This window comes from Amycolatopsis sp. NPDC104863 (genome assembly GCF_055582965.1).
In genome coordinates this window covers 143068-199674 of record NZ_JBVJOW010000012.1, presented here as the reverse complement: position 1 = coordinate 199674, position 56607 = coordinate 143068, and the positions used below count along the sequence as shown (strand labels likewise).

Sequence of the window (56607 nt, the reverse complement as noted above, 5' to 3'; positions counted from 1 at the left end):
ACCGGCGCACTGGGCGTGGTCCGCGCCGACACCTCGGCGACGTCGATCCTGTCCACTGTGGACAACGTGGACACCTCCGCCGGGCGGGTGAGCACCGTGCTGGCATTGAAGGAACAGCTCGACGGGGGCGCTGGCCGCTACGGCATCGCCGGCAACGCCCAGGCCCCCGCACCGGGAGTCAGCAACCCCGCGGGGAACTGACGGTCAGCTCGCGAGCCACAACGCCGGGACGTTCGGCGGTTCCCAGCCCACCAGCGAGGTGTGGGCCTGGCGGCACGTGTACGTGACGCCGTTGTAGGTCACCTTCGCACCCGTCGCGTACGCCGTGTTCGGGGCCCACGCGGGCACCGACGGCGGCGTTGTCGGGGTGGTCGGAGTGGTGGGCGTGGTCGGGGTGGTGGGGGTTGTCGGAGTGGTCGGGGTCGTGGGTGTGGTGGGTGTCGTCGGGGTGGTGGTCGGCGGCGGGGTCGAGCAGTTCGGCGTCGAGGCCGCCAGCCCGTTGACCACCGCGTGGAACAGCGTCGAGCCCGGGTCCAGGTCGTAGAGCGAGAACATCATCGCGCCACCGAGACCCGTGCAGTGGATGTAGTCCGTGCGCGCCTTGATCGACTGCGCCGACGAGCCGCCGTAGAAGTTCGTGCCGTCGTAGAACCAGGCCGACTGCGTGACCGGGTCCCAGTACGTGTCCGCCGGGTTGTCGACGAGGCCGGACAGTTCCTTGTACATCGCGACACCCGGGACGTTGCCGCTCAGCGCGTGGCCGGGTGACGGGCCCGAAGCGGACTGGTAGAGCCCGTGGTTCGAGCCGGCCGGCACGCCGGTCCAGCCGCGGTAGTAGAACGGGATGCCCAGCGTCAGCTTGTTCGCCGGGAAGCCGCCCGCGATGCCGTACGCGCTGTTGCCGTGCAGGTAGTCCTTGACCACCGAGTCGATCGTGTACTTCTCGGTGCCCGGCGGGATCGTGCCCGACGGGTCGCTCGGGGACGAGTACAGCGGGTCCTGGAAGTTCGTCGGCCCGGTCGCGTCCCACGCGCCGTGCATGTCGTATGTCATCGCGTTGCCGAAGTCCAGGTACTGCCCGATCTTGTCGGTCTGGAGCTTCGCGATCTTGTCCTGGCCGCCGGGCAGCGCGGCCGAGAGCGCGTAGTGCTTGCCGCCCAACGCGTCCAGCTCGCTTCGGAACTCCGCCATCAGCGCGGTGTAGTTCGCGGTGTCGGCGGCGCTGTAGTGGTTGCCGACGTGCCCGGTCGGCGAAGCCGGGTACTCCCAGTCGATGTCGATGCCGTCGAAGATGCCCGCCGCGGTGCCCGGGCCGCCGTACCCGCCGGCCGCGGGGATGTTGCCCTTGATGAACATGTCGAGGCACGAGCTGACGAACTTCTTGCGCGACGCGTCGGTCGCGGCGGCGTCGGAGAAGTACTTCGAGTACGTCCAGCCGCCGATCGACAGCAGCACCTTGAGGTTCGGGTGCCGCGCCTTGAGCTCCTGCAGCTGGTGGAAGTTGCCGGCGACCGGCTGGTTCCAGACGTCGGCGGTGCCGTCGACGCTGATGTCGGAGCCGAACGACTTCTGGTAGTCGGCGAACTGGTCGCCGCCGCCGTCCCCGGCGTTCGGGTCGGTCTCACCGCCCGGGTCGGGCGTGGTCGCCTTCGTCGCCTCGAAGCATGTGTGGTTCGTGGGATCGATGTTCTCGAAGTCGTAGAGCAGGTAGTCGAGGTTGTTGGCGATGGAGTCGACGTTCTTGAGGTAGTAGGCGTTCTGGTAGATGGACCACTGGTCGAAGTAGGCGATCCGGACCCCGCCGGAGGTCGCCGCGGCGGCGCCTTGGGCGGCCGGTCCGGCGATCGTGAGCGCGCCCACGACCACGGCGGCCGCGGCGGCGGCGAACCACGCCAGTCTTCGGGAAACTCCTCTGGCCATGCTGTCTCCTCGCGCAGGCGGACGGCCCTCTCCCAGGCCGCGACGGCGCGGGAGAGGGCGTACGCGACGGTTCTTCACGAAGCGGGTCCGGCCCCGGTCATGAATGTGCGCGCGAGGACACCGAGTGTCAATACTTTGGACTAGACCAATCTCGCGGAGGCGTGCGCTATGGGGTGTGGTGTCCGGATTTCCCAGCGTTGGTAGGGGTTACTTGAGCGGGGGGTCGAGCGGGAAGCACGACACGCGCACCGGCCACGTGTCCCCGCCGGCGGGCAGCGGCATCTTCTTCAGCGCCGCGGCCGCGGCCTGGTCGTGGGCCTCCTCGGCCGCGGCGTGGAAGATGTCCGCCGCGATCGACTGGTCGAACACGCCGATCTGCTGGTGCGGCCAGCCCGCGGCGCCCTGCAGCGCGCCCGGGATCAGCTGGTCGACGACCTTGCGCAGGGTCACCCCGTTCGGCGCGGTGTACTTCCAGACGTCGACACCGAGGTTCTTCCCGAGTTCCGCCATCCGGCCCCACGCGGTGAGGTTGAAGTTGACGTAGTGCCACGACATCGTCCGAGAGAGTTCCAAGGGCTGGCTGCCGTCGGCGGCGAACTGCACCGGGAACCGCTTCTTCTCGGCGTCCAGGACGATCTTCTTCGCCGTGTCCCGCTTGCCGAGGTACGCCGCGATGGTCGCGTTCTGCATGTCGAGGAACGTGCCGTGGTTGTTGGTGGCGGCCAGTTCCAGCTTCGCCTGCGGGCTGGTCTGCATCCAGTTCAGGTACTGCGTGAGCCACGCCCTGACGCCGTCGCGGTCCTTGCCGGTCCAGCCCGGCGCGCCGCCGTCGAGGAGGGCGAAGACGTCGAGCACCTGGCTGAACGACTGCGTCGAGTCGATGATCCCGGTGCCGCTGATCGTGGTCTTGCACGGGATGATCTGCGAGTAGGTCATGTTCGGGTTCATCTTGGTGGCCGGGTCGAGGAACCAGGTCCGGATGTCCAGTGCTGCCCGCTTCGCGTATTTCGCGTCGCCGGTGTAGTACCAGGCGAGCGAGAGGTAGTACATCGCGTCCCAGGCCACCATCCGGTAAGTGTGGTCGGTGATCGCGTCGGCCTCGGGGTTGCGCTGGCCGTCCTTGTTGACGTACGGGCAACCCTGCGGGTTCTCCGGGGTCTTCTCACTCGCCCACCAGTACGGCGCCTGGCTCATGTAGTCGTGCTTGTCGCCGCTCGGCGGCGCGGTCGGCTTGTCCATCACCGACCACGGCCCGGCGGTCAGCGCGGTGTTCGCCTTGGCCAGCACGGCTTTCAGCGCGTCCCGCTGGGCCTGGGACGCGTGCCCCCCGCGCAGCGCCTGCTTGATGTTCGCGAGCTTGGCGCCGTCGGTGACGATCGTGTGCGGTGGCGACGCGGCGGCCGCCGTTCCGCTGATCGGGACCAGGAACACACTCGCGGATACCGCCATCGCGCCGAGAACGCGGAGCCTTCGCACGTCGACCGCCTTCCGGGGACGTCAAGATCCCCACGTCGTCACCGGGCGGCGGTACGGCTGAGGGGGATTCTGGCGTCCCCGTGCGGTGGGTGTCAATCGGGCCAGGTCCGGCGCTTGTCGAGCGGCTTGGCGTACGAACCCGCGCGGCTGGTCTTCAGGCCCAGGCCGACGAGCGACTCGGCGAGCCGGACGGCCGCCGCGACGCCGTCGATCACCGGGATGTCCAACATCGTGGCGATCTTCCGGTCCAGCCCGGTCATCCCGGCGCAACCGAGCACGAGCACTTCCGCCCCGGCGTCGCGGGCACGACGGCCGGCGGTCAGCAGCGCCGACTCCGTCCGGCGTTCGTCGGTCAGCTCCAGCACACCCAGCCCGGCGCCGGTGACCGTGACGCAGTTCTGCGCGACGCCGGCGGTGTGCAGGCTGTCCTCGATCAGCCCGACCGTCCGGTCCAAAGTGGTCACTACGCCGTAGCGGCGGCCGAGCAAGCACGCCAGGTGCGCGGCCGCCTCGGTGATGTCGACTACCGGGACGTCCAGCAGCTCGCGCGCGCCCTCGCGGCCGTGCTCGCCGAATCCGGCGAGCACCACCGCGTCGAACGGTTCTTCCAGGCCCCGCAACAGATCCAGCACCGCTGCGGCGGACAGGAAACTGTCCAGCCACCCCTCGGCCGACTCGGGGCCCCACTTCGGGGTCCGCGCCAGGATCTCGGTGCCGGGACTCGCGGCCGCGCGGGCCCCGGCTTCGATCTCCTTCGTCATCGCCTCGGTGGTGTTGCAGTTGGTGACGACGATCTTCATCGGTGCTTCCTCGAGACCGCGAAGTACAGCAGCGCCGACGACGCCGTGCCGATGAACCACGAGTACGGCGCGGCCGAGGCGAAGAACGGCACCAGCGCGATCACCGCGGCGAGCGCGGCGGTCGGGAAGAACGTCACCAGCGCACGCGGGTTCACGCGGGGGTAGATCCCGCCGTCGACGAACAGCTGCGCGACGTCGACCTTGCCGCGGCGGATCAGGTAGTAGTCGACGATCATGATGCCGAACAGCGGCCCGAGGAACGCGCCGAGCCCGCCGAGGAAGTAGTTGACGACCGTCGGCGAGGAGTAGAGCTTCCACGGCAGCACGCACAGCGCGGCGACCGCGCTGATCATCCCGCCGATGGTGAAGGAGATCCGCTTCGGCCAGATGTTGGCCAGGTCGTAGGCGGGGGAGACGAAGTTCGCGACGATGTTCACGCCCATGGTGGCGATGGCGAAGGTCAGCGCGCCGACGATCAGCACGGGAGTGTTGTGCACCTTCGACAGCAGCTCCGCCGGATCGGTGATGGCCTCGCCGAACACCTGCATGCTGCCCGCGGTGACGATCACCGACAGCAGCGCGAACGCCGTCGAGTTGATCGGCAGGCCCCAGAAGTTGCCGCGCTTCACGGTCTTCTGGTCCGGGGCGAACCGGGAGAAGTCGCAGAAGTTCAGCATCAGCGTGCCGTAGGTGGCCAGGATGAGCCCGGCCGCGCCGAACCACTGCCGGATCTGCTCACCCGTCGAAAGCTGTTTCGGGCTGCTGGTCAGGGAAATGTTCCAGTGCCCGGCGGCGAGGATCCACACGGCGAGGGCGATCATCACGACCCAGATCGCCGGGCCGCACCAGTCCTGGAACTTGCGCACGGACTCCATGCCCCGCGTCAGGATGAGCGCCTGGACCGCCCACAGGGCCACGAAACAGATCCAGCCGAGCGCGTGCAGGCCGAGGAAACCGTGTTCGGTCAACGGTTTCAGGCCGGGGTCGATGGCGAGCACGAGCAGCGTGATGGCGACGCTCGCGAGGTAGGTCTGGATGCCGTACCAGAAGATCGCGATGACCGCCCGGATCAGTGCGGGCAGGTTGGCGCCGAACGTGCCGAAGCTGATCCGCGCCACGACCGGGAACGGGACGCCGGTGCGCTGCCCGATCCGGCCCATCAGGTTCATGCCGACGTAGATGATCACGAAGCCGAACAGCAGGGCGGTGAAGACCTGCCAGGCCGAGAGGCCGAGCACGAACAGGCCGGCCGCGAAGGTGTAGTTGCCGAGGTTGTGCACGTCCGACATCCACAGCGCGAAGATGTCGTAGACCTTCCAGCGGCGGTCTTTCGCAGGGGCGAGGTCTTCGTTCCAGAGCCGGGGATCCGGCGGTGAGCTCGTCTCTTGCTGGGATTCGGTGAGCGGGGCGGCGGTCATGCTTGCCTCCGATCGACGGATGCTTTCGGGGGTTCCGGGTGGCGGAGCCCCCGGCCGGGGCGAAGCCCCGCGTGTCACAGTGCAGCGACGGCGATTTGGGATACCAAAATTTGGCATCCCAAATATCACCCTCACGTCCGCCGTCGTCAACCCTCCGGCCCGTAAACTTGTGTTACAGGCATGTTGAGGGAGGGAACCGGTGACAACGGCGAGCGAGCGGCAACCCCTCGCGGCCACCCGGCAGCGGGTGCGCGACGAGCTGCGCGAGCGCATCCTGACCGGCCGGCTCCGCCCGGGCGACCGGCTGGTCGAGCGGGAGCTGGCCGAAGACCTCGGTGTGTCCAGGGTGCCCGTGCGCGAGGCGATCCGCAGCCTCGAAGCCGAAGGGTTCCTCGTCGAGCAGTCGGCGCGGCGGATCGTCGTCCGGCAGCTGGCGCGGGTCGACGTCGAGGAGCTGTTCGACGTCCGTGAGGCCCTCGAAGGGCTCGCCGCCGGGCGCGCCGCCGAACGGTCCGGCGCGCCGGAGCTGAAGCGGCTCGAGCGGATGCTGGCCGACGCCGCCCGCGCGACCGCCCGCGGCGACGCCGCCAAGATCACCGTGCTCAACTCGCGCTTCCACGACGAGATCGTCGCCATCGCGGGCAACACGCTGCTCACCACGATGCTGCAGCCCCTGCAGGGCCGGCTCCGCTGGCTGACCAGCCAGAACGAGCACTGGACCGAGCTGCTCGACGAGCACCGCCGGCTCTACGACGCGATCGCCTCGGGCGACGCGGAGCGCGCGCACGCCGAAGCCGTCGAGCACGTGCGCGTCAACCGGGAAGTGACGCTCACGTCGCTCTTCGGCACGGATCAGGCCACCGCCGGTTCCAGGTAGGGCGTGACGTTGCGCAGCGCCCGCGCGACGTAGTCCTCCTTCTCGCCGACCGGGGCGACGTAGTGCATCGCGTGCTCGGCGGCTTCGAGGCCGTGGAGCCGGGCGATGACCCACGTCGCGAGGTAGGTCGAGGCCAGGCAGCCGCCCGCGGTCGCGAGCGTGCCGCGGGCGAAGAACGGCTGGTTCAGCACCTCGACCCCGGCCGCGACGACCCACGGCCTGGTCGTCAGGTCGGTGCACGCGGGCACGTCGGCGAGCAGTCCCAGCTTCGCCAGGACGAGCGTGCCGGAGCACTGCGCGGCCAGCAGCTGCCGGGCGGGGTCGAGCCGGCTCAGCGTGGCCATGATCGCCGGGTCCTCGACGACTTCGCGGGTCCGCGCGCCGCTGCCGACGATGACGGCGCCGGCGGCGCACGCCTCCTCGAGGTCGATCGCGGCGTCGATCGTGACGCCGTTCATCGACGTCACGCGCGGGGCCGGGCTCGCGATCGACACACGTGAGCCGGGCACCCGGTTCAGGACGCCGAGGGCGATCAGCGAGTCGAGTTCGTTGTAGCCGTCGAAGGTCAGGATCGCGGTGTGCATGGCGGCCACGCTAAGGCCGCCGATCCAGGACAGTCCACAAATTGTCCTGCCTACAATCGGGCGCGTGCGGGTGCCGAAGTACAAGGGCGTCGTCGACACGTTCGCGGCGGGGATCCGGGCCGGGCGGTGGCCGGCCGGCACGCGGCTGCCGACCCATCGCCGGCTGGCCGCGGACGAGGGCATCGCCGTGGTGACGGCGTCCCGCGTCTACGCCGAGCTCGAGGCGATGGGGCTGGTCAGCTGTGAACAGGGGCGGGGCACCTTCGTCCGGGACCTCGCCGCCGGGGACGGCGTCGACGAGCGTTCGGTGGCCGCCGACGCCGTCGACCTGAGCTTCAACTACCCGGCCGTGCCCGGGCAGGCCGACCTGCTGCGCCAGGCGCTGCGGGACCTCGCCACGGCCGGCGACCTCGACGCGCTGCTGCGCTACCAGCCGCACCGCGGCCGCGCCGAAGACCGGGCCGCCGTCGCCCGGCACCTGCGGCTGCGCGGGCTGGACGTCGGCCGAGAGCGGGTGCTGATCACCGGCGGCGCCCAGCACGGCCTCGCCGTGACGGCGATGGCGCTGTTCTCCCCGGGGGACGTCGTCGCGGCCGACGCCGTCACCTACCCCGGGTTCCGGGTGCTCGCGCGCACGCTCGGGCTGGAGGTCGCGCCCGTGCCGGTGACCGGCGGCGGCCCCGACCTCGACGCCTTCGACCGGCTCTGCCGGCGGCGCCGCGTCCGCGCGGTCTACACGATGCCGACCCTGCACAACCCGCTCGGCTGGGTGCTCTCCGCCGAGCAGCGCGCGCGGCTGGTCGAGATCGCCCGGCGGCACGGCGTGACGATCATCGAAGACGCTTCGTACGCGTACCTGGCCGCGGACGCGCCGCCGCCATTGGCGGCGCTCGCCCCGGAGTGCACGGTCTACGTGTCCGGGCTCTCGAAGAGCGTCGCGACCGGGCTGCGGATCGGGTTCGCCGCCGCGCCGGTCGAGCTCGTCCCGGCCGTCGAGACGGCGATCCGCGCGACGACCTGGAACACCCCGGCCCTGACGGTGGCCGTCGCGCGCCGCTGGCTCGACGACGGTACCGTCGAGCGCTTGGAGGCGGACAAGCGCGAAGACGCCCGGCGGCGCCAGGCGCTCGCCTCCGAAGTGCTCGCCGGGCTGCCCTGGCTCGGGCACCCGTCGTCGTACTTCCGGTGGCTGCCACTGGCCCGGGACTCCCGTCCGGACCGGATCGCGGCGGCACTGGCCCGGCGGCGGGTCGCGGTCTCGACGGCGGAGCCGTTCGCGACGACGCCGGCGGTGCCGCAGGCGCTCCGGCTGGCCCTCGGTTCGGTCGGAACGACGGAACTACGGAGTGCGCTCGAAGCGGTCCGGGAGGAGGCCGATCGGGATGCTCTCCGCTGATCGGAGCGGCCGGCCGGGTGATGACGAAGGTCACGCTCGGTACCGGAGGGCTCACGCGTTAACATGATCCACGGCTCCCCGCTCCCTGAGCGGACGTGGCATATCCGACAGCCCGCCGGGGCCCCGCCAACAGGCGCTTCCCAGTGCCTTCATGGGAAATTCACAGAATGGGTGGCAAGTCTGACAACGTGAACCACGCCGACGACGGTGCCGGAACGGCGGCACGATGACGACTGCCCGGGCCACTCTCGAAGCTCCCACCCGGACCACGAGACCGGGTGGGAAAGCGCCGTACCTGCACCAGATCGACCTCTTCCGGCTGATCACGTTCGCGTGCGTGATCCTCATCCACGTGGTGGGCGCGACGAACTTCGCGCAGGACGTCGGGGCGAACGCCGTCGAGACCCCGCTGCACTTCACGCGTGAGGCGTTCTTCGCGCTGACCGGGTTCGTGCTGGTGTTCCAGAACCGTGGCCGCGAGCTGACCGCGAGCGACTTCTGGCGCCGGCGGCTGCCGCTGGTCGCGACGCCGTACCTGGCGTGGACGATGTTCTTCTGGGCGTTCTCGCTGGTGACCGGCACGCAGCAGCCGGGCTCGCTCGAGGCGTCGATGCGCCTGCTGCTGAAGGACCTGGTGACCGGCGGCGCCTGGTACCACCTGTACTTCCTGCTCGTGACGATGCAGGTGTACCTGCTGTTCCCGCTGCTGATGAAGCTGCTGCGGGCGACCGCGGGCAAGCACAAGTGGCTGCTGCTCGGCAGTGGGCTGCTGCAGGTCGGCGTGACGTTGTTCATGACCTACCAGCCGCTGGGCGTCAGCTACGAGACGATCACCCACCTGTACGCCACGATCCTGCCGTACCAGTTCTACACGCTGTTCGGGGCCGTGGTGGCCATGCACTTCGAGGCCGTGCACGCCTGGGCGGGCCGGCACCGGCTGCTGCTCGGCTGCGCGCTCGTCGCGGTGCTGGCCGGCACCGAGTGGTACTACCTCCGGACCGTCCACAGTGGAACGTTCCCGCAGGTGGCCAGCGACCCGTTCCAGCCGTACCTGATCCCGTGGTTCCTCACGGTCATCGCGGCGATCTACGCGTTCAGCACGTGGTGGTCGGCGCGGCGCCGGGAAGGCGGCCGCGGGGCCCGGGTGGTCTCGTGGGCGGCGAACCGGTCGTTCAGCATCTTCCTGGTCCACCCGCTCGCGCTGGCCTTCCTCGGCCCGATCATCCCGCACGTGGCCGAGCGCTTCGGCGCGCCGTGGCTGAGCGTGATCATCTACGTCGGCACGATCGCGCTGACGATCCTGATCGTCGAGGTGCTCCGGCGCCTGCCGGGCAGCCGGGCGCTGACCGGGCGGCCGCGGTTGAAGCTCGCGAAGGCCGCCGCGTAGTCACCCTGCCGGGTGGTCAACCGCACAAAAGAGAGTTCCGGCATGTCCCGGCGCGCGGATCCGGAGTCTTCGGATATGCTGGCGGCCCGTGGGACTTCAGTCACGGGCTACCAAGTACGTTTTTGTCACCGGAGGCGTCGCCTCCTCTCTGGGTAAAGGACTCACGGCTTCCAGCCTGGGACAACTCCTTACCGCGCGCGGGCTTCGCGTCACGATGCAGAAGCTCGATCCGTACCTCAACGTCGACCCCGGGACGATGAACCCGTTCCAGCACGGTGAGGTGTTCGTCACCGACGACGGCGCCGAGACCGACCTCGACATCGGGCACTACGAGCGCTTCCTCGACCGCGACCTCGACGGCAAGGCCAACGTCACGACCGGCCAGGTCTACTCCGAGGTGATCGCCAAGGAGCGCCGCGGCGAGTACCTCGGCGACACGGTGCAGGTCATTCCGCACATCACCGACGAGATCAAGTCCCGGATCACCGCCGCGGCCGAGCCCGACGAGGCCGGCCAGACGCCGGACGTCGTCATCACCGAGGTCGGCGGCACGGTCGGCGACATCGAGTCGCTGCCGTTCCTGGAGGCGTGCCGCCAGGTCCGCCACGACGTCGGCCGCGACCACTGCTTCTTCCTGCACGTCTCGCTGGTGCCGTACCTGGCGCCCTCGGGCGAGCTGAAGACGAAGCCGACCCAGCACTCGGTCGCCGCGCTGCGCAACATCGGCATCCAGCCCGACGCGCTGGTCTGCCGGGCCGACCGCGAGATCCCCGAGGACCTCAAGCGCAAGATCGGCCTGATGTGCGACGTCGACACCGAGGCCGTCATCGCCTGCCCGGACGCGCGGTCGATCTACGACATCCCGAAGGTGCTGCACGGCGAGGCGCTCGACGCCTACGTCGTCCGCCGCCTCGGGCTGCCGTTCCGCGACGTCGACTGGACGGTGTGGGGTGACCTGCTCGACCGGGTGCACAACCCGAACGAGGTCGTCCGGGTCGCCGTCGTCGGCAAGTACATCGACCTGCCGGACGCCTACCTGTCGGTCACCGAGGCCCTACGCGCGGGCGGGTTCGCCCACCGCGCCAAGGTCGAGATCGTCTGGGTCGCCTCCGACGACGCGCAGACCGCGTCCGGCGCGGCGTCCGTACTGTCCGATGTGGACGGTGTGCTGATCCCGGGCGGGTTCGGCATCCGCGGCATCGAGGGCAAGGTCGGCGCGATCGAGTACGCCCGCACCCGCGGGGTGCCGCTGCTCGGGCTGTGCCTCGGCCTGCAGTGCATGGTCATCGAGGGCGCCCGGCACCTGGCCGGCATCGCCGACGCCGGGTCGTCGGAGTTCGACGAGAACACCAAGCACCCGGTGATCTCGACGATGGCCGACCAGCGCGACGTCGTCGCGGGGGAGCGGGACATGGGTGGCACCATGCGCCTGGGCGCGTACCCGGCGAAGCTCAAGCCGGGCTCGCAGGTCGCCAAGGCGTACGGCACCACCGAGGTGTCCGAGCGCCACCGGCACCGCTACGAGGTGAACAACGCCTACCGCAAGCAGCTCACCGACGCCGGCCTGGTCTTCTCCGGCACCTCGCCGGACGACCGCCTGGTCGAGTTCGTCGAGCTGCCCGCCGACAAGCACCCGTTCTTCGTCGGCACGCAGGCGCACCCGGAGCTCAAGAGCCGCCCGACCCGGCCGCACCCGCTGTTCAGCGCGTTCGTCAAGGCCGTGGTGGACCGCAAGGTCGCCGAGCGGCTGCCGGTCGAGCTGCCCGAAGCCTCAGTGGCCGCCCGGTGACCGCGCCGGGCGAGCACGAGTTCACCGTCGCGTCCAGCCGTGACGTCCACATCGGACGGGTCGTCGGCCTGCGGATCGACGACGTCGTGATGCCGGGCGGCGGCACCGCGGTCCGCGAGGTGATCGAGCACCTGGGCGCGGTGGCGATCGTCGCTTTGGACGAGTCGCAGCAGGTCACGCTGATCCACCAGTACCGGCACCCGATCGGGCACCGGCTGTGGGAGCTGCCCGCGGGCCTGATCGACCACCTCGGCGAGGACCCGGTCGGGACAGCCAAGCGCGAGCTGGTCGAGGAGGCCGGTCTGGCCGCCGCGGACTGGGTGACGCTGGTCGACGTCGCGGCGTCACCCGGCTTCACCGACGAGGTGGTGCGGGTCTTCCTGGCCCGCGGACTGTCCGATGTGGACCGTGACGTGCTCGGCGAGGAGGAGGCGGACCTCGTCATCCGGAAGTTCCCGCTCGCCGAGGCCGTGCGGATGGCCCTGGCGGGCGAGCTGGTGAACGGCGCCACGGTGTCCGGGGTGCTGGCCGCGCACGCGGTGGTCACCGGCGGGGCCCCGGCCCGTCCGGCGGACGCCCCGTGGGAGGACCGCCCGACGGCGTTCGCCAAGCGCAAGGAGATCTGAGCCGCTCCGCTGCGTCCCGCCTCAGGGGCGCAGCGGGCGGCCTTCGGCGTCGAGACCGCCGTTGGCCAGCAATGCGATGCCGTCGATGATCGGCCAGATCACGCCGAAGCCGAAGGTGATCATGCAGACGAACAGCTGCAGCAGGCCCAGGCCGATCTGGCCGGTGTAGAACCGGCCCACGCCGAAGGGCAGCACGATCTGCAGCACGCCGGCGACGGTCTTCGACCGGTAGGAGTAGGGGACCGGGTACGGCATCGGCTGCGACGGCGCGTACATCGGCATCGGCATCGGCGGTGGCATCGGCGACGGCGGCGGCCCGAAGAACCCCGGGTGCGGCTGCGGCAGGTCGCCGAACAGCGGCCGCAGGTCGCCCAGGGTCGTCGCCGCGTAGGCGTCCGTCACCCGCGTCTCGTACTCGTCCGGCGTGATGCGGCCCATGCCGAAGTGGTCGGCGAGCAGCCTCGCCGCTTCTTCGCGCTCGGCCGTGCCGATGCGGAGCTGGTCCGACTCCATGAATCCAAGGTAACCGCGGCAAGCTGAGAACGGGGTTTCTGCCGGGTCACAGGTCTCGCGCGGCCTAAGGTGTCCGACGTGGCAGTCGCGGGCAGCACGGCCGAGGCGATCGCCGCGTACCTCGACCACCTGGTCGTCGAACGCGGGACCGCGCGCAACACGCTGGACAGCTACGCCCGTGACCTGCGCCGGTACGCCGCGCACCTCGACGGCGCGGGCATCGCGAAGATCGCCGACGTCACCGCCGCGCACGTCACGTCCTTCGGCGCCGCTCTCCGGGAAGGCGACGGCGAGCACAAGCCGCTGGCCGCGTCTTCGGCCGCGCGAGCGCTCGTCGCCGCGCGGGGCCTGCACAAGTTCGCGCACGCCGAGGGCCTCACCGAGCACAACCCCGCCCGCGAGGTCCGGCCGCCGACCCCCGCGAAGCGGCTGCCCAAGGCCCTGCCGGTCGACGACGTCCTGCGGTTGCTGGAGACCCCGCCGCCGGACGGCGAACGGTCGTTGCGCGACCGGGCGCTGCTGGAAGTCCTCTACTCCACCGGCGCCCGGATCTCCGAGGCGGTCGGCCTGGACGTCGACGACGTCGACGACACCGAACGCACCGTGCTGCTCGACGGCAAGGGCGGCAAGCAACGGCTGGTCCCGATCGGCCGTCCCGCGCTCGCGGCCCTGCACGCCTACACCGTCCGCGCGCGGCCCGCGCTGGCCGCCCACGGCCGCGGCACCGCGGCGCTGTTCCTCAACGCCCGCGGCAGCCGGCTTTCGCGGCAGAGCGCGTGGCAGGTCCTCAAGGACACCGCCGAACGGGCGGGGATCGTCGCCGCGGTCTCGCCGCACACGCTCCGCCACTCCTTCGCCACGCACCTGCTCGAAGGCGGCGCGGACGTCCGTGTCGTCCAGGAACTGCTCGGCCACGCTTCGGTGACCACGACGCAGGTGTACACGCTGGTCACGGTCAACACGCTGCGCGAGGTGTACGCGACGGCGCACCCGCGGGCGTTGGGCTAGACGGCCCTATAAACGGCAAAGGGCCTTCCTACGCTGGACCGACGGTCGAGTGACATTGCCCCCTCGGGTCCGGCGCGTTGCTTTGCCGGGGCTCCGGCTCCGCGCATAGGCTGCGGCGGACTCGACGAACAAGGAGCTTTCCCGCCATGTCGACACCGAACCAGCCGGCCCACCCGGCCGAGTCCGCCGGGTCGGCGGCGGCGAACCTCAACGACGTCAAGATCGCGACCCCGGCCGTGCACGACGGCGACGACCCGGGCGAGCGCAACGGCAAGAAGGTGAAGCTCGAGGGGATCGGGCCGACCGGCCGCCCGATCCGCGAGCACGCCGATCCGGCGCCGCTGGAGCGGCACGGCCCGGCCAAGATCATGGCGATGTGCAACCAGAAGGGCGGCGTCGGCAAGACGACGTCGACCATCAACCTGGGCGCCGCCCTCGCCGAGTACGGCCGCAAGGTGCTGCTCGTCGACTTCGACCCGCAGGGCGCGCTCGCGGTCGGTCTCGGCATCCAGCCGCACGAACTGGACCAGACGGTCTACAACGCCATCATGGAGCGGTCGGTCAGCGCGACCGACGTGCTGATGAAAACCCGCGTCGACGGCGTTGACCTGCTGCCGAGCAACATCGACCTGTCCGCGGCGGAGGTCCAGCTCGTCGCTGAGGTAGGGCGCGAGCACACGTTGTTACGGGTCCTTCGTCCGGTCATGAACGACTACGACTATGTTCTTGTCGACTGCCAGCCCTCACTCGGCTTGCTCACGGTGAACGCGCTGACCGCCGCGGACGGCGTGATCATCCCGCTCGAGTGCGAGTTCTTCAGTCTCCGAGGCGTCGCGCTCCTGATCGACACGATCGAGAAGGTGCAGGAACGCCTCAACCCCAAACTGGACATAGTCGGGATTCTCGCCACCATGTACGACCCGAGAACCCTGCACTCGAAGGAGGTCATGGCTCGCGTGGTGGAGGCATTCGGCGAGACCGTGTTCGACACGGTCATCAACCGCACGGTGCGGTTCCCCGAGACGACGGTCGCGGGTGAGCCGATCACGACCTGGGCGCCCAAGTCGGCCGGCGCCGCGGCGTACCGCCAGCTTGCTCGCGAGGTGATCGCTCGGTGAGCAGGCGCGCCTCCCTGCCCGGAGCGTCGGAGCTCTTCCGCCTCACCTCCAGTCCCGCTCTCGACCTCCCGCCCCAGACGCCACCGGCGCCCGCCGAGCCCGTCGAACCGGCGGGCAACGGCCGGACGGAGCAGCTCGCCCGCAGCGCGGCCCCGCACGGGTCCGGCCGGACCAAGCACGACGCGAAGATCACCGTGTACGTGTCCGGGGACGAGCTCGTCGCCATGGAACAGGCCCGGCTGACGCTGCGGGCCAAGCACGAGCTGGTCGTCGACCGCGGCCGGCTGGTCCGCGAGGCCGTCGCGGTGCTCCTGGCGGACTTCGACCAGAACGGCGAAGAGTCGGTGCTGGTGCAGCGGCTGCGGGTGGTCGGCTCAGACGGCGGCGAAACCGAGGGCTGATGGACGAGTCGGCACCGGCCCCGGCTGACGCGCCGGAGGCCCCGGAGCCGCATCAGACGGTGCACGGCGGGATGATTCCCGAAGGCGTGAACACCGAGGAACTGAGCACGTCGAAGTTCAAGGTGCGGCTGGCCAACTTCGAGGGGCCGTTCGACCTGCTGCTGCAGCTGATCTCGCAGCACCAGCTCGACGTCACCGAGGTGGCCCTGCACCGGGTCACCGACGACTTCATCGCGTACACGCGGGCGCTGGGCACCGACTGGAACCTCGACGAGACGACCGAGTTCCTGGTCATCGCGGCGACGTTGCTGGACTTGAAGGCGGCGCGGCTGCTGCCGTCGGCCGAGGTGGAGAGCGAAGACGACCTCGCGCTGCTCGAAGCCCGCGACCTGCTGTTCGCGCGGATCCTGCAGTACCGCGCGTACAAGCAGGTGGCGGCCCTGTTCGGCGAGCTGGAGCAGGGCGCGCTGCGGCGCTACCCGCGGTCGGTGGCGCTGGAGGAGCGGTTCGTCGGGCTGCTGCCCGAGGTCATGCTGGGCGTGACACCGGCGAAGTTCGCGGAGATCGCGGTGGCGGTGTTCCGGCCGAAGCCGCCGCCGACGGTGTCGATCGCCCACATCCACATGGGCCGCATCTCGGTGCGCGAGCACGCGGCGATCCTGCGGGTGATGCTGGCCGAGCGCGGCCAGGCGACGTTCGGCGAGCTGGTCGACGACTGCGAGCACACAGTCGAGATCGTGGCGCGGTTCCTGGCGCTGCTGGAGCTCTACCGCGAGGCGACGGTCCAGTTCGAGCAGACCGAGGCACTGGCCGAGCTGCACGTCCGCTGGACGGGCGGCTCGAAGGAAGAAGCCTCCGCGGCGGCCGAGCTGGACCGCGCCGCCGGAGACGAAGAGGAGTACGGGTGACCTCCGAAGAGAACGAGCCGTCGGCGACGGCGGCCGAGGTGGCGCTGGAAGAAGCGCTGTCCGGCGAGCCGGTGACCGAGGACGGGGATCCGGTCGAGCCCCTGCTCACGCAGCCCGAGGCCGCGCAGGTCGAGGAGAGCGAGCCCGAGGCCGAGCCTGTCGAGCCCGCGGAGGAGATCGAGCCTGAGCCTGAGGCTGCCGAGCCCGCGCAAGCCGCGGAGAGCGCGCCTGAGCCCGAGGCCGAGCCTGCCGAGCCTGAGCAAGCCGCGGAGAGCGCGCCCGAGCCCGAGGCGGAGCCCGTGCAGGCCGAGGAGAGCGAGCCCGAGCTTTCACGTGAAAGCTCCGCGCCTGCGGAGCCCGAGGCCGAGGCCGCCGAACCCGAGCCCGCCGATGACCCCGCGTCCGACCTGGTCGCCGCCGGGGACGCCGACGCCTTCCCCGACCTCACCGCCGACGAGGCCCTCGAAGCCGCTCTCGAGGCCCTTCTCCTGGTCGTCGACTCTCCCGCGAGCGAAGAGCTCCTCGCCGAAACCCTCGGCCAGCCGAAGTCCCGCATCGTCGTCGCGCTGCGGACCATGGCGCAGAAGTTCACCGACCGGACCAGCGGGATCGACCTGCGGCGCGTCGGTGAAGGGTGGCGGTTCTACACTAGGGACGTCCATGCCCCGTTCGTGGAGAAGCTCCTGCTGGACGGCCAGCGGTCGAAGCTGACCCGGGCCGCGCTGGAGAGCCTCGCCGTGATCGCCTACCGGCAGCCGGTGACCCGGGCCAGGGTCGCCGCGGTGCGGGGTGTGAACGTGGACGGTGTCATCCGGACGCTGCTCGCGCGCGGCCTCATCGAAGAGATGGGGACCGACCCCGAGACGACCGGGACGCTGTACGTGACGACCGAGCTGTTCCTGGAGCGACTGGGGCTGTCGTCACTGAACGACCTGCCCGCGATCGCTCCGTTGCTACCCGAAGTGGACACCATCGATGACATCCAGTGAACACCCCGACGGCATCCGCCTGCAGAAGGTGCTGTCGCAGGCCGGGGTCGCCTCCCGGCGGGCGGCGGAAGACCTGATCGTGGCCGGCCGGGTCGAGGTGGACGGCCAGGTCGTCACCGAGCTGGGTCGCCGCGTCAACCCGGACGAGGCGGTCATCCACGTCGACGGCACCCGCGTGAACCTGCGCGACGACCTCATCTACCTCGCCCTGAACAAGCCCAAGGGCGTGCACTCGACGATGTCGGACGACCGCGGCCGCCCGTGTGTCGGCGACTACCTCGCCGGCCGCTACGAGGAGACCCCCGGCGTCGTCCACGTCGGCCGGCTCGACGAGAACACCGAGGGCCTGCTGCTGCTGACCAACGACGGTGACCTCGGCCACCGGCTGATGCACCCCTCCTACCGGGTGCTCAAGACCTACCTCGCCGAGGTCGACGGCCTGGTGCCGCGAGGACTCGGCAAGGAGCTTCGCAACGGCTGGGAGCTGCCGGACGGCATCATCAAGGTCGACCAGTTCCGGGTCAAGGACATGCACTCCGGCAAGTCGCTGGTCGAGCTGGTCATCCACGAGGGCAAGAAGCACATCGTGCGCCGCCTGCTCAAGGACACCGGCCACCCGGTGCTGAAGCTGGTCCGCACCGCGGTCGGCGACGTCCAGCTCGGCAACCAGCGCGTCGGCTCGATCCGGCGGCTGACGAAGGGTGAGGTCGGCGCGCTCTATCGGAACGTCGAGCTGTAGGTCCCGACTTTCCGCCGTGGCGCGAGCCCGCCGCCGCTGCCAGCGTGGAGCCATGCGATCCGGTCTGGCACTGCTCGCGCTCATCCTCTTCACGACGTTCCTCCCCGGGGTGGCGCACGCGGCGCCCCGGGCGAGCGAACCGGTCTACGACTACACGAAGGCGATCCGCGAGACCGTCTGGGTGGACATCGGCCACGACGGGGACGGTGACGGCAAGCCCGACCGCGTCGCCGCCGACATCGTGCGGCCCGGTGAGGCGACCGGCCGCGTCCCGGTGATCATGGACGCGAGCCCGTACTACTCGTGCTGCGGGCGCGGCAACGAGAGCGAGCTGAAGACGTACGACAGCGCCGGGAAACCGGTGAAGTTCCCGCTGTTCTACGACAACTACTTCGTGCCGCGCGGGTACGCTGTGGTGCTCGTCGACCTGGCCGGGACGAACCGGTCGGCCGGCTGCGCGGACGTCGGCGGCAGCTCCGACGTCGACTCGGCGCGCAAGGTCGTCGACTGGCTCAACGGCCGCGCGACCGGGTACAGCGCGAAGACCGGTGGCAGCGCCGTGAGCGCGGGCTGGAGCACCGGGAACGTCGGCATGATCGGGAAGTCCTACGACGGCACGATCGCCAACGGCGTCGCGGCGACCGGGGTCGCCGGGCTGAAGACCATCGTGCCGATCTCCGCGATCAGCTCCTGGTACGACTACTACCGCTCCGACGGCGCGACCTTCGGCTTCAACCCGGACGGGCTGGCGCAGACGGTCGAAGCGCGCAACAGCGGCCAGAACTGCTCGGCGCAGAACCAGGTGCTCCGGCAGGGCGCGACGGCCAACGGCGACTACGGGCCGCTCTGGGCCGACCGAGACTACGTCACCCACGCGGGCAACGTGCGGGCGAGCGTGCTGCTGTCCCACGGGGTCAACGACCTCAACGTCAAGACGATCCACTTCGGGCAGTGGTGGGACGCGCTCAAGGTCGAGAAGAAGATCTGGCTGTCGCAGACCGGGCACGTCGACCCGTTCGACTACCGCCGCGACGGCTGGGTGGACCTGCTGCACCGGTGGTTCGACCACTACCTGCTCGGCCTCGACAACGGCGTCCAGAACGGGCCGCAGGCCAGCGTCGAGCGGCAGCCGGACCAGTGGGTGGACCAGAGCGCGTATCCGGCCGCCAACGCCGTGGCCACGGCACTGCGGCCGCACACCGGCGGCACGCTCGGGACAGCGGCCGCGAGCGGGACGGCGTCGTTCACCGACAACCCGAACCTCGGCGAAGACACCTGGGTGACGAACCCGGGCACCGCCGCGCTGACCTACTCGACCGGAACGCTGGCCTCGGCCCTGCAGGTGTCCGGGACGTCGAAGATCACGGTGACAGCGACGCCGAGCACGGCGTCGGCGCGGCTTTCGGCGCTGCTGGTGGACCTCGGCACGGCGACGATCCGCAACTTCGCGGGCAGCGGCGAGGGCATCAAGACCGGGACCACGGAGAACTGCTGGGGCTCGTCGACGACGGGCGACGACGCCTGTTACCGCGTGGCGTCCGCGGACGTGAAGAAGGTGAACTACACCATCCTCAGCCGCGGCTGGGCGGACCTCGCGAACTACGCTTCCCTGTCCCAGGAACAGGTCCTGACGCCGGGCACGCCGTACACGATGACGTTCGACCTGGCTTCCACGGACCACGTCGTGCCGAAGGGCCACGCGCTGGCGCTGGTCATCGGCGGCACGGACGGCAGCTTCATCCGCGGGCCGGCCCAGCCGGGCCGGGTGACGCTGGACCTGGCGAAGACGTCGGTGTCGGTCCCGCTGGCCGGAGTCGTCCCGGCGGCCTCGACCCACCCGTCCCTCGGCGGTGGCGTGTTCGTGCCGTCGGCGGGCCGGGCGGACCTGCGCTAGTCGTACTCGCGGGAAAGGACGTCGACGCGGCCGGTCGAGTGGTCGGCCCGGACGGTGTCCAGGCCCATGCCGTCCAGCTCGGTGATGGCCGAGGCGTGCGCCGTGGTGTTCAACGGCAGCATGCCCACCGGGGTCCCGCCGCCGGTGTCGGCGACCATGGTCTCCATCAGCCGGTCCGCCGACGCCGAGGGCAGGTCCTCGTCGACGGCGATGTGCACCAGCAGGTGTTCCCTCGCCGTGTCGGGCCGGCGCGCGTGGGAGACCCACACCGTGCGGACCGCCGGGAACTCGCGGATCCGGCGCATCGCGGCGTCGCGCAGGGCCACCGCCGCCGGGTCGCGCGACCAGGTGAGCTTCAGCCGCTCGCCCGGGAGCTGCTGCCCGCGTTCCTCCAGCGTCCGCCGCAGCAAGGGCGCGGGCACCCGGGCCCAGCCGCCCGGCGAATGGAGCGCCAGGGTCTCGACCCCGGTGTGCACGACGATGTCCAGCAGCCGCACGGCGTCGCAGTGGACGGCCCCGGCCGCATCGGGAAGCTGGTCCGCGCAGTAGGCCTCGCTGACGAAGCCCGGGATCGCGGGCGTGCCGTCGTCGTTCCGGGAGAACAGCACGGTGCCGTCTTCGCGCACGGGGACGTAGACGCCGTGGTCGGCCAGCGCGGCCAGCACCTGCTGCCCGTCGCGGTCCGGGCGGTCGAGGACGGTGGCCAAGTCCGGGTTCATCGCGTCAGCTTGCCTCAGCGGGAGCGGTCTTCGCAGCCGATTTCCGTTGCAGGGCGCGGGAGACCGGCTCGACGACGCGTGCGGCCGTCGGGCCGAGGATCGCCATCAGCAGGACGTAGGCCGTGGCCAGCGCCGCCAGTTCGCCGTCCACCGCGCCCGCCGTCACCGCCAGGCCCGCGATCACGATCGAGAACTCGCCCCGGGCCACCAGCGCCGCTCCGGCGCGCGCCCGGCCCATCTTCCCGATGCCCTGGCGGCGCGCGGCCCACCAGCCGGTGCCGACCTTGGTCAACGTCGTCACCACGGCCAGCACGACGGCCCAGCCGAGCACCGGCGGGATCGACGCCGGGTTCGTGTTGAGGCCGAACACCACGAAGAACACCGCGGCGAACAGGTCCCGCAGCGGCTCGAGCATGTGCGTCGCGTTCTCCGCCGTCGAGCCGGAGATCGCGATGCCGAGCAGGAACGCGCCGACCGCGGCCGACACCTGCATCGCCGACGCCAGCCCGGCCACCAGCAGCGCCGCGCCGAGGACCTTGAGCAGGAACACCTCGCGGTCCGGGCTGTCGACGGCCGCCGAGACGTACCGGCCGAACTTCAGCGCGATCACCAGCACCACCGTGATCACCATGAGCGAGATGCCGACGGCTTCCAGGCCGCCGAGGAAGCTGACGCCGCCCAGCACCGCGGTGAGGATCGGCAGGTAGAGCGCCATCACCAGGTCTTCGAAGACGAGGATCGACAGCACCACCGGCGTCTCGCGGTTGCCGAGCCGGCCGAGGTCGCCGAGGACCTTCGCGACGATCCCGGACGACGAGATGTAGGTGACACCCGCCATCACCATCGCGCCGACCGGGCCCCAGCCCAGCAGCAGCGCGACGGCCGCGCCGGGGGCGGCGTTGAGGACGATGTCGAGCACCCCCGCCGTCCAGGAGCGGCGCAGCCCGGTGAACAGCTCGGCCGCGGAGTACTCCAAGCCCAGCAGCAGGAGCAGGAGGACAACGCCGATTTCGCTGGCCAGGTGGGTGAAGCCGCCGATGTCGGTCAGCGGGATCAGCCCGCCGGAGCCGAAGCAGAGGCCGCCGAGCAGGTAGAGCGGGATGGGGGAGAGGCCGATCTTCCCGGCCAGGCGCCCGAGTGCGCCCAGCACGAAGAAGACCGCCCCCAGTTCGATCAGGGACAGCGCGGTGTGGTCCATCGTGCGCTCAGCCGTACTTCAAGATCTTGACGGCGGCCTCGAGACCTTCGCTCGTCCCCACCGCCACCAGCAGGTCGCCGCCGGTGAGGGCGAAGTCCGGCGTGGGCGAGGGGTGGACCTGACCCGCCCGCGCCACCGCGACCACCGAGACGCCGGTGCGCGTGCGCATCGCGGTGTCGCCGAGCGTCCGGCCGTCGAACGGGCCGGACGGCTTGATCGGCAGCTGCTTCGTGCTGATCCCCGGCAGGTCCTGGTGCTCTTCGGTGAGCTGGGCGACCAGCTGCGGCGCGCCGAGCAGGTTGGCCAGCGTGCCCGCCTCGTCCGCGGTCAGCGGGATCGAGGCGGCGCAGGCGTCGGCGTCATCGGCCTTGGACACGATGAGCTCGGTGTGGCCGTCCCGCTGGGTCACGACGCCGATGCGGCGGCCGGTCCGGGTGCTGAAGTCCTTGCGGACCCCGATGCCGGGCAGGGGAGTTACTTCGACGTTCACCCAACCACCGTAACCCACGTGTCCGATTCGCGACGTTCAGCCGAGCAGGAGCAGGGCGGCCGCGACGACCATCACGAGGGCGGTCGAGCCGTGGACGCCGAACGCGATGGCCTTCTTCCCGCGGTGGCGCAGGATGATCAGCATGTCGAAGAGGGGCCAGACGGCCGCGGTGAGGATGACCCAGCCCAGCGCGTGCGGGTCGCCGTAGAGCATCAGGGCCAGCGGGACCAGGCCCGCGCCGACGTCGCGGCCGCCCTTGACGTTGAGGAAGCTTTCGGCGTTTTCGGGGACCTCGGTGAACCCGAAGCCGGCGGCGATCTTGGCCGGCGCGAAGAGGTAGTTGAGGCCGACGTAGATGATGCCGAGCGAGACGATCCCGACGAGGACGTAGCCGGTGACGAGCATGGTGTTCCCTCCAGTTTTCTAGCGTTGCTAGCGATACTAGCAACGCTAACTTAGCGGCGCTAGTTTGTCTAGCAGTGCTAGTATCACCGGTATGACCCAGCGACAGCGCCGAGTGCGCGACCGGACCGAGCGCGGGCAGCGGATCGTCTCCGCGGCCCGCGAGCTCGCCGAAGCGGAGGGCTGGGACGCGGTCACCACCCGGAAGCTGGCGGCGCTGATCGAGTACAGCCAGCCGGTGCTCTACAGCCACTTCCCCGGCGGCAAGGACGCGATCATGACGGCGGCCGCGCTGGAGGGCTTCGGCGAGTTGGCGACGGAGCTGGCTTCGGCTGGCGACGGCGGCGTGGCGGGGGTGTCGGCGGCGTACGTGGCGTTCGCCGGGGCCAGGCCCGCGTTGTACGACGCGATGTTCACGCTGGCTTCGGAGCTGCCGTTCGCCCGGGACGAGACCCCGGACGTGATGAAGGCCTGCTTCACGGGGCTGCTGGCGGTGATCGAGCCGGTGGCGGACGGCCAGGACGCGGGCGCGCTGACGGAGGTGTTCTGGAGCACCCTGCACGGTTTGGTGACCCTGGACCGCGGCGGCCGCCTATCCCCGGAGTACCGGAAGGAACGGCTGGCGCTGGTGGTCACCCGCTTCGGCGCGCGGGGCGACTGATCCGGGCCTGCTCGCGTGCCTCGAGGGGACGGCTCGCGCGACTGGAAGGTCGACACGCGGTACCCAAACGGTCGGTTCACGTGACTGGAGGGTCGACTCGCGTGATCGGGGGGACGACAAGGCGCGAGTCGTCGCGCGCGGGGCGACTGATCTCCTCCGCGGCCCGACCGGCAGAATGGACCCCGGCGGAGACCAGGACGAGTACGCGAGGAGAGTGCCGGTGACGGGAGCCCTACGAGGTGTGGTCGCGCTGGACGGCCCGTCGGGGACCGGGAAGACCACCGTCGCCCGCAAGCTCGCCCAGCGCCTCGGCGCCGGGTACCTCGACACCGGCGCCATGTACCGGATGGTGACCCTCGCCGTGCTGCGGGCGGGCGTCGACCCGGCCGATCCCCAAGCCGTCGCGCAGCTCGCCGACACCGCCGACTTCGCCATCGGGACCAGCCCCGACCGGCTCGAGATCCGGCTCGCCGGCGAGGACGTCGCCGCCGACATCCGGGGGCCCGAGGTCACCAAGGCCGTTTCGCCGGTCTCGGCCGTGCCGCACGTGCGTGAACTGCTGGTCGCCCGGCAGCGGCGGATCATCGGCGAGGTCCTCGAGGGGCTCGGCGGCATCGTCGTCGAAGGCCGGGACATCGGCACCGTCGTCGCGCCGGACTCGCCGCTCAAGGTCTACCTGACGGCGTCGGCCGACGTCCGCGCGTCGCGGCGCAGCACCCAGGACAGCGCGGCCGGGCGGAAGTCGTCCGTGGCCGACGCCCTGGCGAGCGTCGAGCGGCGTGACCACCTCGACTCCACCCGCGTTACGTCGCCGCTGCGCGCGGCCGACGACGCCGTGCACGTCGACACGTCGGAACTGTCCATCGACCAGGTGATCGTCGCGCTCAGCGAACTGGCCAGCCACCGCGGCCTGCTGGCGGGGTGCAACGCCGAGGTCGCGCGATGAAAGCTGACGGACTGCCCGAGGGCTCCGTCGGCTGGCTCCACGACGCCGGGCGGCTCGTCGGCCGGTACCATCTGCGGGCGGTCTTCCGGATCCGCGTCCACGGCCGCGAGCGCATGCCGGCCACCGGGCCGGTGCTGGTCGTGGCGAACCACAGCTCGTTCGTCGAACCGCAGCTGATCTTCGGAATGCTGCCGCGGCGTTCGGCGTTCCTGGTCAAGGCCGAGCTGTTCACCGGGATCGTCGGGAAGTTCTTCCTGGCGATCGGGCAGATCCCGCTCAAGCGCGGCGAGATCGACCGCAAACCGCTGATGACGGCGGTCGGCGTGCTGAAGGACGGCGGTGTGGTCGGGATCTTTCCCGAGGGCACCCGCGGCGCCGGTGACGTCGGCGCGGCCGAGCGAGGCGCGGCGTGGCTGGTCCGGGCGTCGGGCGCGGTCGTGCTGCCGGTCGCGACGCGCGGGACGCTCAAGCCCGCGGACGGCAGGCGGCGCTGGCGCCCTCGCGTGGACATCCTCGTGGGGGAGCCGTTCTCGCCGAAGGTCGGCCCCGGCAAGACCGGGCTCGACCAGGGCACCGAAGAGCTCCGCGGGGAGCTCGCGGCGCTCGTGAAGACTTTGGACGATTGGCGCGGCGAAAACGGATTCGCCACGCCATAAGGGAAATTGGGTTCTGATGGATGAGTTGGACGGCGTCGGCGAGATCGACGGCACCTGGTCGGACGAGACCGAGTTCGCCAGGCTCGACGCGCAGATCGAGGCGGCGGAAGCAGCCGAGGAGGCGGCTCTCGCGCAACCGGTCCTCGCCGTGGTCGGCCGGCCGAACGTGGGCAAGTCCACGCTGGTCAACCGCATCATCGGCCGCCGCGAAGCCGTGGTGCAGGACGTGCCGGGCGTGACCCGTGACCGCGTCGCCTACGACGCCTTCTGGGGCGGGCGCAAGTTCACCCTGGTCGACACGGGCGGCTGGGAGCCGGACGCGACCGGGCTGCAGGCCTCCGTCGCCGCCCAGGCCGAGCTGGCGATGCAGACCGCGGACGCGATCCTGCTGGTGATCGACGCCTCGGTCGGGGCCACGGCCACCGACGAAGCCGCGTCCAAGGTGCTGCGCCGCTCGAAGAAGCCGGTGCTGCTGGTGGCGAACAAGGTGGACGACGACCGGCTGCTCGCGGACACCGCGTCGCTGTGGTCGCTCGGCCTCGGCGAGCCGCACCCGGTCAGCGCGCTGCACGGCCGCAGCTCCGGCGACCTGCTCGACGCCATTCTCAAGACCCTGCCCGAGGCGCCGCGCGAAGGCGTCGCCGCGACGTCGGGCCCGCGGCGCGTCGCGCTGGTCGGGAAGCCGAACGTCGGCAAGTCGAGCCTGCTGAACAAGCTCTCCGGCGAGCAGCGCTCGGTGGTCGACTCGGTCGCGGGCACCACCGTCGACCCGGTCGACTCGCTGGTCGAGCTGGACGGCGAGACCTGGCGGTTCGTCGACACGGCGGGCCTGCGCAAGCGCGTCAACTTCGCCGCCGGCGCCGAGTACTACGCCTCGCTGCGCACCAAGACCGCGATCGACGCGGCCGAGGTCGCGGTCGTGCTGCTGGACGCGGGCGAGCCCATCTCGGAGCAGGACCTGCGGGTGCTGACCATGGTCGTCGAGGCCGGGCGCGCCTGCGTCCTCGTGTTCAACAAGTGGGACCTGGTCGACGAGGACCGGCGGCACGCGATGGTCCGCGAGCTGGAGCGCGGCCTGGTCCGCGTGCCGTGGGCGGAGAAGGTCAACGTCTCGGCGCTGACCGGCCGTTCGGTGCGCAAGATCGCCCCGGCGCTGCGGACGGCGCTGGCGTCGTGGGACAAGCGGGTGCCGACCGGCCAGCTCAACGCGTGGCTGTCCGACCTGATCGCGGCCACCCCGCCGCCGGTGCGCTCCGGCAAGCAGCCGAAGGTGCTGTTCGCGACGCAGGCGGGCATCCGGCCGCCGACGCTGGTGCTGTTCACCACCGGCTTCCTCGAGGCGGGCTACCGCCGCTTCATCGAGCGCAAGTTCCGGGAGCGGTTCGGCTTCGAAGGCAGCCCTGTTCGGGTGAATGTGCGCGTCCGCGAAAAGAAGGCAAAGCCGAAGGTGGGCGGAAAAGCGGCGCGGCCCGCCAAATCCCGGTGATTTCCTGACCCGTTTCGGGGAACACACGGGCCTGAATGGACGACACGCGTGTCTGGAGGGACGACACGGCGCTCGGGCGAATCTTCGGCCGGGTGTCGTGTCGACCGGGCAATCGTGGGCGTGAGTGCTCCGTCACAGGTGTTCGTCCGGGCTGCGTGAGGTCCGACACTCCTTTGTGACCCTGGAGATATCTTTCGTTCATCTTGGGTTAGAGTGGAAGGTCGTTGCGGGCGCCTCATTCCGGAGTGCAAGCCCGATAGAGGCTCGCGGAAGGTGAGTGATGGGCTTGCGCGCCCATGGTTCTGTGCTGCACGGGGTGACCGGGCGATGACCGTCACCGTCGAACCTGCTGAATCGGCCGCGGAAATCACCGCGCCGCTCGCATGTGTCGCCGAGGTGACGCACGCGCCCTCGACGGCCCCGGTCGCCGACCGGGCCCTCTTCTGGTCCGGTCTCGGCGCGAGCGAGCGCACGCTGCTCGACATCCTCGCCGTCACGGCCGAGCGCCACCCCAACGCCGCCGCGATCGACGACGGCGCCACCACCCTGACCTACCGCCGGCTCCTCGAAGAGATCGACGCCTACGGCCGCCGCCTGCGCGGGTACGGCGTCGGGGTCGGCGACCGCGTCGGCATCCGGATCTCCTCCGGCACCGCCGAGCTGTACGTCGCGATCCTCGCCACCCTGTCCGTCGGCGCCGCCTACGTGCCGGTCGACGCGGACGACCCGGACGAGCGCGCCGAGCTGGTCTTCGAAGAAGCCCAGGTCGCGGCCGTGGCCACCGACGGCAAGATCACCGTCCACAGCACGCCCGGCGGCCGTGAGGGCACCCCCGGCCCGGGCGAGGACGCCTGGATCATCTTCACCTCCGGCTCCACCGGCAAGCCCAAGGGTGTCGCGGTCACGCACGCCTCCGCCGCCGCGTTCGTCGACGCCGAAGCCGAGCTGTTCCTCGCCGAGGAGCCGATCGGCCCGGGCGACCGCGTGCTGGCCGGGCTGAGCGTCGCCTTCGACGCCTCCTGCGAAGAGATGTGGCTGGCCTGGCGCCACGGCGCCTGCCTGGTGCCGGCGCCGCGCGCGCTGGTCCGCACCGGTGTCGACCTCGGCCCGTGGCTGGTCGCGCAGCAGATCACCGTCGTCTCGACCGTGCCGACGCTGGCCGCGCTGTGGCCCGCCGACGCCCTCGAAGACGTTCGCCTGCTCATCTTCGGCGGCGAAGCCTGCCCGCCGGAGCTGGCCGAGCGCGTCGCCGTCGAAGGCCGCGAAGTCTGGAACACCTACGGCCCCACCGAAGCCACCGTCGTCGCCTGCGCCGCGCAGCTGACCGGTGAAGGCCCGGTCCGGATCGGCCTGCCGCTGTCGGGCTGGCAGCTCGCCGTGGTCAACGACGAGGGACAGCCGGTTCCCATGGGCGAGACCGGTGAGCTGGTCATCGGCGGGGTCGGGCTGGCCCGCTACCTCGACGCCGCGAAGGACGCCGAGAAGTTCGCGCCGCTGCCGTCGCTGGGCTGGCAGCGTGCCTACCGCTCGGGGGACATGGTCCGCGCGGAAGCCGACGGCCTGCTGTTCCTCGGCCGGCTCGACGAGCAGGTCAAGCTCGGCGGCCGCCGCATCGAGCTGGGCGAGGTCGACGCCGCGCTGCAGGCCCTGCCGGGTGTGCAGGGCGCGGCCGCCGCGATCCGCCGCACCAAGGCCGGCAACCAGGTCCTCGTCGGGTACGTCGTGCCCGCCGCGGGCGTGCCGTTCGACCACGAGCAGTCCGCGACCCGGCTGCGCGAGCACCTGCCCGCCGCGCTGGTCCCGCTGCTCGCCGTCGTCGAAGACCTGCCGACCCGCACTTCCGGCAAGGTCGACCGCAACGCCCTCCCGTGGCCGCTGTCCACTGTGGACGCCACCGGGCTGTCGCCGACCGAGACGTGGCTCGCCGAAGGCTGGGCCGAGATCCTCGGCGTGTCGGTCGACGACCCGAAGGCCGACTTCTTCACCCACGGCGGCGGCAGCCTGACCGCTGCCCAGGTCGTGGCGCGCATCCGCACCCGGCACCCGCAGGTGTCGGTCGCCGACATCTACGCCCACCCGAGGCTGGGCGCGCTGGCCGCGATGCTGGACGCGCTGAGCGGCCAGGCCACCGAGCGCCGCGACATCGCGCCGACCCCGCGTCGCGCCGGAGTCATCCAGACGGCCCTGATGGTCCCGCTGATGGGGCTGGTCGGCCTGCGCTGGGCGACGCTCGCCGCCGCGCTGTCGAACATCCTGGCGCTGCTCGGGTTCGCCTGGGCGCCGACGCTGAACTGGGCGTGGATCGGCCTGGCCTGGGTCGTGCTGTTCAGCCCGGCCGGCCGGATCGCGATCGCCGCGGGCGGTGCCCGGGTGCTGCTCTCGGGCGTGCGCCCCGGCACCTACCCGCGCGGCGGGAGTGTCCACTTGCGACTGTGGACGGCCGAGAAGCTCGCCGAGTTCAGCGGCGCGGACAGCGTCGCCGGCGCGTCCTGGATGACGACGTACGCCAAGGCGCTCGGCGCGCGGATCGGCAAGGACGTCGACCTGCACTCGCCGCCGCCGGTCACCGGTTTCCTCAAGCTGGGCCGCGGCGCCGCGATCGAGCCCGAGGTCGACCTGACCGGCCACTGGGTCGACGGCGACGTCGTGCACATCGGCAAGGTCCGCGTCGGCGCGGAAGCCCGCATCGGCGCGCGCAGCACGCTCTTCCCCGGCGTCCGGATCGGCAAGGGCGCGGAGATCGCGGCCGGGTCGACCGTGCGCGGTGTGGTGAAGGCCGGTCAGCACTTCGCCGGTTCGCCCGCGGCTCCCGTCGGGAAGGACGGCAAGGACGCGAAGGACGCGCTGAAGTGGCCGTCGAGCCGTCCGCCGCGGTCGCACTTCTGGGCCACGGTCTACGGCGCGACGTCGCTGCTGCTCGGTTTCCTGCCGGGCATCGCCGCGCTGGCCGGTGTCGCCGTGCTCGGCTACGCGATCGACGGCGCCCCGACGCTGCTCGCCGCCTTCACCCAGGCGCTGATCTTCGTGCCGGTCGCGACCGCCGCGTACTTCCTGGCCTACATGCTGCTCGTGCTCACCGGGGTCCGGTTGCTGAGCATCGGCATGGTCGAGGGGTACCACCCGGTGCACGGCCGCGTCGCGTGGCAGGTCTGGGCCACCGAACGCCTGATGAGCATGGCCCGCGAAGGCCTGTTCCCGTTGTACGCCAGCCTGTTCACGCCGGTGTGGCTGCGGCTGCTCGGCGCGAAGGTCGGCCGCAACGTCGAGGCGTCGACCGTGCTCGCGCTGCCGAAGATGACCAAGGTGGACAGCGGCGCGTTCCTGGCCGACGACACCATGGTCGCCACCTACGAGCTCGGCCACGGCTGGCTGCACGTCGCCCCGGCCCGGATCGGCAAGCAGGCCTTCCTCGGCAACTCGGGGATGACCGCGCCCGGCCGTTCGGTGCCCAAGCGCGGGCTCGTGGGTGTGTTGTCCTCGACGCCGCTGAAGGCGAAGAAGGGCTCGTCGTACCTCGGCATGCCGCCGCTGCCGGTGCGCCGCGCGATCGGCGACGCCGACACGAGCCGCACCTACACCCCGGCGTTGCACCTGAAGGCGGCGCGGGCGCTGGTCGAGCTGTGCCGGATCATCCCGGTCATGTGCGGGGTCGCGCTGACCGTCACGGTCGCCTTCGGGCTGCTGTGGGCGGCGACGGTGTTCGGCTTCGGGATCGCCCTGCTGCTCGCGGGCCCCGCCCTGCTGGCCGCCGGGATCGTCGCGGCGCTGACCGCGACCGTCATGAAGTGGCTGCTGGTCGGCAAGTTCCGCGAGGTCGACCACCCGCTGTGGAGCTCGTTCGTCTGGCGCAACGAGCTGGCCGACACCTTCGTCGAGGCCCTGGCGGTGCCGTGGCTGATCGGCTCGATCGGCGGCACCCCGCTGCTGAGCGCCTGGCTGCGCACGATGGGCGTCAAGATCGGCCGCGGGGTGTGGCTGGAGACGTACTGGCTGCCCGAGGCGGACCTCGTCGAGCTCGGTGACGGCGCGACGATCAACCGTGGCTGCGTCGTCCAGACGCACCTGTTCCACGACCGGATCATGAGCATGTCGCGAGTGGTGCTCGGCCAGGGCGCGACCCTCGGCCCGCACGGCATCGTGCTGCCGGGCGCCGGCATCGGCGCGCGCACGACGGTCGGCCCGGGGTCGCTGGTGACCCGCGGCGACGAGGTGCCGGCCGACACCCGCTGGCTCGGCAACCCGATCTCCGCGTGGACGGGTAAGTAGAAGGTCACGAAGTACCCGCCTGGCTCGCCGGACTCACCCGTGTCGTGCGAGCCTGGTTTGGTACGTCGGCACGAGGAAAGGTTCGACACGGGTGATTGCGAAGGCTCCTGCTCCGGCACCCGGCGCGGACACCTCCGGTGATCCCTACCTCCCGACCCACGGCAACGGCGGCTACCGGGTCCGGCACTACGACCTGACCCTCGACTACAAGGTGGCCCCGAACCGGCTGTCGGCTTCGGCGGTGATCACCGCGGAGGCGACGCAGGCGCTTTCCCGGGCCAGCTTCGACTTCGCCGACTTCCGGATCAACCGCGTGCTGGTCGACGGGAAGCCCGCGAAGTACCTGAAGCGCGGCCCGAAGCTGCACGTCAAGCCGGCGCGGTCGATCCCGATGGGCGCCGCGTTCACCGTCGAGGTCCACTACGTCGGCAACCCGCGCCCGGTGGGCAGCCGCTGGGGTGACGTCGGCTGGGACGAGCTGACCGACGGGGTGCTCGTGGCGAGCCAGCCGGTCGGCGCGCCGTCGTGGTTCCCGTGCAACGACCACCCGTCGGACAAGGCGACCTACCGGGTGAGCATCACGACGGCGTCGCCGTACCTGGTCGCGATCACCGGCGACCTGGTCGACCGGTACACCTCGGCGAGCACCACGAAGTGGGTCTACGAACGCTCCGAGCCGACCGCGACGTACCTGATGAGCGTCCAGATCGGCCGTTACGACGACGTCGACCTCGCCGGCGGGGGCTGGTTCTCGCGCGTGGGGGCGGCCGCGCGCCGGCTGAGCGTCGACATCGGGCGCACGAGCGGGCAGGTGGAGGCGGTCCACGAGACGGTGCCGCAGCGGGCGGCCGTGCCGCCGCGGCTGCGCCGGCTGTTCGACCGCGACTTCGGGCGGCAGGGCCGGATGATGGAGGTCCTGCAACGGCTGTTCGGCCCGTACCCGTTCGGCGAGTACGTCGTGGTGGTCACCGACGACGACCTCGACGACCCGATCGAGGCCCAGGGCATGTCGATCTTCGGCGCCAACCACGTCGACGGCCGCCGCACGCACGAGCGGCTCGTGGTGCACGAGCTGGCCCACCAGTGGTTCGGCAACAGCCTGACGGTGGCCGACTGGCGTCACATCTGGCTCAACGAGGGTTTCGCGACGTACGCGGAGTGGCTGTGGTCGGAGGAGTCCGGCGGCCAGTCCACGCAGACGCTGGCCCGCGGCTGGCACACCCGCATCAAGGCCAAGCCCGCCGACGTCCGCATCGCCGACCCGGGGGTGTCGCGGATGTTCGACGAGCGCGTCTACAAGCGGGGAGCCCTGACGCTGCACGCGCTGCGCGCGGAGATCGGCGATCCGGCGTTCTTCGCGCTGCTGAAGGCGTGGACGGGCGAGCACCAGCACGGCCTGGTCACGACGGACGCGTTCGTGCTGATGGCGGAGACGTACGCGGGGCGGTCGCTGACGCCGTTCTTCACCCGCTGGCTGATGACGCCCGCCTTGCCGCCGCTGCCCGGTCCGTAGACCTCAGGTCGCGCAGCGGAACAGCGAGCCGCAGGTCCGGCAGCGGACCCGCACCCGCCGGTCGACCGGCACCCGCGTCCCGTGGCCGCAGGCCGGGCACGGGAACGTGACCTGGCCCGCCTCGAAGCGGTAGTTCTCGGTCGGCTGGCCCACGCGCTTGTGGTGGGCGTACCACCCGCGTGAGGCTCCGGCCAGCGGTGGACGCGCGTAGTCCGCGAGAGCCAGCTGGTGCCCCAGCCGGTAGGCGCCGTCCGCCGCGCCGGTGAACGGGGGGATCTCCTCGTCGAACGCCAGCGCCCGCTTGGCCAGCACGTACCCCATCTCCGGCGGGGACAGGTACCCGACGCGCGACGTCGTCCGGCGGCGCGTGTAGATGCTCTGCAGCACCTCGACGCGGTAGGCCGCCAGCATCGCGCGGCCGATGCCGAGGTAGAGCGTGGCCGTGTCGGTGAAGATCTCGTCCTGGCGGAAGCCGTGGCGGTGCAGGAAGACGTGCATCACCTCGTGCGCCAGGATCGCCGGGACGTCACGCGGGTCGTCCTGGTAGTGCGCGCCGAGCGTGACGAAGTACTCCGGTCCCGGGCCCAGCTCGACCTCGCCGACGTGGGTGCCGAGCGTGCCGAACCCGACGATCACCCGCGCGTCGCCGATGCCGAGGTGCCGGGTCAGCGCCGCGGCCGCCTGCTGGGCCTCCAGCAGCGGGTCCCGGCCCGGCAGCGGTGGCAGCTCCAGCGGGCCGAACGCCTTGACCACCGGCCCGGACAGCTTTGTGTAGAGCTCCCGGATCGAGCTCCGGACGTCGTCGATCCGGTCGAACGTCCCCGGTGGCGCCACCGGCCGGGGCCGCCGGAGAAAGGCCATACCGGGAGGACGTCCGGCGCGGGCGACGAGTTCCCCGCCACAGATACATCGGATGTCTCTGCCGCTTTCTGGGTGAACAGCCCTGGCCTTCTAGGGCACTGTCTGCAAATATGGCCGCACGCCGCCTGTGGATCTCGTGAAACGTAGTATGAATTCGAAGGGACGCTTCATGGACGCAGTGTCGCGGCGTACCGTGCTCCGCTCTGCCTCGGTCGTGGCGGGCGCCGCCGCGTTCGGCGGGCTGTGGGCCCGGGCGGCCCCGCCGGCGCTCGCCGCGGCGAACCCGCACCGGGACGTCGCCGTGGACGCGCGCATGGTGTGGAAGCGGCTGCCGAAGAACTGGCGCGAAGGGCCGTTCCTGGCCAACGGCTACCTCGGCGCGCAGGTCTACGCCGGGCGGACGCCGCAGGAGCTCAAGGTCATGCTGAGCCACACGCAGGTGCAGGACCAGCGGGTCCAGTGGGAAGCCGGGATCGGGCTGTCGCGGCTGCCCATCGGCTACCTCACCCTCACGCTCGCCGGCGCGGTCACCGCCGTCGACTGGACGCTCGACCTCTACAACGCCGAGCTCGGCGGCACGATCACCACCACCCAGGGCTCGGTCGCGTTCTCCGCCGTCGTGCACAAGGACCTCGGCGTGCTGCTCGTGTCGCTGATGCCGAGCGCGGGGGAGACCGGGGCGGCGTGGGCGTTCCAGCCGCTGGAGTCGGCGACCACCCGGACCGTCCGCAAGCCCCCCGAGTACGTCGCCAACCCGGCGCCCGGGATCGGCGACGGATACTGCGCGCAGCCGATGCTCGCCGGCGGGGGGTACACCACGGCCTGGCGCGAACGCACGATCGGCGCACGACGGCTGTTCGCGGCCGCCATCACCTACAGCTTCCCGGGCACCACGCACACCGCGGACGCGCTCGCCGCCGTCCGGAAAGCGCTTGCGGCGAACCCGGACGCGCTGCTGGCCCGCCACCGCCGCTGGTGGAACGACTTCCACCGCCGCAGCTTCGTTTCGGTGCCGGACAAGCAGGTCCAGCGCTTCTACTGGATCCAGCTGTACAAGATCGCGGCCGCCACGCGCGCGGGCGGCCCGGTCGTGTCCGAGTGGGGCCCGTGGTTCCCCGAGGTCGGCAACAGCTGGACCGCGGTGTGGTGGAACCTCAACGTCCAGGTCACCTACCCGATCGTCAACAGCAGCAACCATCCCGAGCTCGACGCCGTCACCGAGACGTTCCGGCGCGACCACGCCAACCTCGAGACGTCGGTCCCGCCCGCCTACCGCGACGGCGACACCTACGCGCTCTCGCACCCGGGTGACTGGCGGCTGCGCCCCGGCGGCACGCGCTCGGTCGGCGTCCCCGGGACGACGTCCAAGACCGACCAGACCGGGAACCTGCTCTGGGGCCTGCACAACGTCTGGCTGGCCTACCGCCACCACATGGACCGGCGCGTGCTGCGCGACGTCCTGTACCCGACACTCGCGAAGGCGCTGAACTTCTACCGCCACTTCCTCTTCACCGGCCCCGACGGCCGGCTGCACCTGCCGCTGACCCGGTCGCCGGAGTACGCCGACGCGCCCGACTGCACCTACGACCTTTCGCTGATCCGGTGGGCGGCCCGCACGCTCGTCGACTCGGCCCGCGTCCTGTGCCTCGACGAGCCGCGCGTGCCGGTCTGGCGGGAGATCGGCGCCACCCTGGTGCCGTACCACGAAGACCCCGCGAACGGCGTCCTGATCGGTGACGGCGTGCCGCTGGCCGAGTCGCACCGGCACTTCTCGCACCTGCTGTGGCTGTACCCGTTGCGGGAGAAGGTCTGGGACACACCCGCCGACCGGGACGTCATGACCCGGACGTTCGCGCACTGGGTGGCCGACCAGAAGGCCTGGCACGGGTACAGCTACGCGGCCGCGTCGTCGATGAGCTCGGTGATGGACGCGCCCGAGGAGGCGTTGCGCTACCTGAAGTTCTTCCTCGACCGCAACGTCGTCGCCGACACCGAGCTGACCGCGAACACGATGTACCGCGAGGGCTCCAACTTCGCGATCGAAAGTCCGATCACCGCCGCCCAGTCCATTGTGGACATGCTGCTGCAGGGATCCGGCGGCGTGCTCAAGGTCTTCCCGTCGGTGTCGGCGACCTGGCGGGACGCCTCGATCGCCGGGCTGCGCGCGGAAGGCGCGTTCCTCGTGGACGCCTCCCGTCGCGACGGGAAGACGGAGTTCGTCCGCGTGCACAGCGAAGCCGGTGAGCCGCTGGTGCTCCAGCACGGTGTCACCGGCGACGTCGACGTCCGCGACGAGCACGGCCGGCGGCTGCCGTGGCGCCCGGCCGGGCCCGGCCGGATCGCGATCGGGCTGCGGCGCGGCGGCACCGCGGTCGTCACCCCGCGCGGCGGGCGCCCGGACCTCGCACCCCGGGACGTCCCCGCCCTCGGCCCGGCGCCGGCGTGGGGCCTGCCCAGCTGAACTTTCGACAAGGAGGTCGGAATGGACATCACCCGCAGGACCGTGCTCGGCGGCGCGCTCGCCGGGATCGCCGCCGGCGCGGCGGGCCGCACGCCCGCCTTCGCCGACGTGCCCGGCTCCGACGACTTCGGCTGGGCCGGGTTCCTCGGCACCGCCGACCTGCACTGGCGGCGCATGCCGGCCACCTGGTACGAGGGACCGTTCCTGGGCAACGGTTTTCTCGGCTCCGGTATCTACGCCGAGCCGGGGCGCAACGCCGTCCGCTTCACCGTCCAGCACAGCCAGGTGCAGGACCACCGCCCGGAGTTCGGCTCACTCTTCGGCCTGGCCCGGCTGCCGATCGGCTACTTCACGCTCGAGCCGGTCGGCGCGATCACCGCGCTCGACTGGCGGCTGGACCTGTGGAACGCCGAGTTGACCGGCACGATCACGACGGCGTCCGGCAGCCTGAGCCTGCGGGCGGTCGTCCACACCGGACAGTCACTGCTGGCCGTCGAGATCCGGCCGTCCGAAGGGGAACGCGGCTTCAAGTGGGTGTTCCACCCGGCGGTGGCGGTGAGCCCGCGGGCCGACCCGGTGTGGAACAAGCCGCCGCCGGACGGGTACACCGCGAACCCGCCGGTCCAGCTGTCCGGCAGCGGGGACGCCCGGCTGGCCGTGCAGCCGCTGCTGGCCGGCGGTGAGCACGTGACGGCCTGGCGCGAGGTCACCCGCGGGGGCGCGCGGACGCTGTACACCTCGGTGGCCTGGTCGCACCCGGAGAAGACGTCGGCGGCGCGGGCGCTGGCCACGGTCCGCCGGGCACCGGCGTTCGACGCGCTGACCCGGGACCACCGGCGCTGGTGGCACGACTACTACCGGGCGAGCTTCCTGTCCGTCCCGGACACCCGGCTGCAGAGCTTCTACTGGATCCAGCTGTACAAGGTGGCGTCGGCGGCGCGGCGGGAGGCGCCGGTGATGGCGACGTCCGGGCCGTGGCTGGAGAACACGCCGTGGCCGGCGACCTGGTGGAACCTCAACGTGCAGCTCGAGTACTGGCTGATCCACGGCTCGAACCACCTGGAGCTGGACGCCGTCAGCCACGCCCTCGGCAAGTACCGCGCCAACCTGACCGGCCAGGTCGCGCAGCCGTACCAGGCCGACTCCGCGGGCATCCCGCGCACGACGGACATGACGCTGCTCAACGGCGTCTCGAACGCCACCAGCGGGTTCCCCGTCGGCATCCCGGGGAAGGACACACCCACACCGGAGGTCGGGAACCTGACCTGGGCGCTGCACAACGTGTGGCTGTCCTACCGTCACACGATGGACGCCGGGCTGCTCCGGGGCACGCTGTTCCCGTTGCTGCGCAAGGCGATCAACTACTACCTGCACTTCCTCGCGCCGGGCCCGGACGGCAAGCTGCACCTGCCGCCGACGTTCTCGCCCGAGTACGGGGTCAACGCCCCGGACTGCAACTACGACCTGTCGCTGATCCGCTGGGGCTGCAAGACGCTCCTGGAGATCCAGCGGGACGACCCGCTCGCGCCGAAGTGGCGGAACGTGCTCGCGAACCTCGTCGCCTACCCGGCCGACGCCAACGGCTACATGATCGGCGCCGGTGTCCCGTTCGCGAAGTCGCACCGGCACTACTCGCACCTGCTGCAGATCTACCCGCTCTACGACGTCACCTGGGAGCAGCCGGAGCACCGGCAGATCATCGAGACGTCGCTGAACCACTGGGTCGGCTTCGAAGGCGCCCTGCAGGGCTACACGTTCACCGGGGCGGCGTCGATCTCGGCGCAGATGCTGCGCGGCGAGCAGGCCGCGTTCTACCTCGGTGAGCTGCAGCAGCGGTTCATCCAGCCGAACACGATGTACAAGGAGTCCGGGCCGGTCATCGAGACACCGTTGTCCGCCGCGAAGTCCATGCAGGACATGCTGGTGCAGAGCTGGGGCGGGGTCGTCCGGCTGTTCCCGGCGGTCCCCGCCGCGTGGGGTGACATCGCGCTGCGGGACTTCCGCACCGAGGGCGCGTTCCTGCTCAGCGCGTCGCGGACGGGCGGGAAGACGCGGTGGCTGAAGGTGCACAGCGAGGCCGGGGCGCCGTGTGTGCTGCGGCCCGGCATCGAAGGCGACCTGGCGGTGACGGACGCGCGGGGCCGCGCCCGGCGCTGGCGGCGGCTGCCCAACGGCGACGTCCAGGTCGAGCTCGGCCGGGACCAGGACGCCTTCGTGTACCGGAAGGGGGACAAGCCGGACTTCGGCGTCCGGCCGGTCACGCCGGGCGGGCCGAGCGCGCCGTGGGGGATGCCCTGATCGGGCGTTCCCACCCGGGCCGGCGGTCTTCGCGGCAGAATGGTGCTCTCGACGAGGGGAGCGCTGATGAGCGAGCCGGGGCAACGGCCTGACCAGGGCGGCGGCCACCCGTACGGGTACCCGCAGTGGCAGCCGCCGGTGCCGCCGAAGAAGACGTCACCGGCGGCCGTCGTGCTGATCACGGCCTCGGTCGTCGTGGTCGTCGTGATGGCGCTGGCCTTCCTGGCCTGGGGGTATCCGGGCTTCCTGCGCGAACCGGACGCCAAGGCCGGCGGCGGGTTCTTCCCCACGTCGTCCTCGCCGACGTCGTCCGCGCCGCCGTCGGTCACCCCGAGCGCCCCGGTGTCGATCCCGGGCGGCCGGGCCCCGATGCCGACCCGGCCGCGGCCGCTCGCCGACCCGATCGGGTGCGCGTTCACCCCCGCTCCCGGCTCACCCGCGCCGAAGCCGGCCACCCCGCCGCCGGACGGCCCGGCGCCGTCGTCGGGCACGGTGAACGTGCAGCTCGCGACCAGCGCGGGTGCCATCGGGCTGACGCTGGACCGCGCGCTGGCGCCGTGCACCGTCGTGAACTTCCTGAGCCTCGCGAAGCAGGGCTTCTACACGGGCACATCGTGCCACCGGCTGTCCGTGACGACGGGCCTGCAGATGCTGCAGTGCGGCGACCCGGTCGGTGACGGCACCGGCGGCCCCGGGTACACGATCAAAGACGAGACGTTCGCCGAGCTGACCTACGGCCGTGGCATCCTCGCGATGGCGAAGACGGCCGAGCCCGACAGCGGCGGCTCCCAGTTCTTCCTGGTCTTCGGCGAAACCCAGATCCCGCCGGAGTACACCGTGTTCGGCCGCATCGACGACGCAGGCCTGCAGGTCCTCGACACGGTGGCCGAGGGCGGTGTCGACACGTCCAAGCCCGCCATCGGCGACGGCAGCGGCCCCCCGAAGATCCCGGTCACCTTCACCGCCGTCACCACGCCCTGATCAGGGCCGGTCGAGGAGCGTGGTGAGGGCCTCCAGGAGGGACTTCGCCGCTTCGGGAGCGGCGGTGCCGTGGCGCCAGGCGACGTAACCGTCCGGGCGGACCAGGAGGCAGCCGTCCTCGTCGATCCCGCTCAGCCGGGACCAGTCGCCGTACGCGTCGCGGGTGCCCGGCTCGCCGACGCGCACCGCGCGCAGGTCGAGGCCCAGTTCGGCGCCCACCTTGGCCGCCGCGTCGCGCCAGGCCGTGCCGGTGAGGCCGGTCAGCACCGTCCAGCGGCCGCCGCCCACGAGGTCCAAAGTGGACACCCGGCGGCCGTGCGGGCCGACCAGCCACGCGTGCGGCAGCTTCGCGCCCGGCTCGGTGCTCGGCCGGTGGAACAGCTCGGGATCGCGGTCCGACGCCGCCACGACCCCGTCCGGCAGCACCGCTCCCGAGACGTACCGCTGGTCCAGCTCCACGCCGTGCGCGTTGAACTCGTAGTGCTTCAGCTCGATGGCCTTCTCCAGCTCACGCCGTTTCAGCGCGCCCTCGGCCGTCGGCGCGAGGCAGGTCTCGAGCCCGGCCGTGATGCCGTCGGCGTCGGTGTCGCCGGAGATCCCGAGCGCGGCGAAGATCGGCCCGAACTGGTCCCGGCTGAGGTTCGCCCGGTCGACGATCTGCTTGCCCACCGGCGCGCGCTCGGCCGTGTAGCTGTCCAGCAGGCCTTCGCCCGCCTCGCCGCGAAGCACCATCGCGAGCTTCCACGCCAGGTTGTACGAGTCCTGGATCGACGTGTTCGACCCCAGCCCGTTGGACGGCGGGTGCCGGTGCACGGCGTCCCCGGCGCAGAACACCCGGCCGCTGCGGTACTCCGTCGCGTAGTTGTGGTTGACCGTCCACAGTGACGTCGAGGTGATTTCGACGTCCAGCCCGGGATCCCCGACGAGGTCGCGCACCAGCCGTGTCGCCTCCTCGACGTCGACCTCCGGCGGCTCCTGCGAGATGTCGTACCCCCAGGTCAGCAGCCATTCGTTCCACGGCCGCACCATCCGGACCAGGCCCATCCCGATCCCGCCGAGGTGCGCGCCCGGCCGCATCACCCAGTAGAGGACGCTCGGCCGGTGGGCCACGTACGGCCCGAGGTCGGCGGTGAACGTGATGTTCATGCTGCCGGCCTTGCCCGTCTGCCCGGCGATCGGCAGCCCGGCCTGCTCGGCGACGCGGCTGCGGGCGCCGTCCGCGCCGATCAGGTACTTGGCGCGCAAGGTGAACTCGTCACCGCGGACGCGGTCGAGGAACCGGGCGGTGACGCCGTCGGCGTCTTGCGTGAAGTCGAGGAATTCGGTGTCCAGCCGCAGTTTCGCGCCGCGCGCGGCGGCCTCGCTCGCGAGGATCGGCTCCAGGTAGGTCTGCGGCAGGTCGATCATGTGGCACGGGCTCGCCGCGGTGTACTCCGACGCCGACCGGTCGCCGGTGCCCCAGCTCGCGATCCGGCCGATCTCCGGCCCGGTCAGCGACGTGCACAGCACGGTGTCGCCCATCAGCTCCGGCGGGGTGCCGACGGCGAGGGCCTTGTCCTCGACACCGACGTCGCGCAGCACCTCCATGGTGCGCTGGTTGGTGATGTGCGCGCGGGGTGTGTTGGCCATCCAGCCGTACTTCGTGGCCAGCACGGTCGGCACGCCGTAGGTGGCGAGCAGCAGCGCCGCGGAGCCGCCGGCCGGGCCGCTGCCGATCACGAGGACGTCGGTGTCGTAGCTCATTCGCTGCTCCCTGAGATCCGGAAGGTGAACTCGAGCCGCTGGTCGGCGAAGTCGACGATCAGGCCGTCCTTGACGCCGAACACGGTGTCGGAGTCCAGGTAGTCGCCGCCGGCGACGAACAGCTGCGTGATCAGCGTGCGGTAGCCGGGCTTGGCGATCATGAAGTGCACGTGCGGGGCGCGGTACGGGTGCCGGCCGACGGCGTTCAGCATCTCGCCGACCGGGCCGTCGGCCGGGATCGGGTACGCGCTGGGCACGATGGTCCGGAACCGCAGCCGCCCCTCGGCGTCGGTGCGGAACCTCGCGCGCAGCACCGGGCCGTCCAGGTCGGGCAGCTGGACGTCGTAGAAACCGTCCTCATTGGACTGCCAGACGTCGACGATCGCGTCCGCCACGGGCTCATCGTCGGTGTCGGTGACCCGGACGTCCGTCCACAAGGGAGTCCCCGGCAGGCCTTCCGCGATGTCGGCGCCCTGCGGGGTCTCCGGCGGTCCCTCGACGTAGAACGGGCCGAGCACGGCCGATGGCGTGGTGTCCGGCGTCCGCGAGTTGGTCAGGACGTCGACGACACTCGACACGCCGAGCGTGTCCGACAGCAGGATGAACTCCTGCCGCGTGTCGGTGGTGATGTGCCCGGCGCGGGTCAGGAAGCCGATCGCGTACTCCCACTCGTCCTGGGTGAGGTCGGTGCGGATCGCGTACCCGTGCAGGGTTTCGACGAGGTCGGTGAGCAGCACGCGGACGCGGTCCGGGGCGCCCGCGAAGCTGTCGACCACCTGCTTCGTGAGCGCCTTGAGGCTGGGTCGTGCGGCCGGGCGGGCGCCGGTCAGTGCTTGGCGGAGCAGCTCTTCCTCGGGCTCACCGGCGATGTCTGCCTCGGTGAGTCCCAGTTCGGCCAGCGAGTGCGGCACCGGGAGGTTCGCGGTGAGCTCGAAGACGTCGTCCGCGTCGTCGAGGCCCTGGTGCGCCATGACGTACGGCAGCAGGACGGCGTGGGTTTCGGCGTGCGGCAGCCCGAACTTGCCGCCGAGGTGGTGGCACAGCTTGTGGTGCAGGCCCATCGAGACGCTGTCGAGGCAGGTGCCGGCGAGCCAGGCGCCGCGCAGGGCGTCGGCGCGGGCGTCCACATCGGACGGATCCGCGGCGATGCGTGGCAACGCGCTCATGAGCAGCCGCGTCGCCTCCGCGGCGAGCAGGTCGGTCAGCGGGTTGGCGTCCGGCGCGTACCGGGCTTCCACGGCGTGGGCGAGCGCGTTGACGCCGCTGGCCGCGGAGACGTCCGCGGGCAGCGACAGCGTCAGGCCGACGTCGTAGAGGACGGTCTCGGGCCGGACCTTCGGGGACTTCTGCGTGGTCTTGCGGCCGTCGGCCGTCTGGCCGAGGACCGACGTCAGCTCCGAGCCCGCGTACGTCGTCGGGACGATCAGCTGCGGCAGGTCGGTCCGCAGCGCGATCGCCTTGGCCAGCCCGGTGGCCGAGCCGCCGCCGACCGCGACCACACCGTCGACGTCGTGGTCGGCGACCACCTTGAGCGCGTGCTCGGTGACGTCGACGGGGGTGTGCATGGCGGCGTCCTCGAAACGCGCGGCCAGCCGCGGGCCGAGCGCCTCGGCGGCGCGGTCGGCGTACCGCGGGCGGCCGACCAGCAGGACCCGGCGGAGGCCGAGCCGATCGGCTTCGGCCCCGACGTCCTCGAGGGAGCCGAAGACCACCCGGACGGGGTTCGCGGCGTAGCTGAACGAGGTCATGCGGGGGAGTATCCGGCTCCCGCGGGGCCCGGGTCCTGCACGAACGCGGCGTGCGACGGCACAAAACGCGCGTCTGTCAGCCGGCCCGGCGCAGCGCCGCCGGGGTGGTGCCGAGCTGGGCGCGCAGCACCCGCGTCAGGTGCTCCTGGTGCGAGAAGCCGCAGCGGGCGGCGATGTCGGCGATCGGGTCGTCGCCGGTGCGCAGCAGGAGCCCGGCCTGCTCGACACGCAGCCGGAGCAGGAAGCGGTGCGGCGGCAGGCCGGTGCGGGCCTTGAACTGCCGCGAGAACTGGCTGACGCTCAACCCGGCGAGCGCGGCCAGCTCGGTCAGCGGCACCGGCTCGGCGAGGCGTTCGGCCATCAGGTCGCGGACCCGCGCGAACTGCTTGTCGGAGAGGCCGCGGGCCGGGGCGGGCCCGGCCGCGCGGCCGGCGCTGTGTCGGCGGACCAGCTGCGCGGCGACCAGCGCGCCGAGCTGGTCGGCGTAGGTGCGGGCGCTCGGCTCCCAGTCGCGGACGACGCCGTCGAGGCTGAGGACCAGCTGTTCGAGCAGGGGATCGGTGCTGCCGAGCTCCTCGGCCAGCCGCACCGGCGTCCGCCCGCCGGCGGCTTCCTGCACGGCGTCGTCGGCGAGGTAGACGTGCACGGTGTCGAGCTCCCCGCCGAGCTCGACGGACAGGTCCGCGTGCGACGGCTGCAGGAACAACCCGCCCGCGGGCATCCGCCGGCTCTGCTCGCGCGGGGTGCCGACCCCGCGCCGGACGGTCACCGGCCCGTCGAGGTGCAGGATCAGCAGGTGGCTGCGGGCGGCCCCGAACTCGGCGCGGTAGGGACGTTCGCGCTGCTTGGAGAGGTAGAGCCGGTCCCAGCCGAGGCCGGCGCTGGTCCGGTCCGGGCGGACCCAGGGCAGCGCGAGGATGCCGTTGGTGTCGGCCAGCCCGAGTTCGCCCACGCCTGCCTCCTCGACGTCGAGGCTTCCCGCGATGGTACGCGACCCGACCCCCCGAACGGACGACACGCGTACCCCACCGGACGACACGCGTACCCCGGCGGACGACACGGCGGTGCGGGCGGCTTCCGGTGTGTCGTCCGGCCAGGTACGCGTGTCGTCCGCGCGGGTACGCGTGTCGTCCGTCGGGGTCAGCCGGGGGAGGAGCGGCCGTGGCGCCAGTAGCCCAGGAACGCGATGTCCGGCTTCGGCCAGCCGCGGTCGCGCACGAGGTGACGTCGGACGCCGGTGGCGAGCGCGGCCTCTCCGGCGACCCACGCATAGGCCCGGCCACCCGGCAGTTCGGCGTCGCGGACCGCCGAAAGCGCCAGCACGCCCGGGCGGCCCGGCCGGGACCGCGGCAGCCAGTGCACCCGCACCCCCGGCGGCGCGCAGACGCCGGACCGGACGTCCGCCGCCGACGGCACCTCCAGGAACACCTCCGCCACCAGGTCGGCCGGCGCGTGCTCGAGGATCGCCAAGACCGCCGGCACCGCGCTCTCGTCGCCGGCCAGCAGCTGCCACGGCACCTCGGCCGGCGGCAGGTAGCTCACGCCGAGGTCGAAGATCCCGGCCGGGTCGCCGGGGCGGGCCAGCCGGGCCCAGTCGGCGGCCGGGGCGTCGCCGTCGTGCAGGGCGAACTCGATGTCGATCTCCCCGGGCCGCGCTCGCCGGACCGTGTAGTTGCGGACCCACGGGCGACGGCTCTTCGGCATCATCAGCACCTCGGCCATCCAGCCCTCGTGGTCCAGGGTCGGCATCCGCAGCCGGTCCTGCCCGGCCCGCGGGAAGAACAGCCGGACGGCCTGGTCGTCACCCACCGGCTCGAACCCCGCCAGCTCGGGCCCGCCGAGCGTGACGGTCCGGAACGCCGGGCTCGGCGCGGTGTTCGCCCGGACTTCGAGCGTGATCATCTTCCGGGTCTTCGCCCGGCGCACCTTCGGGATCATCAGACGTCCAGCACCAGCCGCGGCGACGTCGCCCGCGACACGCACGGGTACATCCGGCCCGCCGGCGCCCCGATGTCGTCGCGGTGCTCGGGCTCGCCGGCCAGCACCGCCAGCTCGCAGCTGCCGCAGACGCCTTCGCGGCAGCCCGAGGGCACCTGCCGTCCCGCTTGGTTCAGCACGTCGAGCAGGGACTCGTCGGCCGGCACCTGGATCGTCTGCCCGGACCGGGCGCACTCGACCTCGAACGCCGTGTCGGGCCCGAAAACGCGGCGTGTGGGCTCGAAGCGTTCGGTGTGCAGACGCGGGAACACGGCCTCGGCTGCGGCCAGCATCGGCGCCGGGCCACAGCAGTAGACCTCCGCGTGCGGGTCGAGCTCGGCGAAGTCCGGCCGCCCGCGCTCGTCCGTGGGGAACAGCCGGACGCGTTCGCCATACGTGGCAAGGAGTTCCGCCGCGAACGGCATGCTCGAAGCCGACCGTCCCACGTAGACGAGCGAGGCGGCGGCCCCACCGGCGACGGCCGCCCGCAGCATCGGCACGATCGGCGTGATCCCGATGCCGCCGGCCAGGAACAGGTACTCCGGCGCCGGCACGAGCGGGAAGTGGTTGCGCGGCGAGGAAACTTCGAGCGCCCGGCCCGGGCTGAGGTACCAGTGGACGTACTCGGACCCACCCCGGCTCAGCGGGTCGAGCCGGACCGCGATCCGGTACGCCGAGAGGTCGCCGGGGTCGCCGCACAGCGAGTACTGCCGCGTCAGCCAGTTCGGCAGCGCCAGGTCGACGTGCGCACCCGGCTCCCATGCTTCCAGCGGCCCTTCGTCACCGCGAAGCACCAGGGAGACGACGTCGTCGGCGACCCGCTCGACGCGGTCCAGCAGCGTTTTCTGCATGGTCAGTACAACTTCCGGTAGCTGTCTTCGAGGAGCTGCTCGAACACCGCCGGGTCGACGGCCACGCCGAGCTGGTCGGTGACGATCTCGCCGGCCGACGGCAGCTCGTCCGCGAGCGCCTGGCTCGCCGGATCCCACAGCCGCGACCGCAGCAGCGCCCGGCCGCAGTGGAAGTACGCCTCGGCGACCTCGACGATGATGGCCAGCGTCGGCGCCTTGGCCTCGGTCCGCATCCGGGCGAGCACGTCCGGGTCGTCGGTGACGTACGCGCTTCCGTTGACGCGCAGCACTTCCCGCACACCGGGGACGAGGAAGAGCAGGCCGACGCCGTCGTTCTCGGCGATGTTGCGGAAGGAGTCGGCGATCTTGTTGCCGGGCCGGTCGGGCAGCGCGAGCGTGTGCTCGTCGAGCACCTTCACGAAGCCGGGGTAGTCGCCGCGGGGTGAGCAGTCCCCGCGGCCCGCGGCGTCGGAGGTGGCCAGCGCGAGGAACGGCGCGTGCGCGATGAAGCGCCGGGCGTGCTTGTCGACGTGGTCGAGCTTCTTGCCCTCGAGCATCTCCTCGGGGGCGCCCAGCCGGCTCCTGACCTCGGCCATGGAGACCCGCCGGTACCGAGTGCTCAGCGTGTTTGTGCTGGTCATGCCATAATTATGAGCAAATACTCAGATCTTGCGCTACTCGCTTTTCGGGCCGCGCGGAAGGGAGCGACGTGACCTCCGACCCGCGCCGCATCCAGCCACGTAAACAGCCGCGTCAGGTCCGCGCCGAGCTGACCCGGCAGCGGATCCTGACGGCTGCTGCTCACGTTTTCGGCGAGCAGGGGTACGCCGCGGGCACCACCAACCGCATCGCCGAGCGGGCCGGGATCTCCATCGGCTCGCTGTACCAGTACTTCCCGAACAAGGACGCGATCCTCGCCGAGCTGCTCGTCCGCCACCTCGACGACGGCGCCGCGATCGCCGAGCGGGTCCAGCGCGAGGAGCTGCCCGGCCCGATCGAGGAGATCTTCCGCCTCTTCGTCCGCGGCGCGATCGAGAGCCACCTCGACGAGCCCCGGCTGCTGCGGGTGCTGCTGGAACAGGCCCCGAAGTCGACGGACGTCCTCGAAAAGGTCGAGCGGCTCAAGAAGAACCTGGTCGCCTACATGCGGGAGCTCCTGGACGAGCACCCCGAGGTCCGGGTCACCGACACGGAGACGGCGGCCCGGCTCATCGTCACGACGGTCGAGCTGGTCATCCACCAGCTCGTCGCCGACCACGAGCCGGTGGAATTGGGCAGGCTGGAGGACGAGCTGGTCGCGATGCTGACGCGGTACGTCAGGGCGTGAACCGGTCAGTCGAGCCGCTTCATGATCACTTCCGCTTCCGCGGGGCTGACGGGGAGGTCTTCGTCCCATGAGCTGCCGGTTTCGAGGCTGCGCAGCAACGTCGTGGGCTCCCAGCGGCCTCGGCCGGCGTAGCTCTCGGCCTGCGCGCTGTCGCTGCCCCGGATGAGGGCGTGCGCGCGGCGGATGTCGAGCCCGTCCGCAAACGTCCGGAAGACACCGTGGTACACCGCGCCCGTCCACACGTGGCGTTGCTTGAACTGGCGGACGCGCCGGGCCAGCTGGAAGGCGTTCGAGACCTCGGTGCCCGGGGTGACCTCCCGGACCGTCCAGTGCGGGTGCCCGGCGACCTCCGCCAGCAGGTCGGTCGTCCACTGGAGGTCGCGGCCGAAGACGCGCTCGGTTCCGTCGTCGAGGTGCACCACCGCACGCGGGAAGGCCCGGCCGTCGTCGACCAGGAAGCAGCGGGACCGGGGGAGCCGCGCGGTGATCTCTTCGACTTCGTCCGCGCTGAGCGGCAGGTTGCGGTTCCAGTCGTCGCGAAGCCGGTCCGACCGGACCCACAAACCGTTGCGCACGTACACTTCTTCGACGTCGTTGTCGCGCCGGACCACGGAAAAGACCTCGTCGAGGTCGATCCGGGGGAAGGAGTCGGGCAGGATCCCGAAGTACTCGACGGTGCCCGTCCGGCGGGCCAGCCGGACGCCGGTCGCGAGCGCGAACAGCAGGTCTTCCGCCTGGTGCTCGGGGATCGGTTCGAGCCGCAGCTCCGCCGGGACGGGCTCCCACCGGAGGTTTCGGGTGTAGGCCTCGGCGAACGCCGGGATACCGCGGACCACGGCGACCGGATAGGACAGGTCGTCGCGAGCCACGCTCCACTGCGGACGCGCGACCAGCCAGCGGAGCCGATCGTGCTCGGCTTCGGTGATCGGCAGGGACACGGTCCCCGGCGGGTCTTCCGCCGCGGCCTGCCAGATCCCGTCGGGGCCGAGCCGCTCGCGGACACCCTCGCGGCGGCGCACCAGAGCTTCGGGGCGCCTGAGCGTGTCGGCGAAAGAGGCACTTTCGAGGTGCACGAAGTACTCGTACTCACCTCGCCATTCCGTGCGCTGACGTTCCGCCCGGACGTGCCGCGCGATCGTGGCCAGGTGCCGCTTGAAGTCCTCGAACCCGCAGGCTTCGGCGGTCCGGTCCGGCAGGCCGACCGGCACCCATTCCAGGTCGTGGGTGAACGCCTCCGCCGACTCGTGGAACACTTCGACCACCGCGCGCGGGACGGCCGAGCCGTCGCGGATGACGTAGTAGTAGCTCATGTGGATCCCCCCGTCCCGAGGTTAGCCGATCACGCCCCCGCGCGGTGGAGCCGTTCGGTGGCCTGGGCGCGGACCGCGTCCCCGGACACCGGGGGATCGCCGTGCAAAGCTTCCCAACGTGCGTTGTGCGCCGCCGCCCACAGGCTCGCCGCCCACGCGATCTCCAGCTCCTCGCCGGTGAACCGGCGCCCGCGACACTCCTGGTAGGTCACCAGGAACACCTCGGAACCGGCGATCGGGGGCAACGTCGGCGGCGAGGCGCTGACGAACGCGCCGGAGGCCGCGCCGACCAGCGCCGCTTCTGGTTGCCACGCCAGGCTGTCCCAGTCGTGCACGGCCCAGATCCCGCCGTCGCGCCACCGGAGGTTCTGCGCTTCGAAGTCCGCGTGGCCGAGTACGCACGGCAAGCTGGTGGCCAGCAAGCGTTTCCGGGCCCGCGCCGCCGTCTCGACCACCACGGCGGGCACGGCGCTCTGGTCTTTTTCGTCGAGGAACCCGATCGACGGCCACAGGCCCGGATCCGCGTGGTCCCACCGGGCCCAGCGCGGGTTCGGCACCGGCGGCGGAACGTCGACGGCGGTCAGCTCCGCCATCAGCCGGGCGAACACCGCCGCGCAGCGCTCGGCGACGTCCGGGGTGTCGCCGAGCAGCATCTCCCCGCCGGGCCGGGACTCCTCGGCGTGCACGGCCAGCGCGCCGACGACGGTCACCGGTGTCACCGGCCGCGCGCACGGGAGCCCGCGCTCGGCCAGCCGGGCCTGCGCGGCGACGCAGGATTCCACGCGGCCGTCGTCCTCCCGGGCCTTCACCACGACCTCCCGGCCGTCGGCCAGGCGCAGACCCCACACCGAGGAGAGGGACCGCCGTTCGAAGAGCACCTCGACCGGAGTGCTGCCCAGATGCGCCGCGCACCACGGCGAAAGCCAGCTCACCGGTCCCTGGCCACGAGCGCGGCCTGGGTCCGGCTGGTGACGCCCAGCTTGGCCAGGACGTTGCCGACGTGGACCTTCACCGTCCGTTCGGCCAGCCGCAGCCGGGCGGCTATGTCCCGGTTGGACAGTCCCTCGCCCAGCAGCTCGAGGACGTCCCGCTCGCGCGGGGTCAGCGTGCCACCCGCGGTCAGCACGCTCGCCACCGCCGGGCTCAGCGCGGTCACCCCCCGGTGCGCGGCGCGGACGGCGGCCGCGAGCTCGTCGCCGCCGGAGTCCTTCAGCACGAACCCGGCCGCGCCCGCCTTGAGGGCTTCGCGGATCTCCCGGGGCCGGCCGACCGTGGTCAGCATCAGCACGCGCGGCGCCGGCGGGCGGAGGCGGCGCAGGACTTCGAGGCCGTCCATGCCGGGCAGGTAGAGGTCGAGCAGCACGACGTCGGCGGTCACGGACGACGCCAGCAGCTCCGGCCCGCTCGCGTACTGGGCGACGACGTCGAGGTCGGGCTGCGCGCCGAGGATCAGCGTGATGCCCTCGCGCACGAGCGCGTGGTCGTCGACGACCTGAACCCGGATCATGCCCGCACTCTAGTGTCAGCCCATGCGCCAGTCCCTCGTCACGACGGCCGCGGTCACGGCGGTGTTCTTCGCCAGCGGCGCCTGGACGCCGCACCAGGGCTGGGTGGCCGCGCTGCTCAGCGCGGTGCAGCTGGTCCCGCTGCTGTGGGCGCGCCGCGCGCCGGCGGCCGTGCTGGTCGTCGTCACCCTCGCGACGGCCGGGCACCTGCTGCTCGACCAGCCGCGCAACACGACGTACGTGCCGGTGCTGCTCGCGCTCTACAGCGCCCCGCGGCGGTGGCTCGCGGCCGCGGCGGCGCTGGTGACCGGCGCCGCCGTCTTCCCGGCGAAGGGCCCGCTCGACGGCACGGTCCTGGCCGTCACGATCTGCGCGGTCGCCTGGCTGCTCGGGGCCGAACGCCGTCGCGCGCTCGCGGACCGGGCCGAGCGCGCGGCCCGGCGGCTGCACGACACGCTCGCCCAGACGACCGCCGTGATGCTGGTGCAGGCGGAGACGCTGCGCGCGGTCGGCGACCTGACCGACGCCGACCGCGAGCGCCTGGACACGTTGCTGGCCGCCGGCCGCGGCGCGCTGACGCTCGTCCGCCGCACGCTCGACGACCTGCGTGAGGACACCGACCGGGCGCCGGACCTGGCGGCCGTGCTGGCCCGGCTCCGGACGGCAGGCCTGGTGCTCGACCGCGACCCGGTGCTGCCCGCGCTGGCGCGTCCGACGCGGGAGCTGGCCGAGCGGTTCGTCGCGGAGACGGCGGTGAACGCGTTGCGGCACAACGGCCCCGGCGTCCGGCTGCGGCTCGAGGTGACGGCCGGCGAGACCGTGACGATCACCGCCCGCAACCCGCTCAAGGGGACTCCGCGCGCAGGCGGCGGTTACGGGCTGGCGGGGCTCGCGGAGCAGGCCACGGCGGCGGGCGGCGCGCTCAGGCACGGGCCGTCGGACGGCGAGTACGTCGTCAGTGTCGAGCTGCCAGCAGCTGCGACACGGTCACGAACCGGTAGCCGCGCTGTTTGAGCTGGTCGACGATCGGCCCGATCGCCTGGCGCGTCTGCTCGCGGGCGGCGTACATGGCGTGCAGCAGCACGATCGAGCCGGGGCGGACCTGGTCGAGCGTCGTGCGTTCGACGGTGGTGGCGTCCGGAGTGCCGTCGGAGTCCGGCTCGACGTCCCAGGTGATCGTCGTGCGGTCGTGCTCGGCCAGGTAGTGCGGGAGCGCGAAGAGCTTCTTGCCGTTCGGCGGCCGGAAGAGGATCTCACCGGGGTAGCCGGCGGCGCGGATGAGCGCGTCGGTGGCCTCGACCTCGTCGGCGACCCAGGCGGGGGTCACGCCGACCATCCGGTCGTGACTGAAGCTGTGGTTGCCGATCTCGTGCCCGGCCGCGGCGATGTCGTGGGCGAGCTCCGGGTGCGCGGCGATGTCCCGGCCGATGAGGAAGAAGGTCGCGGGCGCCTGACGGCTCTTCAGCGTGTCCAGGATCGTCCGGGTGCCCGCCGGGTCCGGCCCGTCGTCGAAGGTCAGGGCGACGATCTTTTCGGTGGTCTCGACGCGGTTCACGAGGGTGCCGAAGAACTGGAAGGTGCGCGACTTCGACACTTCGAAGAGGGTGAACGCCCCGGCGAGGACGACGACCAGGACGCACGCCACGACGATGGTCCACTTCCGCGCGCGGCGGGATTTCACGATCATGGCGCCACCCTGGCTTCGCCCGAGGGGACGAGGAAGCCGCGAAGGTACTAGTACCCCTGACTTCGATGACGAGCACACCACCGGCCGGACGGTCGCGCCCTGACGCGCTGACGGACGCTCCACCGGAAGCGTCCGTCAGTGCGGCCACGGCTCAGAGCGGATTGAACACACCGAGCGGAGCGGTGCAGAACGGGCCGCCGACGTACTCGGCCGCGATGCCCGTCGGGGCCGGCTTCGAGGCCAGCTGCTCCGCGTACACCTCCGCGTCGTCGTGCGACTTGTAGCCCAGCGCTTCGGCCTCTTCCAGGGAGTAGATCCGGCGCGTGTTGTCCGAGACGCCCCAGATCAGCCGGTAGCCCGGCGACGGCGCCGACAGGCACGCCTCGAACAGCCGGGCGCCGTCGTCGGGGGAGAGCCACGTCGTCAGGCCGCGGGGGCCCAGCGGCAGCGGCGTCTCGAAGCACGAGCCGATGCGGATCACGATGACGTCCATGCCGAACCGCGAGTGGTACAGGCTGCCGAGCGCCTCGATCGCCGCCTTGCTGACGCCGTAGTACGTGTCCGGGCGCGGCGATGAGTCCGCCGGGAGGTCCGAGTCGTTGCGGCGGAAACCGACCGCGTGGTTGCTCGACGCCAGGATCACCCGGGAAACCCCCGCCGTCCGCGCCGCCTCCAGGACCGTCTGGGTCCCGTTGATGTTGACGTCGAGGGTGGCTTCCCACGAGTTCTCGCGGCTGTGCCCGCCCAGGTGGATCAGCGCGTCGACGCCTTCGCACGCCGCGGCCATCGCCGCCGCATCGGTGACCGATGCCGTCACGACCTCTTCGGACGCGTCCGACGCCGTCTGCGGGGCGAGGTCGAGCAGGCGCAGCACGCGGCCGTCGCGCTTCAAGCGGGGCCGCATCAGGGTGCCGACGACACCCGCCGACCCGGTGATGAGCACACGCTGGTCCGTCATGGATTTCCTCTCGGTAAGGGCGGCGGTCAGCGAATTCCGGCGCGGCGCAGCTGCTGGCCGAGCTCGGTGGTGGTTTCGGCGAGCAGCTCGCCGACGCGCTGGGCGTCGGCGTCGCTCACCTGGGAGATCGGCATCGAGCAGCTGATCGCGTCGGTGCCCGGGATCCGGTAGGGGATCACCGCGGCGACGCAGCGCACGCCCAGCGTGCCCTCCTCGACCTCGGCGGCGTACCCGCGTTCGCGGGTCGCGGCGCACTCGGCGTGCAGGGCTTCGAGCGTGGTGATCGTGTTCGGGGTCAGCGCGGTCAGCGACGCCGGCATCAGCGTGTCGATCTCGTCCTGGGTCAGCTCGGCCAGCAGCGCCTTGCCCAGCGCCGTCGCGTGCGTGGGCAGGGTGCGCCCGACGCGGGAGACGAGGTGCGTGGACCGCTGCGACTCGCGCGTCTCCAGGTAGACGACCTCGGTGCCGTTGCGGCGCGCGAAGTGGGCGGTGAAGCCGGTCTTCTCCCGGATCCGCTCCAGGGCCTCGGTGGCGAACGGGACGACGGCGTCGCGGTCCAGGTAGGCCGTGCCGCAGATCAGCGCGCGGACGCCGAGGCGGTAGCGGGCGGTGTTGGCGTCCGCCTCCAGCCAGCCGGCCTCCAGCAGCGTCCGCAGCAGGCCGTGCAAGGACGACCGGGGGAACCCCGTGCGCGCGTGGAGGTCGGAGAGGGACAACCAGACGTCGTTCGCCGCGAAGGTCTCGATGAGGTCGACCGCGCGGCGCGCCGACTTCACTCCCGAGGACTCGGCGGGAGCGCCGTCGGCCACCGCCGGATTGTCCACCTTTTGCGGCATTTGCTGGCCTCCGTCCGGCCGTTGACTTGTGACTCCGGCCATATTAGCGTCCCGAACAACGTTCTTATGGATGAACATAATCACTATAACAGACTCCGTTCATGGATGTGAACATCTCGTTCGAGACCGCATCACTGTGGACGCGGAAAGGAGCCTGCGGTGCACGCACTCGACTGGGCGATGGTCTGCGCGTACTTCGCGCTGATGATCGTGATCGGCTGGTGGTCGCACAAACGGGTCAGCGACGTGAAGGACTTCTTCACGGCCGGCGGCAAGATGCCGTGGTGGCTGGCCGGCATCTCGCACCACATGTCCGGCTACAGCGCCGTGCTGTTCGTCGCGTACGCGGGCGTCGCGTACACCAGCGGCGTCACCGTGTACTTCTGGGGCTTCGCGAGCATCGGCATCGGCGTGGGGATCGGCAGCTGGCTGTTCGCCGCCCGCTGGAACCGGTTGCGCTCGAAGCTCGGTGTCGCCTCCCCGCTGGAATACCTGGCCAAGCGGTACAACGTCCCGACGCAGCAAGCGCTCGCCTGGAGCGGCAGCCTGCTGAAGATCTTCGACATCGCGGCCAAGTGGTTCGCGGTCGCGACGCTGCTGCACGTGTTCGCCGGCCTGGACTACAACCTCGGCATCCTGATCACCGGCGCGGTCACCCTCGTCTACTGCACCATCGGCGGGCTGTGGGCCGACGCGCTCACCGACTTCGGCCAGTTCGTCATCCAGGGCATCGCCGCGATCGTGATGATCGTCGTCGTGCTGGGCAAGCTGGGCGGGATCTCCGCGCTCTGGACGATGTGGGACAAGCTGCCCGAGAACCACATCGACCCGGTGACGTCCAAGTACACCACCATCTTCTTGCTCGTTTACGTGCTCGTGAAGACGCTGGAGTACAACGGAGGCATGTGGAACCTGGCGCAGCGCTACATGGCGGCGCCGAACACCCACGAAGCCCGGCGCGGCGCGCGGCTTTCGTCGGCGCTGTACCTTTTGTGGCCGCTGGTGCTGATGTTCCCGATGTTCGCCGCGCCGCTGCTCATCCCCGGCATCAAGGACCCGACGCAGTCCTACGCGATCATGACCACGACGTTCCTGCCGCCGGGCCTGGTCGGCCTGGTGCTGGCCGGGATCTTCTCGCACACCATGGCGATGGTCTCTTCCGACGCCAACGCGATCTCCGCGGTGATCACCCGCGACATGATCCCGGCGATGGTCCGCCGCACCCGGCAGTGGACCGACGTCCAGGGCCTGAAGGCGGCCCGGATCACCACGGTCGTGTTCGTCGCGCTGACCATGCTCGTGGCGACGCAGGCGCAGAACCTCGGTGGGGTGCTGCAGATCGTCGTCAACTGGGTCGCCGCGCTGATGGGCCCGATCTCGATCCCGCTGCTGCTGGGCATGCTGCCGTGGTTCCGCAAGTGCGGCCCGCGCGCGGCGCTGGTGTCCTGGGCGGGCGGGCTGATCGCCTACGGCCTCTGCTACTACGTCTTCAACGCGAACCAGACGGTGCTCGTCGCGACGCCGATCCTGGTCTCGCTGGCCCTCTTCACCGGCCTCGGCCTGATCGCGCCCGAGCGCAGCGCGGTCGCCGATGAGATCGTCGACACCGTGAACACCGACGACGACGTCGACAGGATGAAGGAAGGCACGACCGTGCCCGCCTGACCGAGGCGTCCCGGGTCCGCCGCCGCGCGGGGTGGCCCGGGACGCTGGCCACACCCGGCCGAAACCGACAAAGGACGAGAGAGCAGAAAACTGATGGCACAGACCGAGATCGAGCTGGACGGCCTGCTGGCGTTCCCCCTCACCCCGTTCACCGAGGACCTCGAGGTCAACCTCGACGCGCTCGCGGAGAACGTGGAGAGCCACATCGCGGCGGGCGCCGGTGCGCTGTTCGTCGCGTGCGGCACCGGCGAGTTCAGCTCGCTCTCGCCCGACGAGCACGCCGCGGTGCTCGCCAAGTCCCGTGAGGTGGCCGCGGGCCGGGTGCCGGTCTGGGTGGGCGCCGGCGGTGGCGCCGCTTCGGCGCGGGCCGGGGTCGCGGCGGCCGAAGCCGGTGGCGCGGACGGTGTCCTGCTGCTGCCGCCGTACCTCGTTTCCGGGCCGCAGGCGGGTTTGGTCGACTTCGTCCGCTACGCCGTCGGCGACACGAGCGTGCCGGTGATCGTCTACCACCGCGGCACCGGCGTCTTCAGCGCGCCGGCCGCGGCGTCGCTGCTCGACATTCCCTCGGTCGTGGGACTCAAGGACGGGTACGGCGACGTCGAGGTGATGACCCGGATCGTCACCACGATCCGCGCGCTGGACACCGAGCGGTCGCGGAACTTCCTGTTCTTCAACGGCTTGCCGACCGCGGAGGTCTCCGCCAAGGCGTACGCCTCGATCGGCGTCTCGCGGTATTCCTCGGCGGTGCACTGCTTCGCGCCGGAGATCGCGCACCGCTTCCACCGCGCGCTCGGCGAGGGTGACACCCGCGTGATGGACGCGCTGCTGACCGGGTTCTACCTGCCGCTGGTGGCGTTGCGGGACGAGACGCCCGGCTTCGCCGTGTCGCTGGTGAAGGCCGCCGCCCGGCTGCGCGGTGACAAGGTCGGCCCGGTCCGGCCGCCGCTGGTCGAGCCGACGCCGGAGCAGGTCCACCGGCTGGAGAAGATCGTGGAGGACGGCTTCGTCACGCTGAAGGCGCTCGGCTGATGAAGATCCTCGATGTGGTGCTGACCCCGGTCGCGTTCGCCGACCCGCCGCTGCTCAACGTCATGGGCGTGCACGAGCCGTTCGCGCTGCGCAGCGTCGTGCAGGTCCGGTGCGAGGACGGGGTCGTCGGGCTCGGGGAGTCCTATGGGGACGAAGCGTTCCTCGGCGAGGTCCGCAAGGTGCTGCCGCAGCTGCGGGGTCACGACGTCTTCGACCTGCCCGGCCTGCAGCGGCTGGTCGCCCAGGCGCTGTCGGGCACGGTGCTGACCGACGCGCACGGGCTGATCGGCGGGTTCTCCATCCGCAAGACCATCGCGAGTGTGTACTCGCTCTTCGAGGTCGCGTGCATGGACGCGCAGGGCCACTACCTGGGCCGGTCGGTCACCGACCTGCTCGGAGGCAAGGCCCGCGACGCCGTCGAGTTCTCCGCGTACCTGTTCTACAAGTACGGCAAGCACGTCGACGGCCGTGACGACACCTGGGGCGAGATCACCACGCCGGAAACCCTGGTGGGGTCGGCGAAGCGGATGATCGACGAGTACGGCTTCCGCTCGATCAAGCTCAAGGGCGGCGTCTTCGAGCCCGGCCAGGAGGTCGACGGGATCCGCGCGCTGGCCGAGGCGTTCCCCGGGCACCCGTTGCGGATCGACCCGAACGCCGCGTGGACCGTCGAGACCAGCACCCGCGTCGCGGCCGAGCTGGACGGCGTCCTGGAGTACCTCGAAGACCCGACCCCGGGCATCGAGGGCATGGCGCAGGTGGCGGCCGAAGCTTCGATGCCGCTGGCCACCAACATGTGCGTGGTGAACTTCGGCGACATCGAGCCGGGCTTCCGGGCGCGCGCGATCGGCGTCCTGCTGTCGGACCACCACTTCTGGGGCGGCCTGCGCGCGACGCAGTCGCTGTCGACGACGTGCGAGAGCTTCGGGGTCGGCCTGTCGATGCACTCCAACAGCCACCTCGGGATCAGCTTGGCCGCGATGGTCCAGGTCGCCGCGGCGACCCCGCACCTGACCTACGCCTGCGACACGCACTGGCCGTGGAAGGTCGAAGACGTCATCGAACCCGGCGTGCTGGAGTTCCGGGGGGGGGGCGGCGCGGGGGCTGTCGCCCCCCGAATGGGGGTGGCGATCGGCGCGGACGAGCGGGGCCTACCCCACCAAAACCAAGCCCTCCCCGGACTGACCAAA

Annotated in this window: 50 protein-coding genes (1 of these 50 only partly in view); 27 read left to right on the top strand and 23 right to left on the bottom strand. The window is 71.4% G+C overall.

The annotated features are described in order from the left end of the window. Positions 1-201: the 3' end of a copper transporter gene (locus ACZ63J_RS46495; protein ID WP_465339083.1), read on the top strand. Its footprint begins 750 nt before the window's first position; 201 of the gene's 951 nt are visible here — the last part of the coding sequence; its start codon lies off the left edge, out of view; it ends in the stop codon at positions 199-201. Positions 202-204: 3 nt separating this feature from the next. Here ACZ63J_RS46495 and ACZ63J_RS46490 read toward each other — a convergent pair whose 3' ends face one another. The 4 genes from ACZ63J_RS46490 to ACZ63J_RS46475 form a co-directional block, all read right to left on the bottom strand. After that, entirely contained in the window at positions 205-1920 is a 1716-nt protein-coding gene (locus tag ACZ63J_RS46490) for a glycosyl hydrolase family 18 protein (RefSeq protein ID WP_465401549.1), read from the bottom strand. A gap of 207 nt (positions 1921-2127) precedes the next feature. Beyond that, entirely contained in the window at positions 2128-3396 is a 1269-nt protein-coding gene (locus tag ACZ63J_RS46485) for an alginate lyase family protein (RefSeq protein WP_465401548.1), read from the bottom strand. A gap of 92 nt (positions 3397-3488) precedes the next feature. After that, positions 3489-4196 carry an aspartate/glutamate racemase family protein gene (locus ACZ63J_RS46480; protein WP_465401547.1) on the bottom strand — a complete coding sequence of 236 codons (708 nt, stop codon included), beginning with the start codon at positions 4194-4196 and terminating at the stop codon, positions 3489-3491. Continuing rightward, positions 4193-5614, bottom strand: a complete 1422-nt coding sequence (locus tag ACZ63J_RS46475; protein ID WP_465401546.1) for an NCS1 family nucleobase:cation symporter-1 — start codon at positions 5612-5614, stop codon at positions 4193-4195. Before ACZ63J_RS46475 ends, ACZ63J_RS46480 begins: the two co-directional genes overlap by 4 nt. Before the next feature lie 199 nt (positions 5615-5813). On the opposite strand from ACZ63J_RS46475, the gene ACZ63J_RS46470 reads away from it, so the two are divergent. Continuing rightward, positions 5814-6491 carry a GntR family transcriptional regulator gene (locus ACZ63J_RS46470; protein WP_465401545.1) on the top strand — a complete coding sequence of 226 codons (678 nt, stop codon included), beginning with the start codon at positions 5814-5816 and terminating at the stop codon, positions 6489-6491. Here the strand turns inward: ACZ63J_RS46470 and ACZ63J_RS46465 are convergent. Then, positions 6467-7075 carry a DJ-1/PfpI family protein gene (locus ACZ63J_RS46465; RefSeq protein ID WP_465401544.1) on the bottom strand — a complete coding sequence of 203 codons (609 nt, stop codon included), beginning with the start codon at positions 7073-7075 and terminating at the stop codon, positions 6467-6469. The genes ACZ63J_RS46470 and ACZ63J_RS46465 overlap by 25 nt on opposite strands. A 64-nt stretch (positions 7076-7139) precedes the next feature. On the opposite strand from ACZ63J_RS46465, the gene ACZ63J_RS46460 reads away from it, so the two are divergent. The 4 genes from ACZ63J_RS46460 (at position 7140) to ACZ63J_RS46445 (ending at position 12273) form a co-directional block, all read left to right on the top strand. Next, positions 7140-8471: an aminotransferase-like domain-containing protein gene (locus ACZ63J_RS46460; protein ID WP_465401543.1), complete on the top strand. Its 1332-nt coding sequence runs from the start codon at positions 7140-7142 to the stop codon at positions 8469-8471. Positions 8472-8697: 226 nt separating this feature from the next. Then, positions 8698-9858, top strand: coding sequence for an acyltransferase (locus ACZ63J_RS46455; protein WP_465401542.1), 1161 nt, complete (start codon positions 8698-8700; stop codon positions 9856-9858). 88 nt (positions 9859-9946) lie between these two features. Continuing rightward, positions 9947-11647 (top strand): CTP synthase, encoded by a 1701-nt coding sequence (locus ACZ63J_RS46450; protein ID WP_465401541.1) that lies wholly within the window; start codon positions 9947-9949, stop codon positions 11645-11647. Further along, positions 11644-12273, top strand: a complete 630-nt coding sequence (locus ACZ63J_RS46445) for an NUDIX domain-containing protein (RefSeq protein WP_465401540.1) — start codon at positions 11644-11646, stop codon at positions 12271-12273. Before ACZ63J_RS46450 ends, ACZ63J_RS46445 begins: the two co-directional genes overlap by 4 nt. A gap of 21 nt (positions 12274-12294) precedes the next feature. Here ACZ63J_RS46445 and ACZ63J_RS46440 read toward each other — a convergent pair whose 3' ends face one another. Beyond that, a complete protein-coding gene (locus ACZ63J_RS46440) occupies positions 12295-12786 on the bottom strand; it encodes a DUF1707 domain-containing protein (RefSeq protein WP_465401539.1) in 492 nt (163 codons plus the stop codon). A gap of 78 nt (positions 12787-12864) precedes the next feature. Between ACZ63J_RS46440 and xerD the strand changes: the two genes are divergently transcribed. From xerD to ACZ63J_RS46405, 7 genes are all read left to right on the top strand, one after another. Beyond that, positions 12865-13794 (top strand): site-specific tyrosine recombinase XerD, encoded by a 930-nt coding sequence (xerD, locus tag ACZ63J_RS46435; protein WP_465401538.1) that lies wholly within the window; start codon positions 12865-12867, stop codon positions 13792-13794. Positions 13795-13940: 146 nt separating this feature from the next. After that, complete coding sequence (locus ACZ63J_RS46430; protein ID WP_465339071.1) at positions 13941-14912, top strand: ParA family protein; 972 nt, start codon at positions 13941-13943, stop codon at positions 14910-14912. After that, entirely contained in the window at positions 14909-15313 is a 405-nt protein-coding gene (locus ACZ63J_RS46425; protein WP_465313476.1) for a cobyrinic acid a,c-diamide synthase, read from the top strand. The genes ACZ63J_RS46430 and ACZ63J_RS46425 overlap by 4 nt, the downstream gene beginning before the upstream one ends. Next, the gene (locus ACZ63J_RS46420) at positions 15313-16221 is read left to right on the top strand and encodes a segregation and condensation protein A (protein ID WP_465313477.1); all 909 of its coding nucleotides are present in this window, start codon (positions 15313-15315) and stop codon (positions 16219-16221) included. The genes ACZ63J_RS46425 and ACZ63J_RS46420 overlap by 1 nt, the downstream gene beginning before the upstream one ends. After that, positions 16218-17210, top strand: coding sequence for an SMC-Scp complex subunit ScpB (gene scpB / locus ACZ63J_RS46415; protein WP_465401537.1), 993 nt, complete (start codon positions 16218-16220; stop codon positions 17208-17210). Before ACZ63J_RS46420 ends, scpB begins: the two co-directional genes overlap by 4 nt. Continuing rightward, positions 17197-17949, top strand: coding sequence for a pseudouridine synthase (locus ACZ63J_RS46410; protein WP_465439958.1), 753 nt, complete (start codon positions 17197-17199; stop codon positions 17947-17949). Before scpB ends, ACZ63J_RS46410 begins: the two co-directional genes overlap by 14 nt. A gap of 52 nt (positions 17950-18001) precedes the next feature. Next, positions 18002-19843, top strand: coding sequence for a Xaa-Pro dipeptidyl-peptidase (locus ACZ63J_RS46405; protein WP_465401535.1), 1842 nt, complete (start codon positions 18002-18004; stop codon positions 19841-19843). Here the strand turns inward: ACZ63J_RS46405 and ACZ63J_RS46400 are convergent. The 4 genes from ACZ63J_RS46400 to ACZ63J_RS46385 are packed head-to-tail and all read right to left on the bottom strand — an operon-like array spanning position 19840 to position 22655. Further along, the gene (locus tag ACZ63J_RS46400; protein WP_465401534.1) at positions 19840-20562 is read right to left on the bottom strand and encodes a hypothetical protein; all 723 of its coding nucleotides are present in this window, start codon (positions 20560-20562) and stop codon (positions 19840-19842) included. The two genes, ACZ63J_RS46405 and ACZ63J_RS46400, sit on opposite strands and share 4 nt — an antisense overlap. Positions 20563-20566: 4 nt before the next feature. Continuing rightward, positions 20567-21760: a cation:proton antiporter gene (locus ACZ63J_RS46395; protein WP_465313482.1), complete on the bottom strand. Its 1194-nt coding sequence runs from the start codon at positions 21758-21760 to the stop codon at positions 20567-20569. A 7-nt stretch (positions 21761-21767) separates the two neighbouring features. After that, entirely contained in the window at positions 21768-22250 is a 483-nt protein-coding gene (locus ACZ63J_RS46390; RefSeq protein ID WP_465313483.1) for a cation:proton antiporter regulatory subunit, read from the bottom strand. Between the two features lie 36 nt (positions 22251-22286). Further along, positions 22287-22655: a DUF4267 domain-containing protein gene (locus ACZ63J_RS46385; protein WP_465339064.1), complete on the bottom strand. Its 369-nt coding sequence runs from the start codon at positions 22653-22655 to the stop codon at positions 22287-22289. A gap of 112 nt (positions 22656-22767) precedes the next feature. On the opposite strand from ACZ63J_RS46385, the gene ACZ63J_RS46380 reads away from it, so the two are divergent. The 6 genes from ACZ63J_RS46380 to ACZ63J_RS46355 all read left to right on the top strand — a co-directional run bounded on the left by ACZ63J_RS46380 (position 22768) and on the right by ACZ63J_RS46355 (position 32180). Beyond that, entirely contained in the window at positions 22768-23313 is a 546-nt protein-coding gene (locus ACZ63J_RS46380; RefSeq protein WP_465401563.1) for a TetR/AcrR family transcriptional regulator, read from the top strand. Positions 23314-23554: 241 nt separating this feature from the next. Then, entirely contained in the window at positions 23555-24259 is a 705-nt protein-coding gene (gene cmk / locus ACZ63J_RS46375) for a (d)CMP kinase (RefSeq protein ID WP_465313656.1), read from the top strand. Next, complete coding sequence (locus ACZ63J_RS46370; protein WP_465401533.1) at positions 24256-24915, top strand: lysophospholipid acyltransferase family protein; 660 nt, start codon at positions 24256-24258, stop codon at positions 24913-24915. The genes cmk and ACZ63J_RS46370 overlap by 4 nt, the downstream gene beginning before the upstream one ends. Before the next feature lie 16 nt (positions 24916-24931). Then, positions 24932-26401 (top strand): ribosome biogenesis GTPase Der, encoded by a 1470-nt coding sequence (gene der / locus ACZ63J_RS46365; RefSeq protein ID WP_465339061.1) that lies wholly within the window; start codon positions 24932-24934, stop codon positions 26399-26401. A gap of 327 nt (positions 26402-26728) precedes the next feature. After that, positions 26729-30667, top strand: coding sequence for a Pls/PosA family non-ribosomal peptide synthetase (locus ACZ63J_RS46360; RefSeq protein WP_465401532.1), 3939 nt, complete (start codon positions 26729-26731; stop codon positions 30665-30667). Positions 30668-30758: 91 nt separating this feature from the next. Next, the gene (locus tag ACZ63J_RS46355) at positions 30759-32180 is read left to right on the top strand and encodes a M1 family metallopeptidase (protein WP_465401531.1); all 1422 of its coding nucleotides are present in this window, start codon (positions 30759-30761) and stop codon (positions 32178-32180) included. A 3-nt stretch (positions 32181-32183) separates the two neighbouring features. Here the strand turns inward: ACZ63J_RS46355 and ACZ63J_RS46350 are convergent, their stop codons facing one another. Then, entirely contained in the window at positions 32184-33041 is an 858-nt protein-coding gene (locus ACZ63J_RS46350) for a hypothetical protein (RefSeq protein WP_465401530.1), read from the bottom strand. Between the two features lie 169 nt (positions 33042-33210). On the opposite strand from ACZ63J_RS46350, the gene ACZ63J_RS46345 reads away from it, so the two are divergent. From ACZ63J_RS46345 to ACZ63J_RS46335, 3 genes are all read left to right on the top strand, one after another. Beyond that, positions 33211-35502: a glycosyl hydrolase family 95 catalytic domain-containing protein gene (locus ACZ63J_RS46345; RefSeq protein WP_465401529.1), complete on the top strand. Its 2292-nt coding sequence runs from the start codon at positions 33211-33213 to the stop codon at positions 35500-35502. 21 nt (positions 35503-35523) lie between these two features. Further along, positions 35524-37800 carry a glycosyl hydrolase family 95 catalytic domain-containing protein gene (locus ACZ63J_RS46340; protein WP_465401528.1) on the top strand — a complete coding sequence of 759 codons (2277 nt, stop codon included), beginning with the start codon at positions 35524-35526 and terminating at the stop codon, positions 37798-37800. Positions 37801-37866: 66 nt separating this feature from the next. Then, complete coding sequence (locus ACZ63J_RS46335; RefSeq protein WP_465401527.1) at positions 37867-38781, top strand: peptidylprolyl isomerase; 915 nt, start codon at positions 37867-37869, stop codon at positions 38779-38781. Here ACZ63J_RS46335 and ACZ63J_RS46330 read toward each other — a convergent pair whose 3' ends face one another. From ACZ63J_RS46330 to ACZ63J_RS46305, 6 genes are all read right to left on the bottom strand, one after another. Next, on the bottom strand, positions 38782-40524 hold the full coding sequence (locus ACZ63J_RS46330) for an FAD-dependent oxidoreductase (RefSeq protein ID WP_465401526.1): 1743 nt from the start codon (positions 40522-40524) through the stop codon (positions 38782-38784). Next, positions 40521-42272: a maleylacetate reductase and hydroxyquinol 1,2-dioxygenase domain-containing protein gene (locus ACZ63J_RS46325; RefSeq protein ID WP_465401525.1), complete on the bottom strand. Its 1752-nt coding sequence runs from the start codon at positions 42270-42272 to the stop codon at positions 40521-40523. Before ACZ63J_RS46325 ends, ACZ63J_RS46330 begins: the two co-directional genes overlap by 4 nt. 76 nt (positions 42273-42348) lie before the next feature. Continuing rightward, positions 42349-43224 (bottom strand): helix-turn-helix domain-containing protein, encoded by an 876-nt coding sequence (locus ACZ63J_RS46320; protein ID WP_465401524.1) that lies wholly within the window; start codon positions 43222-43224, stop codon positions 42349-42351. Positions 43225-43412: 188 nt separating this feature from the next. Then, complete coding sequence (locus tag ACZ63J_RS46315; protein WP_465401523.1) at positions 43413-44210, bottom strand: siderophore-interacting protein; 798 nt, start codon at positions 44208-44210, stop codon at positions 43413-43415. Then, positions 44210-45100 (bottom strand): PDR/VanB family oxidoreductase, encoded by an 891-nt coding sequence (locus ACZ63J_RS46310; RefSeq protein ID WP_465401522.1) that lies wholly within the window; start codon positions 45098-45100, stop codon positions 44210-44212. Before ACZ63J_RS46310 ends, ACZ63J_RS46315 begins: the two co-directional genes overlap by 1 nt. 2 nt (positions 45101-45102) lie before the next feature. Next, positions 45103-45741 carry an MSMEG_1061 family FMN-dependent PPOX-type flavoprotein gene (locus ACZ63J_RS46305; RefSeq protein ID WP_465339049.1) on the bottom strand — a complete coding sequence of 213 codons (639 nt, stop codon included), beginning with the start codon at positions 45739-45741 and terminating at the stop codon, positions 45103-45105. 68 nt (positions 45742-45809) lie between these two features. Here ACZ63J_RS46305 and ACZ63J_RS46300 point away from each other — a divergent pair, with 68 nt between their 5' ends. Continuing rightward, a complete protein-coding gene (locus ACZ63J_RS46300; protein WP_465313499.1) occupies positions 45810-46427 on the top strand; it encodes a TetR/AcrR family transcriptional regulator in 618 nt (205 codons plus the stop codon). 5 nt (positions 46428-46432) lie between these two features. Here ACZ63J_RS46300 and ACZ63J_RS46295 read toward each other — a convergent pair whose 3' ends face one another. The 3 genes from ACZ63J_RS46295 to ACZ63J_RS46285 are packed head-to-tail and all read right to left on the bottom strand — an operon-like array spanning position 46433 to position 49244. Further along, entirely contained in the window at positions 46433-47737 is a 1305-nt protein-coding gene (locus ACZ63J_RS46295) for a hypothetical protein (RefSeq protein WP_465401521.1), read from the bottom strand. A gap of 29 nt (positions 47738-47766) precedes the next feature. Then, entirely contained in the window at positions 47767-48669 is a 903-nt protein-coding gene (locus ACZ63J_RS46290) for a phosphotransferase (RefSeq protein ID WP_465401520.1), read from the bottom strand. Beyond that, the gene (locus tag ACZ63J_RS46285) at positions 48666-49244 is read right to left on the bottom strand and encodes a LuxR C-terminal-related transcriptional regulator (protein WP_465401519.1); all 579 of its coding nucleotides are present in this window, start codon (positions 49242-49244) and stop codon (positions 48666-48668) included. The genes ACZ63J_RS46290 and ACZ63J_RS46285 overlap by 4 nt, the downstream gene beginning before the upstream one ends. A gap of 22 nt (positions 49245-49266) precedes the next feature. On the opposite strand from ACZ63J_RS46285, the gene ACZ63J_RS46280 reads away from it, so the two are divergent. Further along, entirely contained in the window at positions 49267-50256 is a 990-nt protein-coding gene (locus tag ACZ63J_RS46280) for a histidine kinase (RefSeq protein ID WP_465401518.1), read from the top strand. On the opposite strand, the gene ACZ63J_RS46275 is transcribed toward ACZ63J_RS46280, so the two are convergent. The 3 genes from ACZ63J_RS46275 to ACZ63J_RS46265 form a co-directional block, all read right to left on the bottom strand. Then, positions 50198-50929, bottom strand: a complete 732-nt coding sequence (locus tag ACZ63J_RS46275) for a polysaccharide deacetylase family protein (protein ID WP_465401517.1) — start codon at positions 50927-50929, stop codon at positions 50198-50200. The two genes, ACZ63J_RS46280 and ACZ63J_RS46275, sit on opposite strands and share 59 nt — an antisense overlap. Positions 50930-51080: 151 nt before the next feature. Then, positions 51081-51887 (bottom strand): NAD-dependent epimerase/dehydratase family protein, encoded by an 807-nt coding sequence (locus ACZ63J_RS46270; RefSeq protein WP_465401516.1) that lies wholly within the window; start codon positions 51885-51887, stop codon positions 51081-51083. 26 nt (positions 51888-51913) lie between these two features. Continuing rightward, complete coding sequence (locus ACZ63J_RS46265) at positions 51914-52723, bottom strand: IclR family transcriptional regulator (RefSeq protein WP_465339043.1); 810 nt, start codon at positions 52721-52723, stop codon at positions 51914-51916. Between the two features lie 159 nt (positions 52724-52882). Between ACZ63J_RS46265 and ACZ63J_RS46260 the strand changes: the two genes are divergently transcribed. From ACZ63J_RS46260 to ACZ63J_RS46250, 3 genes are all read left to right on the top strand, one after another. Continuing rightward, positions 52883-54388: a sodium:solute symporter family protein gene (locus tag ACZ63J_RS46260; RefSeq protein ID WP_465401515.1), complete on the top strand. Its 1506-nt coding sequence runs from the start codon at positions 52883-52885 to the stop codon at positions 54386-54388. Positions 54389-54481: 93 nt separating this feature from the next. After that, entirely contained in the window at positions 54482-55417 is a 936-nt protein-coding gene (locus ACZ63J_RS46255; RefSeq protein ID WP_465401514.1) for a 5-dehydro-4-deoxyglucarate dehydratase, read from the top strand. Beyond that, positions 55417-56607 (top strand): enolase C-terminal domain-like protein (locus ACZ63J_RS46250; protein ID WP_465439956.1); only part of this gene is annotated, 1191 nt, incomplete at its 3' end. The genes ACZ63J_RS46255 and ACZ63J_RS46250, both read left to right, overlap by 1 nt.

What these genes read in the sequence shown, in the direction of transcription:
- ACZ63J_RS46475 (WP_465401546.1), bottom strand. Translation starts at nt 5,614, where the DNA reads ATGACCGCCGCCCCGCTCACCGAATCCCAGCAAGAGACGAGCTCACCG.
- ACZ63J_RS46305 (WP_465339049.1), bottom strand. Translation starts at nt 45,741, where the DNA reads ATGACCAGCACAAACACGCTGAGCACTCGGTACCGGCGGGTCTCCATG.
- ACZ63J_RS46350 (WP_465401530.1), bottom strand. Translation starts at nt 33,041, where the DNA reads ATGGCCTTTCTCCGGCGGCCCCGGCCGGTGGCGCCACCGGGGACGTTC.
- ACZ63J_RS46315 (WP_465401523.1), bottom strand. Translation starts at nt 44,210, where the DNA reads ATGATCCCGAAGGTGCGCCGGGCGAAGACCCGGAAGATGATCACGCTC.
- ACZ63J_RS46370 (WP_465401533.1), top strand. Translation starts at nt 24,256, where the DNA reads ATGAAAGCTGACGGACTGCCCGAGGGCTCCGTCGGCTGGCTCCACGAC.
- ACZ63J_RS46285 (WP_465401519.1), bottom strand. Translation starts at nt 49,244, where the DNA reads ATGATCCGGGTTCAGGTCGTCGACGACCACGCGCTCGTGCGCGAGGGC.
- ACZ63J_RS46465 (WP_465401544.1), bottom strand. Translation starts at nt 7,075, where the DNA reads ATGCACACCGCGATCCTGACCTTCGACGGCTACAACGAACTCGACTCG.
- ACZ63J_RS46490 (WP_465401549.1), bottom strand. Translation starts at nt 1,920, where the DNA reads ATGGCCAGAGGAGTTTCCCGAAGACTGGCGTGGTTCGCCGCCGCCGCG.
- ACZ63J_RS46400 (WP_465401534.1), bottom strand. Translation starts at nt 20,562, where the DNA reads ATGAACCCGGACTTGGCCACCGTCCTCGACCGCCCGGACCGCGACGGG.
- ACZ63J_RS46280 (WP_465401518.1), top strand. Translation starts at nt 49,267, where the DNA reads ATGCGCCAGTCCCTCGTCACGACGGCCGCGGTCACGGCGGTGTTCTTC.
- ACZ63J_RS46345 (WP_465401529.1), top strand. Translation starts at nt 33,211, where the DNA reads ATGGACGCAGTGTCGCGGCGTACCGTGCTCCGCTCTGCCTCGGTCGTG.
- ACZ63J_RS46480 (WP_465401547.1), bottom strand. Translation starts at nt 4,196, where the DNA reads ATGAAGATCGTCGTCACCAACTGCAACACCACCGAGGCGATGACGAAG.
- ACZ63J_RS46420 (WP_465313477.1), top strand. Translation starts at nt 15,313, where the DNA reads ATGGACGAGTCGGCACCGGCCCCGGCTGACGCGCCGGAGGCCCCGGAG.
- ACZ63J_RS46330 (WP_465401526.1), bottom strand. Translation starts at nt 40,524, where the DNA reads ATGAGCTACGACACCGACGTCCTCGTGATCGGCAGCGGCCCGGCCGGC.
- ACZ63J_RS46325 (WP_465401525.1), bottom strand. Translation starts at nt 42,272, where the DNA reads ATGACCTCGTTCAGCTACGCCGCGAACCCCGTCCGGGTGGTCTTCGGC.
- ACZ63J_RS46275 (WP_465401517.1), bottom strand. Translation starts at nt 50,929, where the DNA reads ATGATCGTGAAATCCCGCCGCGCGCGGAAGTGGACCATCGTCGTGGCG.
- ACZ63J_RS46360 (WP_465401532.1), top strand. Translation starts at nt 26,729, where the DNA reads ATGACCGTCACCGTCGAACCTGCTGAATCGGCCGCGGAAATCACCGCG.
- ACZ63J_RS46430 (WP_465339071.1), top strand. Translation starts at nt 13,941, where the DNA reads ATGTCGACACCGAACCAGCCGGCCCACCCGGCCGAGTCCGCCGGGTCG.
- ACZ63J_RS46310 (WP_465401522.1), bottom strand. Translation starts at nt 45,100, where the DNA reads ATGCAGAAAACGCTGCTGGACCGCGTCGAGCGGGTCGCCGACGACGTC.
- der (WP_465339061.1), top strand. Translation starts at nt 24,932, where the DNA reads ATGGATGAGTTGGACGGCGTCGGCGAGATCGACGGCACCTGGTCGGAC.
- ACZ63J_RS46455 (WP_465401542.1), top strand. Translation starts at nt 8,698, where the DNA reads ATGACGACTGCCCGGGCCACTCTCGAAGCTCCCACCCGGACCACGAGA.
- ACZ63J_RS46410 (WP_465439958.1), top strand. Translation starts at nt 17,197, where the DNA reads ATGACATCCAGTGAACACCCCGACGGCATCCGCCTGCAGAAGGTGCTG.
- ACZ63J_RS46335 (WP_465401527.1), top strand. Translation starts at nt 37,867, where the DNA reads ATGAGCGAGCCGGGGCAACGGCCTGACCAGGGCGGCGGCCACCCGTAC.
- ACZ63J_RS46340 (WP_465401528.1), top strand. Translation starts at nt 35,524, where the DNA reads ATGGACATCACCCGCAGGACCGTGCTCGGCGGCGCGCTCGCCGGGATC.
- ACZ63J_RS46270 (WP_465401516.1), bottom strand. Translation starts at nt 51,887, where the DNA reads ATGACGGACCAGCGTGTGCTCATCACCGGGTCGGCGGGTGTCGTCGGC.
- ACZ63J_RS46385 (WP_465339064.1), bottom strand. Translation starts at nt 22,655, where the DNA reads ATGCTCGTCACCGGCTACGTCCTCGTCGGGATCGTCTCGCTCGGCATC.
- ACZ63J_RS46255 (WP_465401514.1), top strand. Translation starts at nt 54,482, where the DNA reads ATGGCACAGACCGAGATCGAGCTGGACGGCCTGCTGGCGTTCCCCCTC.
- ACZ63J_RS46295 (WP_465401521.1), bottom strand. Translation starts at nt 47,737, where the DNA reads ATGAGCTACTACTACGTCATCCGCGACGGCTCGGCCGTCCCGCGCGCG.
- ACZ63J_RS46265 (WP_465339043.1), bottom strand. Translation starts at nt 52,723, where the DNA reads ATGCCGCAAAAGGTGGACAATCCGGCGGTGGCCGACGGCGCTCCCGCC.
- ACZ63J_RS46405 (WP_465401535.1), top strand. Translation starts at nt 18,002, where the DNA reads ATGCGATCCGGTCTGGCACTGCTCGCGCTCATCCTCTTCACGACGTTC.
- ACZ63J_RS46440 (WP_465401539.1), bottom strand. Translation starts at nt 12,786, where the DNA reads ATGGAGTCGGACCAGCTCCGCATCGGCACGGCCGAGCGCGAAGAAGCG.
- ACZ63J_RS46395 (WP_465313482.1), bottom strand. Translation starts at nt 21,760, where the DNA reads ATGGACCACACCGCGCTGTCCCTGATCGAACTGGGGGCGGTCTTCTTC.